Origin of the sequence: Streptomyces sp. NPDC102467 (assembly GCF_044765445.1) — a bacterium.
In the GTDB taxonomy this organism is placed as follows: domain Bacteria; phylum Actinomycetota; class Actinomycetes; order Streptomycetales; family Streptomycetaceae; genus Streptomyces.
This window is the reverse complement of the sequence record NZ_JBIWKA010000015.1, coordinates 224827-282497: the sequence shown is the minus strand read 5'-3', so window position 1 is coordinate 282497 and position 57671 is coordinate 224827. Positions and strand designations below refer to the sequence as shown.

38 protein-coding genes (2 of these 38 only partly in view) are annotated in these 57671 nt (G+C 69.3%); 19 read left to right on the top strand and 19 right to left on the bottom strand.

All coding sequences use genetic code 11. The annotated features are described in order from the left end of the window. The 3 genes from ACIREE_RS30375 to ACIREE_RS30365 all read left to right on the top strand — a co-directional run. Nucleotides 1–2959, top strand: partial view of a trypsin-like peptidase domain-containing protein gene (locus tag ACIREE_RS30375; protein ID WP_404159070.1) — the 3' portion only. 1058 nt of this gene lie to the left of the window's left edge; only the last 2959 of its 4017 coding nucleotides appear in the window; its start codon lies beyond the left edge, outside the window; the stop codon is at nt 2957–2959. Nucleotides 2960–3227: 268 nt separating this feature from the next. Beyond that, nucleotides 3228–5681: a Z1 domain-containing protein gene (locus tag ACIREE_RS30370; RefSeq protein ID WP_404159067.1), complete on the top strand. Its 2454-nt coding sequence runs from the start codon at nt 3228–3230 to the stop codon at nt 5679–5681. A 499-nt stretch (nt 5682–6180) separates the two neighbouring features. Then, a protein-coding gene (locus ACIREE_RS30365; protein WP_404159102.1) for an IS5 family transposase occupies nt 6181–6980 on the top strand; the annotation gives its coding sequence in 2 pieces (ribosomal slippage) (nt 6181–6529 and nt 6529–6980; 801 coding nt in all). Between the two features lie 9 nt (nt 6981–6989). Here ACIREE_RS30365 and ACIREE_RS30360 read toward each other — a convergent pair. Further along, a complete protein-coding gene (locus ACIREE_RS30360; RefSeq protein WP_404159064.1) occupies nt 6990–7907 on the bottom strand; it encodes a transporter in 918 nt (305 codons plus the stop codon). A gap of 803 nt (nt 7908–8710) precedes the next feature. On the opposite strand from ACIREE_RS30360, the gene ACIREE_RS30355 reads away from it, so the two are divergent. The 3 genes from ACIREE_RS30355 to ACIREE_RS30345 all read left to right on the top strand — a co-directional run bounded on the left by ACIREE_RS30355 (nt 8711) and on the right by ACIREE_RS30345 (nt 12321). Then, on the top strand, nt 8711–9253 hold the full coding sequence (locus tag ACIREE_RS30355; RefSeq protein ID WP_404159061.1) for a hypothetical protein: 543 nt from the start codon (nt 8711–8713) through the stop codon (nt 9251–9253). Between the two features lie 328 nt (nt 9254–9581). Beyond that, nucleotides 9582–11549, top strand: a complete 1968-nt coding sequence (locus tag ACIREE_RS30350; RefSeq protein ID WP_404159058.1) for a hypothetical protein — start codon at nt 9582–9584, stop codon at nt 11547–11549. Further along, nucleotides 11533–12321 (top strand): hypothetical protein, encoded by a 789-nt coding sequence (locus tag ACIREE_RS30345; RefSeq protein ID WP_404159055.1) that lies wholly within the window; start codon nt 11533–11535, stop codon nt 12319–12321. Before ACIREE_RS30350 ends, ACIREE_RS30345 begins: the two co-directional genes overlap by 17 nt. 721 nt (nt 12322–13042) lie before the next feature. On the opposite strand, the gene ACIREE_RS30340 is transcribed toward ACIREE_RS30345, so the two are convergent. Then, the gene (locus tag ACIREE_RS30340) at nt 13043–14008 is read right to left on the bottom strand and encodes a pirin family protein (protein ID WP_404159052.1); all 966 of its coding nucleotides are present in this window, start codon (nt 14006–14008) and stop codon (nt 13043–13045) included. A 176-nt stretch (nt 14009–14184) separates the two neighbouring features. Between ACIREE_RS30340 and ACIREE_RS30335 the strand changes: the two genes are divergently transcribed. From ACIREE_RS30335 to ACIREE_RS30320, 4 genes are all read left to right on the top strand, one after another. Beyond that, nucleotides 14185–14880 (top strand): ABC transporter permease, encoded by a 696-nt coding sequence (locus tag ACIREE_RS30335; protein WP_404159049.1) that lies wholly within the window; start codon nt 14185–14187, stop codon nt 14878–14880. Continuing rightward, the gene (locus ACIREE_RS30330) at nt 14877–15551 is read left to right on the top strand and encodes an ABC transporter permease (protein ID WP_404159046.1); all 675 of its coding nucleotides are present in this window, start codon (nt 14877–14879) and stop codon (nt 15549–15551) included. Before ACIREE_RS30335 ends, ACIREE_RS30330 begins: the two co-directional genes overlap by 4 nt. Further along, nucleotides 15548–16498: an ABC transporter substrate-binding protein gene (locus tag ACIREE_RS30325; RefSeq protein WP_404159043.1), complete on the top strand. Its 951-nt coding sequence runs from the start codon at nt 15548–15550 to the stop codon at nt 16496–16498. Before ACIREE_RS30330 ends, ACIREE_RS30325 begins: the two co-directional genes overlap by 4 nt. A gap of 84 nt (nt 16499–16582) precedes the next feature. Then, the gene (locus ACIREE_RS30320) at nt 16583–17740 is read left to right on the top strand and encodes an NAD(P)/FAD-dependent oxidoreductase (protein WP_404159040.1); all 1158 of its coding nucleotides are present in this window, start codon (nt 16583–16585) and stop codon (nt 17738–17740) included. Nucleotides 17741–17768: 28 nt separating this feature from the next. On the opposite strand, the gene ACIREE_RS30315 is transcribed toward ACIREE_RS30320, so the two are convergent. From ACIREE_RS30315 to rhaI, 7 genes are all read right to left on the bottom strand, one after another. Beyond that, the gene (locus ACIREE_RS30315; protein ID WP_404159037.1) at nt 17769–18932 is read right to left on the bottom strand and encodes an ABC transporter ATP-binding protein; all 1164 of its coding nucleotides are present in this window, start codon (nt 18930–18932) and stop codon (nt 17769–17771) included. A 23-nt stretch (nt 18933–18955) separates the two neighbouring features. Beyond that, entirely contained in the window at nt 18956–19603 is a 648-nt protein-coding gene (locus ACIREE_RS30310) for a lactate utilization protein C (protein WP_404159034.1), read from the bottom strand. After that, the gene (locus ACIREE_RS30305) at nt 19600–21087 is read right to left on the bottom strand and encodes a LutB/LldF family L-lactate oxidation iron-sulfur protein (protein WP_404159031.1); all 1488 of its coding nucleotides are present in this window, start codon (nt 21085–21087) and stop codon (nt 19600–19602) included. The genes ACIREE_RS30310 and ACIREE_RS30305 overlap by 4 nt, the downstream gene beginning before the upstream one ends. Next, on the bottom strand, nt 21084–21857 hold the full coding sequence (locus ACIREE_RS30300) for a (Fe-S)-binding protein (protein ID WP_404159028.1): 774 nt from the start codon (nt 21855–21857) through the stop codon (nt 21084–21086). Before ACIREE_RS30300 ends, ACIREE_RS30305 begins: the two co-directional genes overlap by 4 nt. A 73-nt stretch (nt 21858–21930) precedes the next feature. Further along, nucleotides 21931–23376, bottom strand: coding sequence for a rhamnulokinase family protein (locus tag ACIREE_RS30295; RefSeq protein WP_404159025.1), 1446 nt, complete (start codon nt 23374–23376; stop codon nt 21931–21933). Nucleotides 23377–23548: 172 nt separating this feature from the next. After that, complete coding sequence (locus tag ACIREE_RS30290) at nt 23549–25594, bottom strand: bifunctional aldolase/short-chain dehydrogenase (RefSeq protein WP_404159022.1); 2046 nt, start codon at nt 25592–25594, stop codon at nt 23549–23551. A gap of 88 nt (nt 25595–25682) precedes the next feature. Further along, nucleotides 25683–26849: an L-rhamnose isomerase gene (gene rhaI, locus ACIREE_RS30285; RefSeq protein ID WP_404159019.1), complete on the bottom strand. Its 1167-nt coding sequence runs from the start codon at nt 26847–26849 to the stop codon at nt 25683–25685. Between the two features lie 375 nt (nt 26850–27224). On the opposite strand from rhaI, the gene ACIREE_RS30280 reads away from it, so the two are divergent. The 6 genes from ACIREE_RS30280 to ACIREE_RS30255 all read left to right on the top strand — a co-directional run bounded on the left by ACIREE_RS30280 (nt 27225) and on the right by ACIREE_RS30255 (nt 33430). Beyond that, nucleotides 27225–28736, top strand: coding sequence for a sugar ABC transporter ATP-binding protein (locus ACIREE_RS30280; protein WP_404159016.1), 1512 nt, complete (start codon nt 27225–27227; stop codon nt 28734–28736). A 103-nt stretch (nt 28737–28839) separates the two neighbouring features. Continuing rightward, entirely contained in the window at nt 28840–29895 is a 1056-nt protein-coding gene (locus tag ACIREE_RS30275; protein ID WP_404159013.1) for an ABC transporter permease, read from the top strand. Continuing rightward, nucleotides 29888–30907, top strand: coding sequence for an ABC transporter permease (locus ACIREE_RS30270; protein WP_404159010.1), 1020 nt, complete (start codon nt 29888–29890; stop codon nt 30905–30907). Before ACIREE_RS30275 ends, ACIREE_RS30270 begins: the two co-directional genes overlap by 8 nt. 50 nt (nt 30908–30957) lie before the next feature. Next, nucleotides 30958–32061, top strand: a complete 1104-nt coding sequence (gene rhaS / locus ACIREE_RS30265) for a rhamnose ABC transporter substrate-binding protein (protein ID WP_404159007.1) — start codon at nt 30958–30960, stop codon at nt 32059–32061. Nucleotides 32062–32082: 21 nt separating this feature from the next. Next, nucleotides 32083–32403 carry an L-rhamnose mutarotase gene (locus ACIREE_RS30260; RefSeq protein ID WP_404159004.1) on the top strand — a complete coding sequence of 107 codons (321 nt, stop codon included), beginning with the start codon at nt 32083–32085 and terminating at the stop codon, nt 32401–32403. Next, a complete protein-coding gene (locus ACIREE_RS30255; protein WP_404159001.1) occupies nt 32396–33430 on the top strand; it encodes a LacI family DNA-binding transcriptional regulator in 1035 nt (344 codons plus the stop codon). The genes ACIREE_RS30260 and ACIREE_RS30255 overlap by 8 nt, the downstream gene beginning before the upstream one ends. Nucleotides 33431–33449: 19 nt before the next feature. Here the strand turns inward: ACIREE_RS30255 and ACIREE_RS30250 are convergent, their stop codons facing one another. The 10 genes from ACIREE_RS30250 to ACIREE_RS30205 all read right to left on the bottom strand — a co-directional run bounded on the left by ACIREE_RS30250 (nt 33450) and on the right by ACIREE_RS30205 (nt 49159). Next, nucleotides 33450–34829, bottom strand: coding sequence for a phosphomannomutase/phosphoglucomutase (locus ACIREE_RS30250; protein ID WP_404158999.1), 1380 nt, complete (start codon nt 34827–34829; stop codon nt 33450–33452). Further along, nucleotides 34819–36411, bottom strand: coding sequence for a glycoside hydrolase family 13 protein (locus tag ACIREE_RS30245; RefSeq protein ID WP_404158997.1), 1593 nt, complete (start codon nt 36409–36411; stop codon nt 34819–34821). Before ACIREE_RS30245 ends, ACIREE_RS30250 begins: the two co-directional genes overlap by 11 nt. Continuing rightward, nucleotides 36408–37625, bottom strand: coding sequence for a Gfo/Idh/MocA family protein (locus ACIREE_RS30240; protein WP_404158994.1), 1218 nt, complete (start codon nt 37623–37625; stop codon nt 36408–36410). Before ACIREE_RS30240 ends, ACIREE_RS30245 begins: the two co-directional genes overlap by 4 nt. Next, nucleotides 37622–38710 (bottom strand): glycosidase, encoded by a 1089-nt coding sequence (locus tag ACIREE_RS30235; RefSeq protein ID WP_404158992.1) that lies wholly within the window; start codon nt 38708–38710, stop codon nt 37622–37624. Before ACIREE_RS30235 ends, ACIREE_RS30240 begins: the two co-directional genes overlap by 4 nt. Before the next feature lie 8 nt (nt 38711–38718). Continuing rightward, nucleotides 38719–39552: a carbohydrate ABC transporter permease gene (locus ACIREE_RS30230; RefSeq protein WP_404158990.1), complete on the bottom strand. Its 834-nt coding sequence runs from the start codon at nt 39550–39552 to the stop codon at nt 38719–38721. Nucleotide 39553: 1 nt separating this feature from the next. After that, entirely contained in the window at nt 39554–40456 is a 903-nt protein-coding gene (locus ACIREE_RS30225) for a carbohydrate ABC transporter permease (RefSeq protein WP_404158988.1), read from the bottom strand. Further along, nucleotides 40453–41745, bottom strand: coding sequence for an extracellular solute-binding protein (locus ACIREE_RS30220; protein WP_404158985.1), 1293 nt, complete (start codon nt 41743–41745; stop codon nt 40453–40455). Before ACIREE_RS30220 ends, ACIREE_RS30225 begins: the two co-directional genes overlap by 4 nt. An 89-nt stretch (nt 41746–41834) precedes the next feature. Beyond that, nucleotides 41835–42854, bottom strand: coding sequence for a LacI family DNA-binding transcriptional regulator (locus ACIREE_RS30215; protein ID WP_404158982.1), 1020 nt, complete (start codon nt 42852–42854; stop codon nt 41835–41837). Nucleotides 42855–43063: 209 nt separating this feature from the next. Continuing rightward, nucleotides 43064–46159, bottom strand: coding sequence for a family 78 glycoside hydrolase catalytic domain (locus tag ACIREE_RS30210; RefSeq protein WP_404158979.1), 3096 nt, complete (start codon nt 46157–46159; stop codon nt 43064–43066). Nucleotides 46160–46162: 3 nt separating this feature from the next. Continuing rightward, nucleotides 46163–49159, bottom strand: a complete 2997-nt coding sequence (locus ACIREE_RS30205) for a glycosyl hydrolase (RefSeq protein ID WP_404158976.1) — start codon at nt 49157–49159, stop codon at nt 46163–46165. A gap of 265 nt (nt 49160–49424) precedes the next feature. Between ACIREE_RS30205 and ACIREE_RS30200 the strand changes: the two genes are divergently transcribed. The 3 genes in view from ACIREE_RS30200 to ACIREE_RS30190 are tightly spaced (at most 45 nt apart) and all read left to right on the top strand, a layout consistent with a single transcriptional unit that may run on beyond the window. Further along, a complete protein-coding gene (locus tag ACIREE_RS30200; protein ID WP_404158973.1) occupies nt 49425–52013 on the top strand; it encodes a beta-L-arabinofuranosidase domain-containing protein in 2589 nt (862 codons plus the stop codon). Between the two features lie 33 nt (nt 52014–52046). Beyond that, the gene (locus tag ACIREE_RS30195; protein ID WP_404158970.1) at nt 52047–55412 is read left to right on the top strand and encodes a glycosylhydrolase-like jelly roll fold domain-containing protein; all 3366 of its coding nucleotides are present in this window, start codon (nt 52047–52049) and stop codon (nt 55410–55412) included. Nucleotides 55413–55457: 45 nt separating this feature from the next. Then, a protein-coding gene (locus ACIREE_RS30190; protein WP_404158967.1) for a family 78 glycoside hydrolase catalytic domain crosses the window boundary here: on the top strand, nt 55458–57671 show its 5' portion. It continues 975 nt past the right edge of the window; the window shows 2214 of its 3189 coding nt (coding positions 1–2214); it begins with the start codon at nt 55458–55460; its stop codon lies off the right edge, out of view.

The following is a 57671-nucleotide window of genomic DNA, read 5'->3' as shown; positions in this document are numbered from 1 at the left end:
GGGCATCTTCTGTGTGGTGATCGATGCGTTGGATGAGGCAAGTACGCCTGAGGATGCCCGCCAGATTCTGCAGACTGCCGTGGCACTCACCGAAACGTGCGCCGATTTGGATGTGCGTGTGGTGGTCGGAAGCCGCCGCGTTGATGATGCCGGCGACCTGCTGACGTCCTACGCACGATCACTGCATGTTGTTGATCTCGATGAGCCGGAGTTTTTCGCGCGGGAAGATCTCGTCTCATACGCTCTGGCCACCCTGCAGATGGTCGGCGACGAAAGAGTCGGCAACCCGTACAACGACACCGCCACTGCGATGAAGGTTTCTGAGCGTATCGCCGACATGGCGCAAGGAAACTTCCTCATCGCAGGTCTGGTCGCTCGCTCGCACGGTATGCACGATCAGCAGGCCGTCTCAGTTGCGCGTTTGCAGTACACCGTGACGGTAGAGACGGCCCTGCGGGAGTACCTTACTCGTCTGCCGGACATGGGCGAGGCCAGCGCGGAAGCTCTCTTGACGGCTCTCGCCTACGCGGAGTCCCCGGGCCTGCCTGCTGGATTGTGGCGTGTGGTAGTCCATGCGCTGACCGACGTGTGGGTAGATGAGCAGGACCTCAGAACTTTCGCACGCTCAGCAGCGGCTAACTTCCTCGTCGAATCAAGCGAAGCCGTCACAAGCACGGGAGGCTTCCGCCTCTTCCACCAAGCCCTCAATGAGGCCCTCCTGCGGCATCGGGCAAGATCAACAGCCTCAAAGGATGACGAGCGGTCCATCGCTCGAGCACTGATCCGCGGCGTCAACGCGCGATGGGCGACCGCGCCGAGCTATGTGCTGCGATCTCTGCCAGGGCATGCGGTGCGAGGAGGAATCATCGACGAGCTCCTCGCCGACGACAGCTACCCACTCCATGCTGACCTGCGTCGCCTTGTGCCCGCAGCCAAAGCAGCTTCGAGACCGGCAGGACGCACGCGTGCACGCCTTCTGCGCAAGACACCTCAGGCCCTCGAAGCAGTAGCGAACGAACGCATCGCCCTCTTCACGGTGACCGAGGCAAGAGAACAACTGGGTTTCTCCTACCGAGACCAAGCCAGCGACGCCATCACTCCCTACCACGCCCAATGGGCCGTGGGCGCACCCCATGCGGAAGACATTGTGCTGGAGGGGCACACCGGATGGATTAACGCCCTGTGCTCTGTCCCCTTGGGTGATCGGATGCTGCTGGCCAGCGCCAGCAATGACCACACCATCAGGTTGTGGGATCCCGACACGGGGGAGGCGCTGCGGGTTTTGGCCGGACACACAGGTCCGGTTCGCACGATCACGGCGGTGAGTAACAACGGGCGCACACTGCTCGCCAGCGGCGGCAGTGATCACACAGTGCAAATCTGGGACCCCGCAACAGGGCATCACATTCGCACCATTGACGCTCACACCGCTTCCGTGAACGACCTTTGCGCGATTGACCTGGGCGATCGGATGCTGCTGGCCAGCGCCAGCAACGACCACACGATCAAGCTCTGGGACCCTGAGACCGCAGACATGCTCCACCAGCTACCCGGCGACATCGGTCCCGTCCGCACGCTCACATCGCTTTGCCACAACAACGAGATACTCCTCGTTAGCGCAGGCGACGACTGCCAGGTGCGATTTTGGGACCCTGCCGCAGGCCGGCACCTCCGCGCCTTTCCCAGCAACACCTCCTGGATCACCGACCTTAGCCCTGTGCAGTACGGCGACCAGACCCTGCTTGCACTCGCCAGCAACGACAAGGCCATCCAGCTCTGGGACCCGGCAACGGGACACACAGTCGACACCATCACCCATCACGCAGACTGGGTGCGAGCCCTGGCCACCATCCCCACGCCCGCACGCACCCTCGTCGCCAGCGGCGGCCACGACAACGCCGTCCGGCTCTGGAACAGCCACAACGGCGAATTGCTCCACGCCTTCGAAGGCCACACCGACTGGGTGACCAGCGTGTGCCCGCTCCAGGGGCAAGATCACGTTTTCGTGGCCAGCGCCGGCAACGACAACGCCATCCGACTCTGGGACGCCCAAGCCACACCACCCCTCAAAACCACCGACGAGGGCGGCGGCGTCACAGCAGTCTGCGCGATCCCATGCACAACCAAGCCCCTCCTGGCCTCCGCCGAGAGCAATGACTGCATCTACGTGCGCAACGCCACCACAGGAGAAGTAGTCAGAACACTGCAGGGTCACGACGACTGGGTTCGATCCATGTGCCCTCTGCCCATCAACGGGCAGACCGCTCTTGCCGCCGGCGGCGACAACCACCGCATCTTTATCTGGGATCCTGCAACGGGCGCACTCCTTCGAACGCTAAACGGACACGAGGACGCGGTCAGCGCCCTACGCCCGGTAGCGGTAGGCGGAAGCACCCTGCTGGTCAGCGCCAGCAGCGACCGCACCGTCCGCCTGTGGGACCCAGCCCGTCACGAACGTTGCATCGGCCAAGCAATCTGGGACCACGCCATCTTGGCCATGGAGACCATCGTCATCGACACACAAGAAATCGTGGCAACAGGGCACGAAGACGGCAGCATCAGCCTCTGGGATCCCCACAAGCAGCGCCGCGTACGCGAATGGGACGCGCACAACGACGGGGTCACGGCGTTGGCAACCGTGACCATAGGCGAAGACACACTCCTTGCTAGCGCAGGTGAGGACCGCTTCCTGCACCTTTGGAACCCCAACAACGGGCAACCCGTGCACCGATTTGACGGCCATACAGACAAGATCACCACCCTGACGCCCGTCACCATCGAAGAACGCGCTCACTTGGTGTCGACCAGCGACGATCGAACCGTACGTGTCTGGGACCTGAAGAATCGACGCGCCACCACGACCGTGGCCGTGCACTCCCCAGCCTGGGCCAGCGCCGACTGCGATGATTCACTGGTGGTGGGCCTAAGCGACGGCATCTTGAGCCTGCACCTCTGGTAGCCCCCTATGACACGACGACGCACACAGCAGGCACACTCCACGACCATGCGCCGCCCCCGAAAACCCGCACTGCGCCTGAGATACAGCAGCGGACCACACGAAGCGAACAAACTCTGGATGCTCACGAGCTGTGCCCTCACGCGAGTTCCAGGGGAGTTCAAGAGCCAGTTCGCGACCAACCCTGCTCACTGACGGGCACCCGAACCACCACACCGTGCAGGGCCGACTCGCATGGCATTGAGATGCACCGTGGACAGAGGCGAGACGCATGACGCACCGTGAAGAATCCCTGTACACCACATTCAAGACCATTCTCGAGCTTTCCCAACCCGCCCTACGGCTAGAGCAGTTCGGACTCGAACCAGATCAAATTTCCGAGCTCCAGGAACGCCACAACCAGCTCAACCTACTGCGCAGTCCTGAGATAAGTCTGGGACCCATCGCCACGTGGTACACCGGCCCTCGTGCCAGGGACATCTTCTGGCCCGCACTCACTGAGCAACTCGCGTCCGATACCTACAACGCGCGCTCTCTGACGTCACTTGACGACACGTCCACGCGTGTCGTCGCGCACCTGCATCACCCACAGGAACCCACTTTTGCCACCCGAGGTCTGGTATTGACCCACCCACAGGCGGGAAATACCACCAATATCGCGGCCGTGATCGCAAAAGCGGCTGACCGTGGGTATCGGATGTTCATCGTCTTGACCGGTCTACACAACGCCATGCGCACCCAGTTGCAGGAGCGACTCGACCAGCTTCTGGTCGCGCCACACCGTTCCCGCTGGCAACAACTGACCACTCTAGAGAAGGACTTCCAGCCAACGCCTGTCACTCCAGGAATTTTTCGCGATGGCAGCAGTGCGTGTGGGCTGGCTGTCATCAAGAAGAACAGCAGGGTACTCCAAAAAGTTGACAACTGGCTGGCACATTTTTCTGATCTGCTCCACGAATGCCCCACCCTTGTCATTGACACGGAGTTCAACCTGCCCTCGGTGGCGTCGAATAGCATCACACCCCGCGTCCAATCGTTCCTGCATAAAATGCCCCGCGCCGGCTATCTCGGATACACCACAACGGCCCTTAACGGCCTGCTCATAGAGCCGGGAACCGAAGAGCTCTTCCCCAAAGACTTCATTATCTCTCTGCCCCCACCCGAGAGCTACGCCGGACCCGAGGTCCTCTTCGGCCGCGAGCCTCGAGACGGCGACCTTGAGCAGACCGATGACGGACACGACATGATCCGTCTCATCCCAGATGAAGACGCCCAGCGCCTCCGCCCCCAATCACGGGCCGCAGCGGAGACTTTCCGCCTTGAAGTTCCCCCCACGCTTCGAGACGCCCTGGAATACTTCTGGCTAGTTGCAGCAGCCCGCACTGTCCGCGGCAGCGGAACACCACACAATACGATGCTCATCCACGCGGGCCCCTACTCCGCCGTCCAGGCAGAGTTCCTGACCCGACTAACTGATATGTGCGCAGAAAGCCTTAAACAACTTTCGTCGACGTCCTACGTCACCCACCTGCGCCAGGTGTGGGAACACGAAATGAAGCGTGTCTCGGCGAGAGAATTCGGGCTTAGGGAAGTCAGCTTCGATGATCTCCTTCCTCACCTACACAGCATTGTGCATAAGTGCGGCATTACCGGGGACAGGCATAACGATGACGACGCGCTTCATCCCATCCCCGAAACCACCGTCGTGGTCGGCGGCGGGACACCATTGGGGCGAGGCCGAGAGTTGGACGGCGTGTCCGTGGCATATTTCGGCAGCACTACATCATCCGCCTATGAAACCCTTCGACAAGCGGAACGCTGGTTCGGGCTGCGCGCAGGTTATGCAGACCTTCCCCGAGTCTGGATCACAGAAGAGCTGTCGATATGGTGGCGCGAGTTGGCCCGAGCTGACAACGAAATGCGATTCCTGGCTGACCGGGCCTTTGAAGAGCTAACGACTCCAATGGACCTCGCCGTGCGCGTGCGACGTCATCCTCAGGCACAGGTCGTAAGAGCGGCCAAAGGCGGATCCTATTTGCCGTCAATCTCCTACGGCGGTCGCCGCGTCCAGACCCACCGCTTCCGCACCAATGCTGAGTGGCTACGTATCAACATGGAAGCAGCCCGGACTCTCGTAGCCACATCTGCAACATTCGCGACCCGCATACAAGAAGAAGCAGCCTTGGGGCGCTACATTTTCCACGACGTGCCAAGTGGTGCTGTGATCGACTTTCTTGGCGCCTATCAATTTCACGAAGAAACCTCGGGTGATATGCCAAGGTTGCTGATTGATTATATTCGCAAACGTATGCGCGTTGCTGACTCGCTCAGTCGATGGAACATTGCCATTCTCGGCAAACCAGCCGAGAATGACGAGGCCAACTTCACCTTCTTCGAAGGCGTCACCGTGGGTCGCGTCATCCGGTCCAGGCTCCGCATGCCATCAGGTGCGCCTCAAGACTTTGCCGACATCAAAACGCTGATGAGCCGACTAGACGCGGCAGTGGACTTGAACATAGATACAGCTAAACTGTACGAAAATGAAATCCGTCGAGCTCGACAAGAGCAGCTGCCGCACACCGGGCTGCTCGCCCTCTACCCTATCGACAAAACGTCGAGTTCTCCCCTAGATCGTAAATCGCGGGCGCCTCTCAATGCTGAAGAACACGTCATCGGTGTGGGGATTGTATTTCCCGAGCCGCAAGGTATGGACTCGATGGTTTAATTGATGTGCGCGGTCCCGCGTGCCGGATGAAAAAGAATCATCTAGCTACCTGGTGCTCTGGGATCATTTTGTGACTGATTCCTCGAGGTCGCCGGAGAGCGACTCACTCACAAGTTCACACCGCCGATCACAGCTCAGGTTACCGAAGGAATGCGCGCAGCGATCTCGCGTGTGAGCCAGGACGCCACCTCCGACAACTCCGCTGAGTCCGCGCGTGCGCACTACGACCCGCCCCCTCACCGGCGGACGGTCTTGGCCCGATATCCGCGAATCTGTCGTACTCGCTGATGCCCTAAGGAGCCCAAGGCGCGTACCGCACCTGCTGGGCACTCGGAAGACGGCGGCTGTCGAAACCTTGGTCAGGGGCCCGTACCGGATGCGAACAACCGCTCAACGACGGGACGTTGACCAGCAGGGGTGTCAGGTTGGAAAAGTTCATTATGTTGGCTGTTCTTAGAGATCATCTCATTTGGCTGGCTAGACTTGTCGGGTGTCGAAAATCGTTGAACGGCTGGTGCCGGACGAGTTGTGGGAGCTGTTCCAGCGGGTGGTTCCGGAGGCGCCGTCGCGGCCTCAGGGCGGCGGCCGGCGTCGGCACGGCGACCGCGAAGTGCTGGCCGCGATCGTCTTCGTGGCGACCTCGGGCTGCACGTGGCAGCAGGTGCCGGCCGCGTCGTTCGGGCCGTCCGGCGCGACGGCCCACCGGCGGTTCACCGAGTGGACCAAGGCCCGGGTGTGGGCCAAACTCCACCGCCTGGTGCTCGACGAACTCGGATCCCGCGGCGGGCTGGATTGGTCGCGGTGCGCGATCGACTCGATCAACATGCGGGCCCTGAAAAGGGGGAACTGACAGGTCCGAATCCTGTGGACCGGGGCAAGTACGGGTCAAAGATCCACTTAATCACGGAGCGGACCGGACTGCCCCTGTCCATCGGCATCTCGAGCGCCAACACGCACGACAGCCAGGCACTGATCCCCCTCGTGAAGGGCATCCCGCCGATCCGCTCACGCCGCGGCCCCCGGCGGCGCAGACCCCACAAACTCCACGCGGACAAGGGGTACGACTACAACCACCTGCGACGATGGCTGTCCAGCCGGGGCATCCGTCATCGCATTGCCCGCAGGGGTATCGAGTCCTCGACCCATCTGGGCCGGCACCGCTGGACCGTAGAACGCACGATGTCCTGGCTCGCCGGATGCCGCCGACTACACCGCCGCTACGAACGCAAAGCCGACCACTTCCTGGCCTTTGCCAGCATCGCCTGCACCCTCATCTGCTACCGCAGACTAGCCAAATGAGATGGTCTCTTACCCGGTCTCGACGCTGCGCTGTATCAGACCGGCGGCGCGGTCGAGGTCTTCGCGGGAGGCGATGCGCACCTCGACGACGTCGCCCTGCAGACCGAGGCTGCCGAGCCCGCGCAGATCGCGGGTGAAGCCGTCGCACAGGTCCACTGCGTCAGGATTGAGCCGCAAATTCACCACGAGCACCTTGTTGCGAGGCTGGATGCGCACCGTGGCCACGTTCTTGATACGGCGGTAGGAGAAGTAGTGCAGCTGCGGTTCCCGCCGCACGTCCCGGTGCGACAGCAGCATCTCGTCGAGATCTGCGTACAGCTCGCGCAGCTCCTTGGGTGACGCGTCGAGATACTGCTGGACCGACTTCGGTGCCGAGGCGCCCGTGCGAGCCGATGACGAGGTCTTGCCGCGTGCCGGGGCGCGGGTACCTCCGTTCGCGCTGACAAGCTGCAGTGCGACGGCATCGCCGAAGACCCGGTAGGTCACGAGATCGATCCGGTGCGGGATCATCTCCACGGCCACCGTCTCGTGGTACGTAAAGGCGCCGGCGACGCACACGATCCGCGGGGCACTCCAGTCGACGTCTCCGGCGACCTCCTCGCCTAGCTTGTCGCGGACCAGGTTCTCGAACTCGTGGTGATGGTCCTGCAGCCAGCACAGATACGAGAGAGCCTGGACGATGACCGCCTCGTTCTTGGTCCGCTTGTACTCCACGATGACGGGAGTGCCGTTCTCGTCGAGGCCAAGCGAGTCGATCCGACCGCCGTGGCGCCCAGTGCGGTACTCGGTTGCCAGGAACCGGATGCCCAGCATCCTCTCCATGTTGGCCTCGATCAGGTGTTGCAACTCAGCCTCCACACTGACGGCCTCCCCGGGTACCTCTGTGACGTCCCGCCCTCTGACCTTGAAGACCTTCAAGTTGCTCATGTGCCTCTCCACCCCGCACGACCACTGAGAACGAGTAATCGTCAACGACATCGATCTATTCCGCAGGCCAGGCCAACTCGCCGAGCGCATGGGTGGATGGAGTCCAGGCGTGTTGGAGGAGTAGAGGTGGGTGGGCAGTTGGCTGAGTCGGGCTGGATTGCCCTCTTGTGCGCGGCAAGACATTCAGCCGGCGTGACCAATAACGCCTGTGAGCCCGAGTATCTTCGCTAACTCCAGGCCCAAGTGTCATGGGCCAGAAAGGTAGGTAAAGAGCGATGCGAGCCAGAGATTGAATGTCCTGTTCGCGACCGTACTTCGTGCATCTGTCGCCGAGTACGTCAAAAGGTGGTCCGGCTCGTCGTCGAGTAATGACTCTGAACCTTATGAGCCCTACCTTTCTGCGCGCGCTGCTGTCCCCAATCACGAGCTGCAACGCGGTTTGGACGGTCTATCGCAGCAAGCGCACCCTCTCCTTCGATGTAGCCTGGCGGCAGGCGCGCCTGGCCAGACACCCTGATGAGCTGGTGTATCGCCAGTGGGGGCACGGAGCACCTGATGCCCCCGTACAGCGAACGAACGTAAGAAGGGAGAAGTCGGGACAGGACAGCGAACCGCGTCCGCCCGAAGGAAACTGATACTCGCTAGAACACCTCGTCGCTGAGGCCAAAGAGACACAATGAAACGGTTGGGACTGGTGGTGCGAATCAGCTTTCGGCCATCTTCGTCAACGCGTGATCGGTGTGGCAGTGAACAGGTGAGAATTTCAATCATTGGTGCAACACGTGGTTAACCAGGGGGAGTGCATGGCTGATCTCAGTGCTTTATCCGCCGTCCTCGGTGCGGGTCTGCCAGCGACCTTCACTTTTCTCTACCAGCGCTTGGACAACTTGCTCAGGCGCGGTGGCGCACCCGAGACCGAGTTGGACGGCCAAACCCTCAGCGGTGAACTGAGCCTGCCGTTGACGGCGAACGAGGGAGAGCTCACCAGCCGACACGGTGACCTAGAACGGCTGCGCGACATGCTGCACGTCTATCGGCAGAACTCGACGCTGGTGAGCACCGGCGACGCCGGCCTCCTGCGCCTGCTGGGTGAGCTGCGCGGCACCCTCGAAGGCATCTACGGGCAGCGCCTGACGTTCGTGGGCGAGCAAGGGCGGGCACCTTCGGGGGCCCAGTCATGGCAGAAGAGTGAGACCGTCCGCGGCCGCATGACGGGGATCGACACCGAGGCAGACGACGGCAACATGCGGTCCGTCCAGGACATCACCACGGTCGAGGAGAGCGGAGAGGTCACAGGCATCCGGATCAGGGACAGGAGGAACCCGCCGCCCGACTCCTTTCGCTGATCTGGCGCACCTGTCTTCCGGCCGGCCTAGAGAATGGTTCGTCGAGATGTCCGAGCTCACGTCTGACCAGCACCAGCCACCTAGAGTCGAAAGCGGTGAACCGCCCGCCATCGACAGCGGGCTGTCACCTCTGTCCGAGAACGCAGGCGTGAACCCTGCCAAGCCGGACGGGCCCGCGGGGACGCCGGGCGCAGATGGCTCGCCTGCGCTCGCTGGGGCGCAGACTCCTCCGGAATCTGCTGCTATGCGGGCTGAAGAACGTAGTCAACCTGCCGAGTCTTACGAGGCTTGGCGCACACTTCAGCGCATCGGTACCAATCACGGGCTCGTGATCGGCACTCTCATCCAGCAGAATATCCGACGACTGCGCGGGACCACACTGACAGAAATCGAAATCGAAGACTGCCTACGCGCATACGTCGCCAACTCCGATGATGAGACAGCGATCGCGAAGATTCTTGGCCAACGACGGATCGTCGTCCTGACTGGCGCCGACGGCAGCGGTCGCTTCACCACCGCGCTCCGTATGCTGCGTCAGCGGGTGGGCAACGCCATCCGCCAGGTGCGCCGCGAACCTGGGACCCCATTTGACGCCGCCGGGCTGACCGAAGAAGGCACGGGCTGGATCCTGGACCTCCGGGCTGAAGCCCCACATGCCGGCTTCGGTCGGGAACTAGCCGATGACTGCGACGAGGTACCCGATGGATCCTTCCTCGTCGTGCTGATGAGTACTGCTGCCTGGACCCAATGCGGCCGAGGAGCAGTGGACTTGTCCCACGAGATCGTTGGACCGTCCCCAATCGCGGTCTTGGAAAAGCTCCTTGAGTCTGCGCCGCTGGCCATCGGGCACAGAACATGGACCGGCGATACAGTGATCGCGAAGGGCGTCAAAGGTCTGGTACCGGGCCAGATCGCGAACTGGGCCGACGCCATCGTCACTACTGAGGAACTTGAGCGTGACGCGGGGCGGCTCACCCCAACGACCGCTCGCGATCAGCTCTATATCGCCAAACTCATCAGCAGCGTCGTCAAGGTCGCTGAGAACTGGCGCAGCACACTCCTCGACTGGCATCACCGTCATCAGGACAGCGACTACCGCAACTTCCTCTTGGCGGCCGCAGTCCTCGAGGGATCCAGCGCACAGACAATTTATCGAGCCGCTGAAAACCTGGCCCAGAAGTTCGACGAGGAGCCTACCCCACGCCCTGGCCAGAAGGGTCTCGGTGTCATCGCGCTCACCGACGCTGCGGACGCCGACCTTTTGCCGGACGGTAAAATTCGCTTCCGGTACCACCACCAGGCCGAAGCCGTCGTCGACTACTTTCTCGACGATCGCCCACACCTGCTCAAGAGATTTACCACCTGGACCGCCGCTCAAGTCAGCGCCTTGGAGGACAAGGAGGCGGCCGGTTTCCTCGCACAGCGCGTCATCCACTGGACCGTTCGCTACACGGCCCGTCACCGCACTACGCGGTTGTTGAAGGAACTCGCTGACCAGTGGTCTACGAAGCAAGAGCAAGCGGCCTGCGACATGCTCGTCCTGGCAGCCCTCGACAACCATGCCGGAAGCCTTGCCCGCAACGCGTACCGCAGGTGGGCACGAGGCGAAGCAGGCGCCCTTAGCGACACCTTCACCATCGTCCTCATCCGGGCCTGTCGCCGCCTGATCGACGTGCATCCAACCAGCATGCTCGGCCGTCTCGCCGAGCTGGCTACGCTCACGGTGGACGACAGTCGGCAGCGCGGTGATGCCGTGACTGAAGCGATCGGTGAGGCTCTGAACACTCTGTGGGATCAGGACACCCAGCGTCCCGCGATCCGAATGCAACTCAGGCAATGGGCTGCAGACCCGCACAGCCCTCAGGGCACGGCAGCACAGAACACCTTCGCTCACCTGGCTCAACGCCGGAGTACCAGCAGCCCCGCCCTCCTGACCGATACGGACCAAGATCGCGCCTGGCTGACTGGCATGTGGCGCAATGCCCTGCCCACCATAGGTGAGCCACCGCAGAGTGTGGCAACGGCCTTTGGGTACTGGATGCAGACGGCCCTGGAACAGCCCGACCTCAGAGACGACATCGAGCAGATCTTCCGCGAGGCAGTACACGCCGACCCCGACCCGTACTACAGCGGCAGCCGTCATGTCGCGATGCAAAAGCTCTTGTTCAGCTGGGCCCCCACGCCCCCGCCCGCACACCAGGTTGGGGAAGCTGTGCACCTGCGCGACCGCTTCCTCGCAGCCTTGCAGGAGCAAGACCCTGCCACGCCACCCAAGCTCCATGCGCCGCAGAACTGACCCCGCCGGTTGGCCAGACCCGCGCAGCGGCCATCTTGAGGGCACCGGAGGCTCGCTGCCGAGTGATACCCCGGGCTACAGGTTCGACGCAGAAATACTGGGGCGCTGGGAGGAAACACCCAGCGCCCGGCCGCACAATAATCCCGGTGAGGCAGCCCTCCACTACACCCTGGCCACCGCTCACGCGATCACCTGTCGGTACACCCTCAGCGACGTTCATGCGGCGCAGGCTCACCTCAACTCTGTGCTGGGCACCGTTTGCGACCTCAAGGAGCTTCCCGTCCGGGTGCTGTGGGCCAATTTTCGGCTGACCACGACTGGCCAGGACCGCGCCGCGGTTAGCGCGTTGCAACAGCGCCTGCACAACGAAGCCCTGCACGAACAGGTCCAGCGCCAACGACTCCAGGCAGCACGAGACCTCCATGAACAGCTCGTCACCACACCAACTCTGGCCTTGGCCTACTGGCTCTCTCAGCGCCCCGACGCCACCAAGGACACCCTTGAGACCCTCGAAGAACTCACCCGTCAGATCACCGCCCACGCTGCGGGCAACGCATGGGTCCAGGTGGCGCATCTCCTGCAGACCTTCGTGAACGACCTTGCAACGGACCAGCGCGCGAACCTCGTCCGAAGCCTGGCCCAGATTGTTCTGCGCTACGACCAACCTCACCTGGCCGAGCAGCTGCAGAACATTGCCGCCGACCTTCCCTCCGCATGGGGGGCGACAGGACCTGACGATCATCTAGGAAAGTCAGCAGGAGGTCAGCTTTGAGACTGTCGGAGCTGGTCAAACTCTGCGACACCTGAAGTTGGGGCATCACGCGAGAACGTGCTCTGGCCTGGAAGGTTGCTGGCCCAGGGTGTGAGCGTATGCTGCCCGCGTGTCCGTGTAAGAGAACCAGTCGTACCACTCGACGGCGTTGCCGACTGAGGCGGCAAGAGGTTGGCGGACAGGATTGTCGGAGTGGGGGGGGCTCTGTAACCGCCACGTCCCGGCCCAAGGAACGTGGCAGTTCGCCTTCAAGCCGGGGCAACCGACACCAAGGCGTGCGGGTGTAGTCGCCTGACGGGGAGTGACCGCGCGACCTGGCTGCCTCCCCGTGCAATCTGCGCGCTGCGCCTCCGCAGTGATTTGTAGGAACCGTGCAACCGGCTCCTCTAGTCAGCATCGTTCCCTGGAGGAGGCTGCTCCGTGGCGCTTGAGCCGCTGCCCCTTGAGGGGGGCGGTTCGGCTCTGGCCACAGAAGCACGAGCTCAGGAGGCCGGGTCGGGCAAGAGATCGGTCTTCGGCTAGGACCTGACGGGGCGTCACGAAAGTCAGCATTGGGTCAGCATCAGTCCGACTAAAGCTGGCTACAGCTGACGAAACTTGCGACTCGTAGGTGCGGGTCCAGGCGTCGGGAGAAGCGTTTGCGATCGCGTTGGAGGGAAGTCAGGCGAGACGGCTTTGCTGCTCGCTCGACTTCATGTGGAGTGCGCCGAGAACAGTTCGTTCAGCGCACCCGACCTCGGGGTTTAAGAGCCACAGGCGGCAACTCAGGCGCATCCAACCGTCCCCCGTCGTACCCCTTCACATCCCCAAACCTCGACCCACTCATCCAGTCCTCACGCGCCTGAGTGATATCGTCCTGCGACCTGCCGATGAAGTTCCACCACATGACCAGCTCCTCCTCGAACGGCTCCCCGCCCAGCAGCATCAGGCCCGCGTCCGACTCCGCCAGGACCGGGAGTTCGGTGCGGCCGCAGCCGAGGTAGAGCATGGCGCCGGGGAGGACCGGGGCGCCGTCGACGTGGGTGGAGCCGGACAGCGACAGGACCGCGTACTCGAAGTCGGGGTTCAGGGGGACGCGGACGTCGGCGCCGGCGGTCAACGTCAGGTCCGCGCCGACGATCGGGGTGTACGTGGTGCCGGGGGACGTCGCCCCGTCGAGGGTGCCCAGGATCACCGTGGCGGTCAGACCGGGCGCCGTCACCCGGGGCAGTTCGGCGTGGTGCTCGAAGTGCGGGTCCGTGTGGCGGTGAGCGTCCGGGAGGGCCACCCACAGTTGGGCGCCGTGCAGGAGGCGGGCGTGCGGGGCGGGGCTCTCCTCGGAGTGGGAGATCGCGCGGCCCGACGTCATCAGGCCCAGCTCGCGGGGGCGGATCGTCTGCAGGCTGCCGGTCGAGTCGCGGTGCAGGACCTCGCCGTCGTGCAGCCAGCTCACCGTCTGCAGGCCCATGTGCGGGTGCGGCGGCACCTGCATGCCCGGCTCGTCCGCGATGTCGTCGGGACCGTAATGGTCGACGAACGCCCAGGCGCCGACCATCCGCCGCCCCAGGTTCGGCAGCAGTCTGCGCACCTCCGTGGACGCGCCGAGCCGGACGTGGCGCGGGCTGAGGAGTTCACGGACCGGCTCCGCGACGACGAAGCCGCGCCCGCCGCACACGGAGGGAACCGGCTCGCGATCAAGATTGCTCATGCCCGACAACCTAGACCCGCCACCGCTGCCCGTCAGGCCCGTACGAGGAAGTCGTGGCGACCGCGCCCGGAAGTCGCCCCGTCGGACGGCGTGCGCAGCCGCGCGTCCGCCGCCCGTACGGGTCACCCCAGCGCGCCACGCGCCGCCCTTGCCACTGGAATGGACGCGTGCCCCCCGTGACCGCGGTGCCCCACACTCTGCCGCCGGACGACTGCCTCGCCCGCAACGACTGGATCTGCGGCGAGTACCTGAGCACGCGCAGGCACATCCTGCTCGACGCCGTCGCGCAGCATCTGCAGATCACCCTCGTCGCCGTCGCGATCGCCCTCGTCATCGCCGTGCCGCTGGCCGTCGTCGCGCGCCGCTGGGGATGGGCCGCCGGGCCCGTGCTCGCCCTGACCACCGTGCTGTACACGATCCCGTCGCTGGCCATGTTCTCGCTGCTGCTGCCCGCCTACGGACTGTCCGCCACGCTCGTCGTCGCCGGCCTCGTGCTGTACTCGCTGACGCTGCTGGTGCGCAACATCCTCGCCGGGCTGCGCGCCGTGCCCGAAGAGACCCGGCAGGCCGCCCGCGGCATGGGCTACGGGCCGATCCGGCTGCTGCTCACCGTCGAACTGCCCCTCGCCCTGCCCGCCGCCATGGCCGGCCTGCGCATCGCGACCGTGTCCGCCGTGTCCCTGGTGACCGTCGGCGCCATCGTCGGCCACGGAGGCCTGGGGAACCTGATCTACGCCGGCATGAACACGTACTTCAAGGCGCAGGTGCTGGCCGCCTCCGTGCTCTGCGTCGTCATCGCCGTCGCCGCTGATCTGCTGCTCCTGGGCGTGGGCCGGCTCCTCACCCCCTGGACGAGAGCGAGCCGCGCGTGAAGACCCTCACCGACGCCTGGCACTGGCTCGCCGACGCCGCGCACTGGTCCGGCGACGACGGCATCTGGCACCGCCTCACCCAGCACCTCGTGCTCACGATCGTGTGCCTGGTCCTCAGCTGCCTGATCGCCCTGCCCATCGCTCTGGTGCTCGGGCATCTCGGCAAGGGCGGGGCGCTCGCCGTCAACATCTCCAACGTGGGCCGCGCCGTGCCCACCTTCGCCGTTCTCGTGCTCCTGCTCCTCACCCCGCTCGGCCAGTACGGCGAAGGGCCCACCGTCGTCGCCCTCGTCCTGTTCGCCGTGCCGCCGCTGCTCACCAACGCGTACGTGGGGATGCGCGGCGTCGACCGTGAAGTCGTCCGGGCCGCGCGGGGCATGGGCATGACCGGGCGGCAGATGCTGCTGCGGGTGGAGGCGCCGCTCGCCCTGCCGATGATCATGAACGGGGTGCGGATCGCCGCCGTGCAGCTCGTCGCCACCGCCACCATCGCCGCGCTCGCGGGCGGCGGCGGGCTCGGGCGCATCATCACCGCCGGGTTCAACCTCGCCAGTACCCCCCAGGTCGTCGCGGGCGCTGTGCTCGTCGCCGTCTTCGCCCTGGTCGTGGAAGGGCTCTTCGAGATCGTCGAGCGGCTCGCGCCGTCCTGGGCGCGGGGGAGGGCCGGATGAGTGCGCTGAGACATCGGCTCGTGGGGCCGCTCGGCCTCGTGCTGCTTCTCGCCGGGTGTGCGACCGGGCCCTCCCTGGAGAACCAGGGCGAGGTGACCGCGCCGCCCGGCGACAGCAAGCACCTCGTCATCGGGTCCGCCGGGTTCACCGAGAGCGACCTGCTCGCCACCATGTACGAACTGCTGCTGAAGAACGCCGGCTACAAAACCGAGATCCTGTCCGTCGCCAACCGTGAGCTGTACGAACCCGCCATGGAATCCGGACAGATCGACGTCGTCCCGGAGTACGCGGCCACCTTCGCCGACTGGCTCAACGCCAAGACCAACGGCGCCGACGCGAAGCCCGTAGGCTCTCCCGACCTCGACGACACCATGAAATCCCTGCGAGCACTGGCCCGGCCCCGCGGCCTGGACGTGCTCGACCCCGGTAAGGCCGTCGACCAGAACGCCTTCGCCGTCGCCGAGTCCTACGCCGCACAGCACCATCTCAAAACGCTCAGCGATCTCGGCGCGGCCGGACTGGAAGTGCGGCTCGCCGCAGGCGACGAGTGCGTCCAACGCCCTTACTGCGAACCGGGGTTGAAGAAGGTCTACGGGATCGACATCACCGGCGTCGACCCGAAGGGCGTCGGTACCACCCAGTCCAAGAAGGCCGTGCAGAGCGGGCAGGACCAGATGGTGCTCACCACGAGCACCGACGCGACGCTCTCCGACTTCGGGCTCGTGCTGCTCACCGACGACAAGAAACTGCAGAACGCCGACTACATCGTGCCCGTCGTGAACCGCTCGCGGGCGGGCAGCGAGAAGGTCGCGAAAACGCTGGGCGCCCTCAACTCCGTACTCACGACCAAGGATCTGGCCTCCATGAACCAGCAGGTCGACAGTTGGCGCAGGCTCCCCGAGGACGTCGCGCGGAGCTACCTGGAGGACAAAGGGCTACTGAAGTAGGCGCGTACGGGAGGGTGTGCCGGGGCCGGATCGCGGGAACGTGAAACGCCCCGCCCCAGGTGAACCCTCCCGACAGGAACGCCCATGGAATCAGCCGTCGTCATCGGCGCGGGCGTGCTCGGCGCCTGCGTCAGCTATCACCTGGCCCGCGCGGGCGTCCGGGTCGTCGTCGTGGAGGAGGCGCGGCCCGCGGCCGGCACTTCCGGCGCCACGTTCTCCGCGGACGTGACCCACCTGAAGACCCCGTACGCCTACTACCGCCTGAACCGGCAGGGCTCCGATGAGCATCGCGTGCTGTCCGACGCGCTCGGCGGCCCTGCCTGGCGGCATCCCGCGCCCCTCCTGCAGTGGGCCGACGGGGACGCGGCGCAACAGGCGCTGCGCGAGCGGGCCCTGCGTGCCCGGGGCTGGGGGCTCGACTGCCGCCTCGCCCCGCCGTCCGTGCTGCGCGAACTGGCGCCGGCCGTGGACCCCGCCGCCTGCGGCGCGGACGAGGTCGTGGTGTATGGGAGCACGTCCTGGTTCGACGCGCCGCGTTTCGTGCACACCCTGCTCGACGCCGCCGTGCGGCACGGCGCCGAGACGCACTACGGGGTTGCCGTCACCGGCCTGACGCGAGTGGGCGGGCGGATCACCGGGGTGGTCGCGGGCGACCGCTCCTTCAGCGCCGACGCCGTTGTGAACTGCGCGGGGCCCGGGGCCGATCGCGTCGCGGAGTTCGCCGGGGTGCGGCTGCCGATGCGGCGCGTCCCGGGCCTGGTGACCGAGAGCGACGCGCTGCCCGGGGGCCCGCTCACCGCGATCGTCGCCGCCCCCGGCATCGACCTGCGGCCCACGCCCGGCGGTGGCGTGCTGGCCCTGTCCTGGGACGTCGACGCGCGGCTGAACGGCGCCGTCGACGGACTCCCGCAGGAACTGCACCGGCGCGCCGGAGCCGTCCTGCCGGGCCTTGCGCGGGCCCGGATCGAGGACGCCCGGATCGGCGTGCGGCCCGTACCGTCCGACGGGCTGCCGCTGGTGGGCGCGGTGCCCGAGGCGCCAGGCCTGTACCACCTTGTCTCGCACAGCGCGGTCACCCTGGCCCCGGTCCTCGGCCGGCTCGCCGCGCGGGAGATCACCACCGGACGGCCCGCCACGGAACTCGCCGCGTACCGGCCGGACCGGGCCGTCCCCGGCGACGTACACGACGAGAACCTGCGCGCGATGAACCGTCGACGACCGAAGTCTGAAGGTAAACCTTAGGGTGAGAGTCCGCGGGGAGGGGGGCGGCTCAGGCGTCGGCGACCGAGTCGAACTCCACCTCGTCGCGGCCGATTCCCTGCGCGTCCGCGTCGACCGAGCGGCGCAGCGCCTCGTGGAGTTTGGCCGGGGTGAGGACGCCGAGGAAGCGCGAGCCGTCGAGGACCGCCACCCAGCCCGCGTCGTGCTGGAGCATCACGCCGAACGCCTGCTTGAGCGGAGCGCCGACCGGAACCCACGCGTTCATCCGGTGCGCGAGGTCCTGGACCCGCCCGTCGGGTCCCGCCTGCGTGGCCTCGTCGACGCCGACCCAGCCGTGCAGATCGCCGCCCTCGTCCAGGACGACCGCCCAGCGCGCCTGCGCCTCCCGCATCCGGGCCGCGGCCCGCGCGGCGGACTCGTCGAGGCGGGCCACCGCGGGCTGCTCCAGGTCGTGCGGCTCGATCTCGGTGACCGACAGGCGCTTGAGGCCGCGGTCCGCACCGACGAACTCGGCGACGTACGGTGTCGCCGGCGTGCCGAGGACCGCGCCCGGGGTGTCGTACTGCTCGATCCGGCCCTCCCCGTAGACCGCGATCCGGTCGCCGAGCCGCACCGCTTCCTCGATGTCGTGCGTGACCAGCAGGACCGTCTTGCGCACCGCCGCCTGCATACGCAGGAACTCGTCCTGCAACTGCTCGCGCACCACCGGGTCGACGGCGCCGAACGGTTCGTCCATCAGCAGCACCGGCGGGTCCGCGGCCAGCGCGCGGGCCACGCCCACGCGCTGGCGCTGGCCGCCCGAGAGCTGCTCCGGGTAGCGGCTGCCGAACGTCTTGGGGTCCAGGCCCACCAGATCGAGCAGTTCGGCGGCGCGCGCCCGTGCCTGCGCCTTCTTCCAGCCGATCAGCGCGGGGACGGTCGCCGTGTTGTCGAGGACCGTGCGGTGCGGGAAGAGGCCGACCTGCTGGATGACGTAGCCGATGCGGCGGCGCAGCTTCACCGGGTCGAGCGTGGCGATGTCCTCGCCGTCGACGTAGATACGGCCGGACGTCGGCTCGATGAGCCGGTTGACCATCATCATCGTGGTGGTCTTGCCGCAGCCGGACGGGCCGACGAGCGTGACCAGTTCGCCCTCGGCGACCTCGAAGGAGAGGCCGTCGACCGCCGTCGTGCCGTCCGCGTACCGCTTGGTGACCTGATCGAACCGGATCATGGACTTAACGCTAACCGCGGCCGTTACTCCTCGCTCACCAGGATCACCTCAAGAGTGCGCGGGCCGTGCACTCCTTCGACCCGGTCGAGCTCGATGTCGCTGGTCGCGGAGGGGCCCGAGATCCAGGTGAGGGGGCGTGCCGGATCGAGCCGTTCGAGGGCCTGCGGGACGGACGAGACGACCTGGCCGGGGACATGGACGACGCAGATGTGGTGGTCGGGTACGAGGGTGATGCGGCGGCGGCCCTGGTCCGGGCTGCCGTCGAGCACGATCGTGCCCGTCTCGGCGGCCGCCACGGCGCAGCCCGTGACGACGCTGTCGATCCGGTCGAGTTCGGCAGGGGTGTGCGCCGCGTCGTCGGCGACGCGCGCCACCTCGGTCCCGGCCAGCCAGGCGTCGGGCAGGCCCGGCGGGGTCAGCACGGTCCGGGTGCCCCGCTCGCCGAGCAGGCGCGCCACGGTGTCCGGCAGTTCGCCGCTGGTGCAGCGATGCACGAGCGCCCGGTAGTCCGCCAGGTTCTCGGCGAGCAGCTCCACCGTCTCCTGGACGGTCCGCTCGCCGTGTTCACGTGCGTAGCTCCGGTCGATGTCCGTGTCGTACGTCGTCGGGGGCCCGGCCGGGTCACCGAGGGCCCGCCGCACCCGGCCCAGGATCACGTCCCTGCTGCTCACTTGTCGCCGTCCTTTCCGTTCTTGCCACCATTGGTCCGCTGCCACCAGTCGCGGAACGGCTCCGCGGGCACCTTCGGCAGATCCCGGGTCTGCGTCCACGCGCGGCCGGGTCCCGGCACGGTCCGCGGATGGAAGCGGCGGGTGCGCGAGGCCAGGCGCTGGCCGGTGCCGAGCACGCCCGGGTGGGTGAACGCCCAGCGGGCCGCGCGCATCGCGGCCCGTTCCGCCGCGTGCCCCTTCGCCGGTTTCAGGGTCACCTTCGCGCCGTGCCGGGTCGCCTCGCCGCCCTGGACGACCCGCTCGCGCAGGTGCACAAGCACCTCGGGGATGTCGATGGCGACGGGGCACACCTCGTAGCAGGCGCCGCAGAGCGACGAGGCGTACGGGAGCGAGGCGTCGATCTCGCTTGCGGTGCCCCGGAGTTGAGGGCTGAGGATGGCGCCGATCGGGCCGGGATAGACCGAACCGTAGGCGTGGCCGCCGGCCCGCTCGTACACCGGGCAGACGTTCAGGCACGCCGAGCAGCGGATGCAGCGCAGCGCCTGGCGGCCCACCTCGTCGGCGAGGGTGTCGGTGCGGCCGTTGTCGAGCAGGACCAGGTGGAAGTTGCGGGGGCCGTCGGAGTCGGTCGTGCCGGTCCAGGTCGACGTGTACGGGTTCATGCGCTCCGCCGTCGAGGAGCGCGGCAGCGTCTGGAGGAAGACCTCCAGGTCGCGCCAGGTCGGCACGGTCTTCTCGATCCCGACGACCGAGATGAGCGTCTCGGGCAGGGTCAAGCACATCCGGCCGTTGCCCTCGGACTCGACGACGACGAGGGTGCCGGTCTCGGCGACCATGAAGTTGGCGCCGGAGATGCCGACCTTGGCGCGCAGGAACTTCTCGCGCAGGTGCAGCCGGGCGGCTTCCGCCAGTTCGGCAGGGGTGTCGGTCAGTCCCTCCGGGGCCGGACGGCCCCAACTGCCCATCTCCTTCTCGAAGATGGCGCGGATCTCACCGCGGTTGCGGTGGATCGCCGGAACCAGGATGTGCGAGGGGCGGTCCTTGCCGAGCTGCACGATGAGCTCGGCGAGGTCGGTCTCGTACGCGGCGATCCCGGCCTCTTCGAGGGCCTCGTTGAGGCCGATCTCCTGCGTGGCCATCGACTTGACCTTGACGACCTCCGACTCGCCCGTCTCCTTCACGAGCCGGGTCACGATCCGGTTGGCCTCGTCCGCGTCGGCGGCCCAGTGGACGGTGCCGCCCGCGGCGGTCACCGACTCCTCCAACTGGACCAGGTAGTGGTCGAGATGGTGGAGCGTGTGGTCCTTGATCTGCTTGCCCGCCTCGCGCAGCAGCGCCCAGTCGTCGAGCTCGGCGACCGCGCGGGCGCGCTTGTCGCGGATGGTGTGCGTGGCGTGCTTGAGGTTGGCGCGCAGCGTCGTGTTCCGTACGGCGTCGTGCGCGGCCTTCGGGAAGGCGGGCATGCCTACGAACGTGCCGCTCATGACAGGGGCTCCTCTTCGGTGCTCGCCAGGATCTCCGCGATGTGGACGGGCCGCAGCGCCGTGTGCAGGCGGCTCATCGTGCCGCCGATGTGCATCAGGCACGAGTTGTCGGCGGCGCACAGCACGTCCGCGCCCGTCGACTCGGCGTTGCGCACCTTGTCGGCGCCCATCGCTGCCGAGACGTCGGAGTTCTTCACGGCGAACGTGCCGCCGAAGCCGCAGCACTCCGCCGCACCCGGCAGCTCCACCAGTTCAAGTCCCTTGACCGCACGGAGGAGTTGGGTGGGCCGGTCGCCGAGACCGAGGGAGCGCAGGCCGTGGCAGGTCGGGTGGTACGTCACCTTGTGCGGGTAGTACGCGCCGACGTCCGTGACGCCGAGGACGTCCACCAGGAACTCCGTGAGCTCGTACGTCTTCGGGACGACCGGCGCGAGTGTCGTCGCGAGTCCGTCGCCGCGGCCCTCCGCGCGGGCCCGCTCACCCATCCGCGGGTACAGCTCGCGTACCATCGCCGCGCACGAACCGGACGGCGTGATGATCGCGTCGTACGCGCCCGAGCCGATACCCGACCCGAAGACATCGGAGAAGTGGCGGGCGAGAGGTTCGGCCTCGTGCCGGTAACCGGTGTTGTAGTGGGCCTGACCGCAGCAGGTCTGGGCGGCCGGGAAGTCCACTTCCACGCCCAGTCTGGTCAGCAGTTTCACCACGGCACGGCCCGTGTCCGGGTAGAGCGTGTCGTTGACACACGTCAGGAAGAGCGCGACACGCATCGTGGCCCCTTCGGCTCGGTTGATTCGGCTCGGTCATCGGATGGGTGCAGGGTACGTCGTGAGCGGTTCCCGGTCACGAGCCGGCGACACGGGCCTCGGCCGCCGCCCACCCGGAGCGGTCGCCGCGGGGCGTGTAACGCGTCAGCCGCTGGGTGTCGGCGACCAGTCGGCGCATCGCCGCGCGGTCGCCGAGGACGCCGTCGGCGCGCGCCTGGACGAGGACGTTGCCCAGCGCGGCGGCCTCCGCGGGGCCCGCCACCACAGGCAGCCCGCAGGCGTCCGCGGTCAGTTGGCAGAGCAGCGCGTTGCGGGCGCCACCGCCGACGATGTGCACGACGTCGACCGGGCGATCGGCCAGCCGGGCCGCCTCCGTGACGGCCCGGCAGTGTGCGAGAGCGAGCGAGTCGAGGATGCAGCGGGTCGTCTCGGCGCGGGTGCGGGGCTCGGGCTGACCGGTCACGCGGCAGGCCGCGGCGATCCGGTCCGGCATGGAGCCGGGGGCGAGGAACGCGGCGTCGCCCGCGTCGATGACCGAGCGCAGTCCGGTGGCGTGCCCGGCCGCGCCGAGAAGCTCCGACAAGTCCGGCTCGTCCCAGGTTCGTTGGCACTCCTGGAGCAGCCACAGGCCCATGATGTTGCGCAGGTAGCGGACCGTGCCGTCGATGCCGAGTTCGTTCGTGAAGTTCGCGGCGCGGCTCGCCTCGGTCAGGACAGGGGCGTCGAGTTCGAGGCCCGCCAGGGACCAGGTGCCGGTGCAGATGTACGCGAAGTTCTCGCCGCCGGTGGCCGGGACCGCGGCGACGGCCGACGCGGTGTCGTGCGAGGCCACGGTCGTCACCGGGACGGGGCCGGTGAGGCCCGTCTCGTCCAGGATGTGGGGGAGGAGCTCGCCGGCCCGGTCGCCGGGGTGGCGCAGCGGCGGGAACAGAGTCAGGTCGATGCCGGCGCGGGCCGCGATGTCCTGTGCCCAGTCGCGCGTGCGGGGGTCGATGAGCTGGGTGGTGGAGGCGTTGGTCAGCTCGGTGCCCCGCTGTCCCGTGAGCCAGTACGTGAGGAGGTCCGGGATGAGCAAAGCGTGTCGCGCCGCTTGGAGTTGGGCTGTTTCGCGGGCTGCCGTGAGTTGGTACAAGGTGTTGAACGGGGCGTACTGGAGGCCTGTCGTGGCGTACAGCTCGGCCGGGGGCACGCTTGCCCAGATCTTCTCGGCGGTGTGCTCCGTGCGGGTGTCCCGGTAATGGAACGGGTTGCCCAGGAGGGCGCCGTCCGCGTCGAGGAGGCCGTAGTCGACGGCCCAGCTGTCGATGCCGACGGAGCGGACCTGGCCCGCCTTGCGCAGTCCGTCCAGGATGCCCGCGTAGAGGCTGAGGATGTCCCAGTGGAGGGCGGGTCCTGTGCGGACCGGTCTGTTCGGGAAACGGTGCGCTTCGGTGAGGTTCAGGGTGTTCGGGGTGACCTGGGCCGTGATGACTCGGCCGCTCGACGCGCCCAGGTCTATCGCGGCGTAGGGGGTGGTGGTCATCGGGGCTCCGTGCGGTGAGTCGGTCGTGTGCGCGTCGTGGACGGCTGGTCGCGCGGTTCCCCGCGCCCCTGGCGGGGCGCGGCCGGGCGGTGGGTGCGGGGGCGTCGTGGTTGCTCGCTCGATTCCCCGCGCCCCCGGCGGGGCGCCGGTTGCCCGGCGCCCCCTTTTCAGGTCACCGCAGGAACGCCGCCGCGACCCCCGCGTCCACCGGGACGTGCAAGCCCGTCGTGTGCGTCAACTCCCCGCCGGTCAGGGCGAACACCGCGTTGGCCACGTGTTCCGGGAGGACCTCGCGCTTGAGGAGGGTGCGCTGGGCGTAGAACTCGCCCAGCTTCTCCTCCTCGATGCCGTACGTCGCCGCGCGCTGCGCGCCCCAGCCGCCCGCGAAGATGCCGGAGCCGCGCACGACGCCGTCCGGGTTGACGCCGTTGACGCGGATGCCGTCAGCGCCCAACTCGGCTGCGAGGAGCCGTACTTGATGGGCCTGGTCGGCCTTGGTGGCCGAGTAGGCGACGTTGTTGGGCCCGGCGAACACGGCGTTCTTGGACGCGATATAGACGATGTCGCCGCCCATGCCCTGCTGCCGCATGACGCGGGCCGCCTCGCGGGAGACGAGGAAGGAGCCGCGGGCCATGATGGAGTGCTGGAGGTCCCAGTCCCTGGCCGTCGTCTCCAGGAGCGGCTTGGAGATGGAGATGCCGGCGTTGTTGACGACCAGGTCGATCCCGCCGAAGGCGAGGGCCGCCGCGCGGAACGCCTCGGCGATCTGCTCCTCCGACGTGACGTCCACCTCGACCGCCACGGCCTTGTCCGGGCCGCCCAGTTCCGCGGCGACCGCGGCCGCGCCCTCGGCGTTGAGGTCGGCGACGACGACACAGGCGCCCTCGGCGGCGAGCCGGTGCGCGATGGCCTTGCCGATACCGCTGCCCGCGCCTGTCACGAGGGCCACGCGCGTGGCGAGGGCCTTGGGCTTCGGCATCCGCTGGAGTTTGGCCTCTTCGAGGGACCAGTACTCGATACGGAACTTCTCGGACTCCTCGATGGGCGCGTACGTGGAGACCGCCTCGGCGCCCCGCATCACGTTGATCGCGTTCAGGTAGAACTCGCCCGCGACGCGCGCCGTCTGCTTGTCCTTGCCGAAGCTGAACATGCCGACGCCGGGGACGAGCACGATGGCGGGGTCCGCGCCGCGCATCGCGGGCGAGTCGGGCGTGGCATGCCGCGCGTAATAGGCGGCGTACTCCTCGCGGTACTCGGCGTGCAGTTCCCTCAACCGGCCCGTCACGGTGTCGAGTTCGGCCGACGGTGGCAGGTCGAGGACGAGCGGGCGCACCTTGGTGCGCAGGAAGTGGTCGGGGCAGGAGGTGCCGAGCGCGGCGAGGCGCGGGTGCTCGGCGCTCGCCAGGAAGTCGAGGACGGTCTCCGAGTCGTCGAAGTGCCCGACCTGGGGGCGGTCGCCGGAGGCCAACCCGCGGACGAGCGGTGCGAGTTCGGCAGCCCGTGCCCGGCGCTCGGCCGCGCCGAGGGCCGCGTATCCCTCGATGGCCGGACCGAACGGCTCGGGCTTGCCGCGCTCGGCGAGGAACGTCTCCGCGGTGCGGATGATGAACAGCGAGTTCGCCTCGCACTCCTCGGCGGTGTCGCCCCACGCGGTGATGCCGTGCCCGCCGAGCACACAGCCGATGGCCTCGGGGTGCGCGGCCTTGAGCGCGGCGATGTCCAGGCCGAGCTGGAAGCCGGGGCGCCGCCACGGCACCCATGCCACCTTCTCGCCGAAGCATTCGGCGGTCAGCTTCTCGCCGTCGGCCGCACAGGCCAGGGCGATACCGGAGTCCGGGTGCAGGTGGTCGACGTGGGCGGCGTCCACCAGGCCGTGCATGGCGGTGTCGATGGACGGCGCGGCGCCGCCCTTGCCGTGCAGGCAGTAGTCGAACGCGGCGACCATCTCGTCCTCGCGCTCCACCCCCGGGTACACCTCGGTGAGCGCCCGCAGGCGGTCCAGACGCAACGCGGCGAGGCCGGCCGCGGTGAGGGTGCCCAGGTCGCCGCCGGAGCCCTTGACCCACATCAACTCGACGTCCGTGCCGGTCACCGGATCGGTGTCGGTGCCCTTGGCGGAGGTGTTGCCGCCGGCGTAGTTGGTGTTGCGGGGGTCGGAGCCCAGGCGGTTCGAGCGCTCCAAAAGCGCGGCGACTTCGGGAGGGGTGGCGGAGGACATTGCGGGTTCCTTCGATAGGGAGGCGGGAGGGGGCGGGGCCGCGGGTGGGGCGCTCACACCCGCGACGACAAGCGGACGGTGGGCGCGCTCACGCCCCCCAGCCGGCCTGCTCGCCGCCCACCCGCTCGGCCACGATCCGCTCCTGCCACCCACTGGCGTGGTACGCGGCGACGGGGTCGGGGTTCAGGCCCTGCTCCTCGCGCAGTTCGCGCAGCAGCGGGCGTACATCGGTGTTGTAGGCGTCCATCAGAGCGGCGTTGGCCGTGAGGACGTCGCCCTCGCGCTGGGCCGTGGCCAGGGCGTCGCGGTCGACGAGGAGGGCCTTGGCGGTGGCCTCCTGCACGTTCATCACGGAGCGGATGACCGCGGGGATCTTCGCCTCGATGTTGTGGCACTGGTCGAGCATGAACGCCACGTTCGTCTCCGCGTCGAAGCCGCCGTTCTTGGCGACCTCGTGCAGGATGCGGAAGAGCTGGAAGGGGTCGGCGGAGCCCACCATCAGGTCGTCGTCCGCGTAGAAACGGGAGTTGAAGTCGAAGCCGCCGAGCCTCCCCTCGCGCAGCAGCAGCGCGACGATGAACTCGATGTTGGTGCCCGGTGCGTGATGCCCGGTGTCCACCACGACCTGGGCCCGCTCGCCGAGCTTGAGGCACTGCAGGTACGAGGTGCCCCAGTCCGGCACGTCCGTCGTGTAGAAGGCGGGCTCGAAGAGCTTGTACTCGAGGAGCAGCCGCTGGTCGTCGCCGAGCCGCTCGTACACCGCCGCGAGGGATTCGGCGAGGCGGTCCTGGCGGGCCACGATGTCGTCCTGGCCGGGGTAGTTGGTGCCGTCGGCGAGCCACAGCTTCAGGTCCTTGGACCCGGTGGCGTCCATGATGTCGACGCATTCCAGGAGGTGGCCGACGGCCTTGCGGCGCACCTTCGGGTCCGGGTGGCAGACGCTGCCGAGCTTGAAGTCGTCGTCCTGGAAGGTGTTGGAGTTGACGGTGCCGAGCTCGACGCCGCGCTCCTTCGCGTAGGCGGCGAGCGCCGCGTAGTCGTCGACGGTGTCCCACGGGATGTGCAGCGCCACCTTGGGCGCGACACCGGTGAACTCGTGCACCTTCGCCGCGTCGTCGAGCTTCTCCTGGGGCGTGCGGGGCACGCCGGCCTGGGCGAACACCTTGAACCGGGTGCCGGAGTTGCCGTAACCCCAGGACGGCGTCTCGATCCGCTGATCGGCGAGTGCGGCCTTGACGGCAGCGATGTCAGGCATGTCCACCTCTGAGTGCGTGAATCGATTCACTTCGCTGGGGAAGTTAACCCCGGGCGATCCGGCAGTCAAGGGGTCCGGCGGCGCCCGGTGTGCGGCCAAGTGCGTTACGCAATCGTGCTGTTCCGGGATTCCCGGCGGTCTTCCCAGCCTTTTCCTCGCAGTTCACGCGAGTGCGGGGGTGGGTGAAGCGGGCAATTCACCGCAGCCGGGTGGATCGGGTCCACTCCGGCCCCTTGACCTGTCAGGAGCGACGGAGCTAGCTTCCGGGCAACTTCACTGAAACATTTCACCGCCGGTGATCCACCCGGCGCTCTCAGCCACTCCCGTGCGCCCGGCACGGCCAGGCCCACTCATGCACACTCACGGAGACATGCAATGACGCATCCTGAACCGGAGACCACTCCGGTGCTCGCGCTGGAGGGGGTGAGCAAGTCCTTCGGCGCGGTGCGCGCCCTGCGCGGCGTCAGCCTGCGCCTGTACCCCGGAGAGGCGCACGCCCTCGCCGGGGAGAACGGCGCCGGCAAGTCGACCCTGATCAAGGCCCTCGCCGGGGTGCACAGGCCCGACACCGGCACGGTCCTGCTCGACGGCGCCCCGGTGGAGTTCCACGGCCCCGCCGACGCCCGGGACGCCGGCGTCGCCGTCATCTACCAGGAGCCCACGCTCTTCCCCGACCTGTCGATCGCCGAGAACATCTTCATGGGCCGCCAGCCGCGCCGCTCGCTCGGCCGCGTCGACCACCGCGCGGTCAAGGAGGCCACGACGGCGCTGTTCAAGCGGCTCGGTGTCGCGCTCGACCCGGACCAGCCCGCGCGCGGCCTGTCCATCGCCGACCAGCAGCTCGTCGAGATCGCCAAGGCCCTCTCCTTCGACGCCCGCGTCCTGATCATGGACGAGCCGACCGCAGCGCTCACCGGCAGCGAGGTGGCCCGCCTGTTCGGCGTCGTCAGGACGCTGCGCGAGCAGGGCGCCGCCGTGCTGTTCATCTCGCACCGCCTGGAGGAGATCTTCGGCCTGTGCCAGCGCGTCACGACGCTGCGCGACGGCGCATGGGTGGCCAGCGAACCCCTCGACGACCTGACCGAGGACGACCTCGTGCGCCGCATGGTCGGCCGCGACCTCGACGAGCTCTACCCCAAGCAGGACACCGAGATCGGTGAAGTGGCGCTCAGCGTCCGCCGGTTGACCCGCGAGGGCGTCTTCACCGACATCTCCTTCGAGGTGCGGCGCGGCGAGATCGTCGGCCTCGCGGGGCTCGTAGGAGCCGGCCGCAGCGAGGTGGCCCGAGCCGTGTTCGGCGTCGACCGCTTCGACGGCGGCGCCGTCGAGGTGCTCGGCCAGAAGCTCAAGCCCGGCGCCCCGAGCCTCGCGATGCACGCCGGGCTCGCGCTCGTCCCCGAGGACCGCCGCGCCCAGGGCCTGGTGATGGACATGTCCATCGAGCGCAACATCGGCCTGACCGGCTTCGCCGGCACCAGCCGCGCCGGACTGATGAACCGCAAGGCCGAGCGCAGCCGCTCCCTCGACTGGTCCGTCAAGCTCCAGGTGAAGTACGCGCGCCTCGCCGACGTCGTCGGCACCCTGTCCGGCGGCAACCAGCAGAAGGTCGTCCTCGCCAAGTGGCTCGCCACCGGGCCGCAGGTCCTCATCGTCGACGAGCCGACGCGCGGCATCGACGTCGGCACCAAGGCCGAGGTGCACCGGCTGCTGTCCTCGCTCGCCGCCGAGGGCGTCGCCGTCCTGATGATCTCCTCCGATCTGCCGGAGATCCTCGGCATGGCCGACCGGGTGCTCGTCATGCACGAAGGCCGCCTCGCGGCGGAATTGACCCGCGCCGAAGCCACCGAGGAAACCGTCATGGCCGCGGCTACGGGGAGGGCTGCCTGATGTCCGCCTATTCGCCGTTGTTTGTTGCTCGTTCGTGGGCGGGCGCGCGTGCGTCGTGGTTGCTCGCGCCGTTCCCCGCGCCCCTGAGGGAGCTGGACGTAACGTGACCGTGACCGCTCCACCCGTACGGGAAGACACCGTCCCCGAGCCCACCGCCGGGCGCCGCCTCATCGACAAGGTCTTCAAGGCGCGCGAACTGGCCGTCGCCGGTGTGCTCGTCCTGATGCTGCTCGCCACCCAGGTCTCCAACTCCGAGTTCCTGTCCGAGCAGGGCGTCAAGGATCTCCTCCTCAACGCCACCATCCTGGTCCTCGTCGCCACCGGCCAGGCCGTCGTCGTCATCACCCGCAACGTCGATCTGTCCGTCGGCTCCGTGCTCGGCATCTCCGCCTTCGCCGCGGGCGACTACCTCCATGGAGGCGGCAGTTCACTGATCGCCGTGCTCTACGCCGTCGCGATCGGCGCCGTCTTCGGCGTGCTGAACGGGGCGCTCGTCAGCCTCGGCAAGGTCCCCGCCCTCGTCGTCACCCTCGGCACCCTGTACGTGGTGCGTGGCATCGACTCCATCTGGGTCGGCTCGCAGCAGATCGTCGCCGCCGACCTGCCCGACACCTTCGTCGACTTCGGCCACGACGGCCTGTGGATCGTGCCCTACCTCGCGCTCCTCGCCGTCGCCGTCCTGCTCTGCGTCGGCTACTACCTGCGCAGCTACCGCAGCGGCCGCGACATGTACGCGCTCGGCTCCAGCCCCGAGGCCGCCACCCTCGCCGGTGTCCCGGTCCGCAAGCGCATCATGACCGCCTACGTCCTGTGCGGCGCGCTCGCCGGACTCGCCGGGGCCCTCTACCTCGCCCGCTTCGGCAACGTCGACTCCGCCACCGGCAACGGCTACGAACTCACCGTCGTCAGCGCCGTCGTGGTCGGCGGCGTCGCCTTCACCGGAGGCTCGGGCACCGTCTACGGCGCGGCCCTCGGCGCCCTGCTGCTGACCTCCATCAACAGCGTCCTGCCGGCCATCGGCGTCAGCTCCGTCTGGGTCACCGCCATCAACGGCGTCCTGCTGCTGCTCGCCATCGCCGTCGACCGGATCCTGGCCCTGCGGGTCGCCGCAGTGCTGCGCAAGCAGGCCGCACAGATGAGGAGCGCCCGCCATGCCTGACACCCTCAAGGCCGAATCCCTGAAAAACGTCGTGCGCTGGGACACCGCCGTCGGCGCCCTGCTGATCGTGCTGCTGCTCTGCTCGTTCTCGTTCGTCGACAACTTCGGCAACGCGCTCAACATCTCGTTCCTGATCGGCAACACACTGCCGATCGCCCTGATCGCGCTGCCGATGACGATGCTGGTCATCTCCGGCGAGGTGGACCTGTCGGTGGGCTCGACGGCCGGTCTGTCCGGCGCCGTCATGGGCGCGCTGTGGAACAACGGCATGGCGATCGAGACGATCATCCCGCTCTGCCTGCTCCTCGGCGTCGTCTGCGGCCTCGTCAACGGTCTGCTCGTGACCCGCCTCGGCCTGCCCTCGCTCGCCGTCACCATCGGCACCATGGCCGCCTACCGCGGCATCGCCCAGATCGTCCTCGGCTCCGACTCGGTGACCGACTTCCCCACGCAGTACCTGGACTTCGGCGCGGGCCGCTTCGGTGACACGTTCCTGCCGCGTGCGGCGCTGCCGTTCATCGTGCTGCTCGCCATCGCCGTCGTCGTCCTGCACGCCACCCGCGTGGGGCGCTCGCTCTTCGCGATCGGCGCCAGCGAGGAGGCGGCCCGGTTCTCCGGCGTCCGCGTCAAGCGGCTCAAGCTGTCCATGTTCGTGACGACGGGCGTGCTGTCCGCGCTCACCGGGGTGTTCTGGGCGCTGCACTACGCCAGCGCCCGCTACGACAACGCCACCGGGCTCGAACTCTCCGTCATCGCGGCGGTGCTGCTCGGCGGTATCGACTTCGACGGCGGCAAGGGCACCCTCGGCGGCGCCATCGCGGGCGTCTTCCTGCTCGGTTCGCTGCAGAACGTGATGAGCCTGCTGAACGTCTCCGCGCAGTCCCAGATCGTCGTCACCGGCGTCCTCCTGGTGATCTCCGTGCTCGCCCCGCGCGTCGGCCGCCAGGTCGCTCAGTCCAGGGCCCGCCGCAGAACAGCCGCTGCCCCGCCACCGACACCGGCCACCTCGTAACACGCCCGCGCCCTCAGCTCCGTACAGCCCACCACCCGTAAGGAACCGCCATGTCCCGGACCCTTTCCCCTTCTGTGACCGCCAGAACCCGTCGGCTCTCCGCCGCGCTCGCCGTCACCACGGCCCTCGTCCTCGGTGTCACCGCCTGCGGTGGCACCACCAAGGACGACGCCGACAAGGGGGCGGCCAAGTCCAACGCCGCCGGCAAGGCCGACCCGAACGCTGCCACCAAGAAGGGCCTCACGGTCGCCTTCCTGCCCAAGCAGGTCAACAACCCGTACTTCACCACGTCCGACAAGGGCGGCAAGAAGGCGGTCGAGGAGCTCGGCTCGACATACAAGGAGGTCGGTACCAGCAGCGGCACCGACACCTCGGGACAGGTCTCCTACGTCAACACCCTCACCCAGCAGCAGGCCGACGCCATCGCCGTGTCCGCGCAGGACCCGGGCGCCCTGTGCACGGCACTCAAGCAGGCCATGAAGAACGGCGTCAGCGTCGTCACGTACGACTCCGACACCAAGGTCGACTGCCGCAACATCTTCGTCTCGCAGGCCAGCGCCGAGGACCTCGGCCGCACGCAGGTCCAGCAGATGGCCAAACAGATCGGCAACAAGGGCGAGATCGCGATCCTCTCGGCGGCCCAGACGGCCACCAACCAGAACACGTGGATCGACTACATGAAGGACGAGCTGGAGAAGCCCGAGTACAAGGACATCAAGCTCGTCACGACCGCCTACGGTGACGACGACGCCCAGAAGTCGTTCCAGCAGACGCAAGGGCTCCTCCAGGAGCACCCGAAGCTGAAGGGGATCATCTCCCCGACCACCGTCGGCATCAAGGCCGCCGCCCAGTACCTGTCGGGCTCGAAGTACAAGGGCAAGGTCAAGCTGACCGGCCTCGGCACCCCGAACGACATGCGCGCCTACGTCAAGAACGGCACCGTCGACGCGTTCGAGCTGTGGGACCCGGCCAAGCTGGGCGCGCTCGCCGCCCACACCGCCGTCGCCCTGGAGTCCGGCCGGATCACCGGCAAGGAAGGCGAGCAGTACAAGGCCGGTGACCTGGGCGAGTTCACCATCGGCAAGGACGGCGTCGTCTCCCTCGGCAAGCCGACCGTCTTCGACAAGAACAACATCGACCAGTTCAAGTTCTGATCCAGGTTCTGAGGAGTGTCGATGCAGCGCGTCTGTTTTCTGCTCAAGGTCAAGGCCGACCGGATCGACGAGTACCGCGTCCGCCACGAGGACGTGTGGCAGGAGATGCGGGAGGCACTGACCGCCACCGGCTGGCACAACTACTCCCTCTTTCTGAGGGACGACGGGCTCCTCGTCGGCTACCTGGAGACGGAGGACTTCGACAAGGCCCGCGCCGCCATGGACGCCACCGAGGTGAACGCCCGGTGGCAGGCCGAAATGGGCGCGTTCTTCGAGGAGTTGGACGGGCAGGACCCGGACGCCGCGATGCGCCCGCTCACCGAGGTATTCCACCTTGCGTGAGCGTGCGTCGGTCGGCATCAAGGACGTGGCCCACGAAGCGGGAGTCTCCGTGGGCACCGTCTCCAACGTCCTCAACCAGCCCCACCGCGTCTCCGAACCGACCCGGCGCCACGTCCAGCAGGTCATCGCACGGCTCGGCTACGTGCGCAGCGAGTACGCCCGTCAACTGCGGGCCGGGCACAGCCGGATCATGGCGCTGCTCGTCCTGGACATGGGCAACCCGTTCTTCGTGGACGTCGCGCGCGGCGCCGAGCGTGCCGCGCGCGACGCGGGGCTCGGCGTCATGGTGTGCAACAGCGCCCAGAACCCGTCGGAGGAGGCCGAGTACTTGTCGCTCTTCGCCGAACAGCGGGTGCGCGGCGCCCTGATCACCCCGGCCGACCCGAGCGGCGCGACCCTGCGCGACTTCCGCCGCCACGGCATCCCGTACGTGCTCGTGGACCGGGTCGCCGGGGCCAACGAGGACGGCGCGGGGTGTTCGGTCTCCGTCGACGACGTGTCGGGCGGCGCGCTCGCCGTCCGGCACCTCGTCGCCGGGGGCCATCGCTCCCTCGCCTTCGTCAGCGGCCAGGCGCACCTCAAACAGGTGCAGGACCGCAGAGAGGGGGCCCTGAAGGCGCTCGCCGAGGCGGGCCTGCCCGAGGACCTGCTGCGCGAACTGCCCACCGAGCGGCTCGACGTGGCCGCGGGCCGCGACGCGGGCGCCCGCCTCCTCGGCCTGGCGCAGCGCCCCACAGCGGTCTTCTGCGCCAACGACCTGCTCGCCCTGGGCGTTCTGCAGGCCCTGTACGCGGCCGGGGTCAAGGTCCCCGAGGACATCTCCATCGTCGGCTACGACGACATCGAGTTCGCGGCGGCCGCCACGGTCCCGCTCACCTCGGTGCGCCAGCCCGCGCTGACTCTGGGCGCCATCGCGGCGGAGCTGCTGCTGCAGGAGACGGGCGAGCGTGCCGCCGACCACCGGCACCAACATGTCGTGCTGCGACCGGAGTTGGTGGTGCGGGGCTCCAGCAGGGGAATCGGCTGACCTCTGCGCCGCCGTTGTCTCAGCCGCGTACCGTCGTCAGGACCTTGTCCCGCACGGCCCGCATCGTCTCCTCGTCCCGCGCCTCCACGTTGAGCCGCAGCAGCGGCTCCGTGTTGGAGGGGCGGACGTTGAACCACCAGTCGGCCGAGGTGACCGTGAGGCCGTCGAGTTCGTCCAGGGTGATGCCGTCGCGGTCGCCGTACGCGGCCTTGATCGCGGCGAGGCGCCCGGCCTGGTCGGCGACGGTGGAGTTGATCTCGCCGGAGGCGGAGTAGCGCTCGAAGCCGCGGGTCAGCGCGGACAGCGGCGCCTCCTGCGCGCCGAGCGCTGCGAGCACATGCAGAGCCGCCAGCATGCCGGTGTCCGCGTTCCAGAAGTCGCGGAAGTAGTAGTGCGCGGAGTGCTCGCCGCCGAACACGGCGCCGGTGCGGGCCATTTCGGCCTTGATGAAGGAGTGTCCGACCCGCGTACGGACCGGCGTGCCGCCCGCCTCGCGGATCACCTCGGGCACCGTACGCGAGGTGATGAGGTTGTGGATGACGGTGGCGCCCGGGTGCTTGGCGAGTTCGCGTGTGGCGACCAGGGCGGTGATGGCGGACGGGGAGACGGGGTCGCCGTTCTCGTCGACCACGAAGCAGCGGTCCGCGTCACCGTCGAAGGCGAGCCCGAGATCGGCTCCCTCGGCGCGTACTCGCGCTTGCAGGTCCACGAGGTTGGCCGGGTCGAGCGGGTTCGCCTCGTGGTTCGGGAAGGTGCCGTCCAGCTCGAAGTACATCGGTACGAGGTCGAGCGGCAGGCCGTCGAAGACGGTCGGCACGGTGTGCCCGCCCATGCCGTTGCCCGCGTCGACCACGACCTTCAGGGGGCGGATGGCGGTGAGGTCGACGAGGCCGCGCAGGTGCGCCGCGTACTCCTCCAACGTCTCCCGCGCAGTGATGGTTCCCGGCGTCGCGGCCGGCTCGGGGGCGCCCGACTCGCTCCACTCCTCGACGAGTTCACGGATCTCGGCGAGGCCGGTGTCCTGGCCGACCGGCGCCGCGCCCGCCCGGCACATCTTGATGCCGTTGTAGCGCGCAGGGTTGTGCGAGGCGGTGAACATCGCGCCGGGCAGGCCGAGCGCGCCCGAGGCGAAGTAGAGCTGGTCGGTCGAGCAGAGACCGGTCTCGGTGACGTCGGCGCCCTGTGCGGCGGCCCCGCGGGCGAACGCCCGGGCGAGACCGGGGGACGAGGGACGCATGTCATGGCCCGTCACGATCGCGTCGGCCCGCGTGACGCGCACGAACGCGGCCCCGAACAGTTCGGCCGTCGACTCGTCCCACTGGTCGGGAACGACGCCACGCACGTCGTACGCCTTCACGAGCCCGGACAGATCGGTGCGGGAAGTCGGGTCAGAGGTCATCGGCGCGTCCTTCACAAGAGGGGTCGATCAGCCACAGGGCGGTGTCGGGCGGCAGCCGGTCCCCGTCGAGCGGGCCACTCGCCAGCGCCGGGCGGCCCGGCAGCCCGAGCGGTACGGACTCCGCGCCGAGATTGACGACGCAGACCAGCTCGCCGCGCCGGAACGCGAGCACCGGGTCGTCCGGCGCGGAGAGCCAGGCGGGCGGCGCCGTGGGGTCCGGCGCCGGATGCGCGCGGCGCAGGCGCAACGCCTTCCGGTACAGGGCGAGCGTCGACGCCGGGTCCCGCTGCTGCGCGGCGACGGTCAGTGCGGCCCAGCCGTCGGGCTGCGGCAGCCACGTCCCGCCGGGCGCAGCCGTGCTGAACCCGTACGGCGCGTGCTCGCCGGACCAGGGCAGCGGTACCCGGGCGCCGTCGCGGCCGCGCTCGGTGCGGCCCGAGCGTTCCCACAGCGGGTCGAGGATGCGGTCATCGGGAATCTCCGCCTGCGGCAGGCCGAGCTCCTCGCCCTGGTAGAGGTACGCGGATCCGGGCAGCGCCAGCATCAGCAGCGCGGCCGCACGGGCGCGGCGCAGCGAGCCGAGCCGGGTCGCCGGGCGGACCGCGTCATGGCTGGAGAGCAGCCAGGTGACGGCGCTGCCCGGCACGGCGTACGAACCGTCGACGACCGCGCGCAACTCCACCGCGTCCCAAGCTGCCTCCAGAAACGCGAAGTTGAAGGCCTGGTGCATCTCGTCGTGCCTGATGTACCGGCCGAGCCGCGCCGGGTCGAAGACGGCCGACTCGGCGACCATCACCCGGTCCGGCGGCGCCACCGCGCCGGGCGGCGCGGGATGCGTGTCGAGCAGCGCCCGCCACTCGCGGTAGAGCGGGTGCAGCTCCTCCTGGTCGTAGTACGGCATCAGGTGGTTGCGCCACGGGTCGGTGTGCTGTCCGGGGCCCGCGTCCGGCAGCCCCTCCGCCTTGAACAGGGCGTGCGCCACATCGACGCGGAAGCCGTCCACGCCCCGGTCGAGCCAGTGCCGCAGTACGCCGGTGAACGCGTCCCGCACCTTCGGGTTACGCCAGTCGAGGTCCGGCTGTTCGGGGGCATGCAGATGGCAGTACCACTCGCCGTCCGGCACCCGGGTCCAGGCCGGTCCGCCGAACGCCGACTGCCAGTCGTTGGGCGGCAGTTCACCGTCCGCGCCCCGGCCCGGCCGGAACAGGTACATCTGTCGCTCCGCCGAACCGGGGGCCGCCGCGAGCGCGGCCCGGAACCACGGATGCTGGTCGGAGGTGTGGTTCGGCACGAGGTCGGCCAGCAGCTTCAAGCCCAACTCGTGGGCTCGCAGGGTCAGTTCGGTGAAATCCTCAGCGGTGCCGAGATCTCCGGCCACACCTGTGTAGTCGGCGATGTCGTAGCCGCCGTCGGCCAGCGGCGACGGATAGAACGGCGTGATCCACACGGCGTCCGCGCCCAGGTCCTTGATGTGCTCCAGACGCGCGGTCACCCCGGGGAGATCGCCGACCCCGTCGCCGTTCGAGTCCGCGAAGGCGCGCGGGTAGACCTCGTAACAGACCATGTCCCGCCACCAGCTCACGCCGAGACCTCCAGGGAGATGTGGGGCACCGGCTGGGCGACACCTGTGTCGGCGGCGACCGTGGCCGCCTCGGCGACCGCGACGGCGGCGAGCCCGCCGGCGGCGTCCGCCACCGGGGCGGTGCCCTCGCGCACCGCCCGCACCAGATCGGCCATGGCCGCGCGCACGCTCTGCGCGTACACGTACGGCTTGCGGGCCTCGCCGCCCAGGTCGAGGACGGCGCGCACGTGGTGCGGCACCCTGCGTTCCTCGCCGCGTCCGCGGGCCGGCGCGGCGGAACCCGCGTCCCGCTCGACGTGCACGGTGAGGCGCTCCTCACCGTGCGCCCGGAAACCGTCGACGCGCGTCAACTCGTTCAGGGCATGAGGCAGTTGTGCCCAACGGCGGGCCCCGTCGTCGTCCGTCCAGGCCGAGAACTCCGCGTGGACCGGGATCCAGCCGCTGATTCTCGTCTCCGCGAACCCGTGGTCGAGGCGCATGAGTTGACGCTCCGCGCGGTGCGCGTGAGTGAAGGAGTGCAGGTGCGAGGCGAGCACCCCGCCGGGATGGACGACATCCGCGCTCACCATGTCGACCGGGCCGCCGGGGCGGCGCACGGCCGTCGCCCGGACACCGACCGGGTCCGAACCGAGCAGCGCCCGCGCGGCGTCGAAGAAGTGGACGCCGTGCTCGATGAAGATGCCCCCGCTGTGCGCCGGGTCCCAGAACCAGTGGTCGGGGCCCAGATCCTCGTCGGAGGCGTCGTTCTCGAACAGGAAGCGGCGCGCGGGCGCGAGCAGCCCCTGTGCGGTCAGCCGCTCCACGGCCCGCAGCAGCGGGTTGTAGCGCAGCACATGGTCCACGACCAGGACGCGGCCCGAGCGACGCGCCTCGGCGGCGACCGCCGCCGCGTCCCCGGTCGTGGTGGCGAGCGGCTTCTCACAGAAGACGTGGCGCCCCGCACGCAGCGCGGTCAGGGCCATCGCCGCATGGGTGGCGGGCGGCGTGGCGATCAACACGGCTGCCACGTCGTCTCGTTCGAGCAGCTCGTCAAGGGAGGCGAGCGCCGGGACACCGTGCCGCGCGCCGAGCCGGGCCGCCCGGTCGGGCGACGGGTCGGCGACCGCGGCCAGGCGCAGGCCCGGCAGACCGGCCACGGCGTCGAGCACGAACTCCGCGAACCCGCCGCAGCCGACGAGGCCGATGCCGAGCGGTGCGTGGGCGCCGCCGGTCATGCCGTGTGCTCCGTGCGCTCCAGGAGGGCGACGCCGATGTGCGCGTCGGCCATGCCGTAGAAGACGTACAGCTCGCCGTCGATCTTCTCGATCGCGGTCGGGAAGACGACGTTCGGGACGGTGCCCGAGCGCTCCTCCTCGGTCTCCGGCGCCATCAGCGGCTGGTCTGAGCGGGCGATCACCCGTGACGGGTCGGCCGGGTCGAGGATCATCGCGCCCGCCGCGTACGACACCTTCTGGTTCTGCTCCCACGGGTTGTCGATGGTGCCCGAGACGCCGTGGTGGATCAGCAGCCAGCCCTCGGGGACCCGGATCGGGGCAGGGCCGCCGCCGATCTTCAGCTCCTCCCAGGGGAACGCGGAGAGCGCCACGAGCCGGTGATCGCGCGGCCGGGTCAGCGCGCGGATGTCCGCTTCGACCTCGGCGACCGGCACGTACGAGATCCAGATGCCGGGGCGCTCGTCGGTGACACCGGCGGGCAGGTGCACGCCCTCGCCGGGACGGAACCAGCCGAGGTCCCACATCGGGCGGTGCAGCATCGCGTAGGCCATCTCGCCGTCCGGGCCCGGCACGGGCTCGGGGAAGTGGACGACGTCCTTGTTCGGGAAGAGGTTGAGGTCGGTGTCCAGGTCGGCCTGGTACTGGAACTGGATCGGGCCGAGGCGGATCCAGTCGGTCAGGTTCTCGGACACGGCGAGCGCGGGCTTCGGGCCGAGCGGGCCGTAGGCGACGTACGACATCACGTGCGTGCCGAGCGACGGCACCCAGGTGACCCGCGGGTCCTCGACGCCGGCGTTGTTCTTGCCGCGCTCCCAGCCCTCGTCGGGGGAGAGGACGACGCCGCGGCGCTCGACGCCGTTCGGGACGCCCGCCTCGTCGAAGGTGACCTCGGCGAGGCCGACCCGCGAGACGTTGCCCTCCGCGACCAGGCGCGGCAGCAGGTGCAGCGTGCCGTCCGGGGTGCGGCCCGCGGCGGGGTTGAGGACGCCGTCGGCCTCGTTCGCCTCGCCGGCCAGCGGCGACATGACGACGCCCTTGCGGACGAGGCGGTACGGGATTGCGGTGCCTTCGGTGGTGGTGCTCATGGAGAAGTTCAGCCCTTGGTCGCAGAGTCGATGTCGGTCGAGGTGAAGTGGCGCTGGAACAGCAGGAACAGGATCACCGCGGGGACGGCCAGCACGACGGCGCCGGCCAGCAGGGCGCCCGCCGGATTGGCGACCGTGCCCTGGAGGTTGGAGAGGAAGCTGGCGAGGGAGACCGCGAGGGGCTGCATGTCGGCGTTCTTGGTGACGAGGAACGGCCACAGGAACTCGTTCCACGGCCCGATGAAGGTGAGCAGCAGCGCGGTGAGCACCGCGGGCCGGGCCATCGGCAGCGCGATCCGCCACAGGATGCGCAGTTCGCTCGCGCCGTCGATACGGGCCGCCTCGAAGAGGGACACCGGCATCGAGAGGAAGAACTGGCGGAACAGGAACACCGCTGTGGAGTTGATCGCGAACGGCAGGATCATGCCGAGGTAGTTGTCGCCGAGCCCGTAGTCGCGGACGACCAGGACGTACAGCGGCAGCGTGAGGAGTTGGAAGGGGACCATCTGCACCAGCAGCAGCGCGCCGAAGACGGCGCCCTTGCCGCGGAAGCGCAGGACGGCGAGACCGTATCCGGCGAGCACACCGAAGACGAGGGTGCAGACCAGGACGCCGATCGTCATGATCCCCGAGTTGAGGAGCGAACGGCCCAGCGAGATCGCGCCGTTGATGGCGGTGTAGTTGGCGCCGGTCAGGCCGGAGGGGACGGCCGCGGAGAGGTCGCCGGCCGTGGTCCCGCGCAGTGAGCCGACGACCATGTAGTAGAAGGGGAAGAGGAAGGCGAGCGCACCGAGCGAGAGCAGGGTGTACCGCAGGATCTTCCCGCCGAGCGTTCCACGCATGTCAGTTGCCCCTCTCGGAGAGCTTGCGGGCGACGAGCGAGACGACCATGACGAAGGCGATGAGGACCACGCCGAGCGCGGCCGCGAAGTCGGGGTGCCCCTGCTCGATGCCCTTCTGGTACATCAGCAGCACCGGTGAGGTGGAGGCGTGGTCGGGGCCGCCGCCCCCGGTCAGCAGGTAGGGCTCGCTGAACAGGTTGGCGCCGGTGATGATCGCGTAGATCACGACGAGCGTCGTCGCGGGCCGCACGCCGGGCACTGTCACCGAGAAGAACTTCCGGACAGGGCCCGCGCCGTCGACGGAGGCCGCCTCGTACAGCTCGCCCCCGACGTTCTGCAGCGCCGCCAGGTACAGCATCACGAAGAAGCCGAGCTGCTTCCAGGTGACGAACACGGCGATCATCGGCATCGCCAGATGCGAGTTGACCAGCCACGACGGATCGGGCGCGTGCGAGCCGAGCAGTTGGTTGACGAACCCGTCCGAGCCGAACAGGAACTGCCACACGGCGACAAGGGCGACGCTCGCGGTCACGTACGGGAGGTAGAACGCGGCACGGAAGAACGTACGGCCGCGTATTTTCGCGTTCAGCGCGGAGGCCAGCACCAGGGAGACGCCCACCGTGAGCGGCACGTTGATGATCAGGAAGATCGCGATATTGAGGAACGCCTGGCCGACGACGGGGTCCGTGAAGACGTCCCGGTAGTTCGCCAGACCCACCCAGGGCGAGTCGATGTCGGTGCCGGGCGCCGTGAAGTAGAAGCGGTGGAAGGAGATCCACACCGTGTAGACCAGCGGGACGGCGAAGACCACCAGGATGAACAGTACGTACGGCGACACGAACAGCGCGCCGATCCGTGAGCCGGTACGGCCCTTGCGCGGAGCGGGCCGGGTGAGGGAGCTCATGACGGGTCCCCGTATTCGTTGATCAGGCCGGTGATGTCGGACGAGGCGTCCCGCAGCGCCGAGCGGGTCGACTCGCGGCCGAAGACGACCGACTTCGTCCACGCGTCGCGGAAGGTCTGCCAGATGTCGACGGAGCCCGCCACGTTCGGCACCTCCACGACGTGCTCGGCCTGCTCGGCGAAGGCCTTGTACGTCGGCTCCGCCGTGAAGAAGCCGGGATACTTCGACGTCAGGTCGGTGCGCATCGGCATCTGACCGGTGGCGGTGAGGAAGGCGCCGTCCTGCTGCGCGGAGGTCGCGAACTTCAGCAGGTCCCAGGCCGTGCCCCGGTTCTCGCAGGAGCTGAACATGGAGACGGACTTCTCGTCGCTGAACGAGTACTTTCCCGCGCCGCCGTCGGCGGTCGGCACCGGCGCGACACCGATGTCCACGTTGTTCTTGTACGCGGAGACCGCCCACGGCCCGACCGTGGCCATCGCGGCCTTGCCGTCGTTGAGCGAGTCGCCCGGGTAGGCCTCCTGCGGGGCCAGCTTCTCCTTGTACAACGTCCGCCAGAAATCGGTGACGTGACGTCCCGCGGGCGAGTCGAACTGCGGCTTGCCGTTCTCGATGAGCTGCTTGCCGCCGCTCTGCGCGGCGAACGCCGGGTAGAAGTCGTACCAGGGCTGGAAGAAGTCGCTGCTGGGCGACGGCCAGATCGCGGCCTTCGCGGCGCCGCTGTGCACGAGCGTGCGCGACGTCTGGAGGAACTCCTTGTACGTCGCGAGCTTCGGGTGCTCGGGATCGAGACCGGCCTTCTTGAACAGCTTCTTGTTGTAGAGGATCATCACGGGGTTGCTCTTCCAGGGCAGTTGGTAGAACTTTCCGTCGGCCGACTTGTACTGGCCGGTGAGGGAACCGCCGCGCTTCGTGATGTACGCGTCACCGTCGGGGAAGTCGCTCAGGGAGACGAGCCCGTTCTGCTTCTGAAACGTGGGCACCGCCGCCGGTGAGGTGTTGAAGGCCAGACAAGCGCTGGTCCCGGCGATGATCGAGGCGCTGATCGCCTCCTCGGACGTCTTGCCCGCCGGAATCTGCTGCGCGGTGACGTGCTGGCCGGGATGGTGCTTGTTCCATGCCGCCACCATGGCCTTGCCCCACTGCACTTCCTGCGCGTTGTTGGACAGCCAGACGGTGATCGGGCCGCGCGCGTCCGCGGCGGTGGCCGGATCCGGTGCCGACCGGCCACAGGCTGTCGCCGTGCCCGCGAGCGCGAGTACGAGCAGCGCGTACGCCGTTCTCCTCAACATGATGGATCTCCGAACTGTTCACGCGCGGCCTCGTCGCCGTGCGCAATGGCCGGTCGGCGCGAACGCGACCGGAACGTGGTGTCCCCGCGTCAGCGGCGTGGGGCGGGCCCTATCGAGGCGCGGGGCACGAACTCGGCGGGCGCCAGCTCCACGTGCTCCACCACGCCCTCGGCGATGACCGCGTCCAGGGCGCGGGCCGCCGCCTCGCCCCAGCCGCGGGCGTCCGCACGGGCGGAGGCGAGCGGCGGGTAGGTGTAGCGGGTCAGCGGGGTGTCGTCGTAGCCGACGACGGAGAGCTGGTCCGGCACGCGGACGCCCAGTTCCTGGGCGACCGAGAGCCCGGCCATGGCGGCCAGGTCGTTGCCGTAGACGATCGCGGTCGGCGGTTCGGCGAGGGCGAGGAGTTCCCGGGTGGCGCGGGCGCCGCCCTCGGCGCTGAACCCGCCGGGACGTACGGGCCCTTCGGGCAGTCCGAGCGCGGCCAGCGTCTGTTCCCAGGCCAGTCGGCGCCGCCCCGCGTGCCGCAGTTCCCTGGGGCCCTCGACGTGGGCGATCGCGCGATGCCCCAGGTCGGCGAGGCGCCGGACCGCTGCCGCGTAGGCGGGCTCGTCGTCGAGGCTGACCGCCGTCAGACCGTCCCCCCACTCGGGCCGGCCGACCACGACGGCGGGCAGTCCGAGCTCTTGCAGGAGCGCGGGGCGCGGGTCGTCGCTGCGCAGGTCGGTCAGGAGGACGCCGTCCACCTGCCGCTCCGCCGCCATCCGCTCGTACACGCCGCGCTCCCGCTCGGGCGTGGTGACGTGCACCATGAGCCCGTCGCCGCGCTGCCCGATCACGGTTTCGACACCCGCGATGAACGCGGGGAAGAAGAGGTCCGTGCCGATCTGTTCCGGCTCGCGGGCCAGGACGAGCCCGAAGGCCCCGGCCTTGCCCAGCGACAGGGCCCGCGCCGGACGGCTGGGCGTCCAGCCGAGCTCGGCGGCTGCGGCCATGATCCGGGCCTTGGTCTCCTCGGCGACTCCGGGCCGGTTGTTGAGGGCGAACGACACGGTGGCGCGCGAGACGCCGGCACGCTGTGCGACGTCGGCGATGGTGGGCTTGCGTGCCATGGCGGCGGACTCCCTCTCGACGGGCCGCCGGAGCGGCCCGCGTTCAAACCGGTTTGAATCGCTGAACGGGGCCGACTAAACCGGTTTGAACGAGGAGCCGTCAAGGGTTCTTCAGTTGTGATCCGCGTCACCCCCCGGGGTGGGTGAGGGGCATGGGTGAGGGGCCGGACGCGCCCGTCCGGCCCCTCACCCGCGTGCTCGGGTACGCGTCAGCGCACCGTGCTGGTCACCTGGTACCGCCCGGACGGCAGCCGGTACGTGGCCGTGCCGTCCTCGAAGCCGACGAACCGCACCCCGGCCACCGAGGCCAGCGGGGTGCGCCCCTCACGTACGGCGGACGCCGAGACCGCGGGCAGGCTCAGAGTCGCCTCGCTGTTCGCGGGGACGACGGCCTCGTAGGTCAGCGTCCCGTCCTTGGCCAGCGACCACGCGCTCGTGATCTCGCCGTACGGGGACAGGTGACGGCCCGTCACGCGGGTGATGCCGCCCGTCGGGTCCAGATGCGGCTGGAGGCGGAACTTCTGGAAGCCGGGGTGGTCGGGGTCGCGGGCGATGCCCGCCATGTATGCGTACATCCACTCCGCGATCGCGCCGTAGGAGTAGTGGTTGAAGGAGTTCATCTCGACGGGACCGAAACCGTCCTCCTTCGAGTACGAGTTCCAGCGTTCCCACACCGTCGTCGCGCCGTTCTCCACCGAGTACAGCCACGACGGCATGGCGTTCTGGTGGAGCAGCTTGTACGCGAGGTCGGCGCGGCCCTCATCGGTCAGGACGGGCGCGAGGACGTTCACGCCGAGGAAGCCGACCGACAGGGTGTTCTCCGCGTACGCGACGCGCGCGCTGTCGGGGTGGGCCGCCTTGTACGCGGCGTCGTTGCCGATGTTGTGCGCCAACAGGCCCACCAGCGCACGCCGTTGCGCCTGCGTGTCGTAGAAGCCGAGCTTGAGGACCCACAGCAGCGCGGACTGGCTGTTGTCCTCGGGCTCACCGCCCATCTGCGGTTTGCCGCCGAGGCTCGACCGTACGGTGATCTTGTCGCCGTCGGTCTCCACGTACTTGGCCATGAACGCGCGCCGGATGTTGCCGAGGAGATCGTCGTACGCCTTGCCCTCGGCGGTGCGCCCGGTGGCCCGCGCCATCTGCGCCATCAGCCGCACGCTGTAGGCGTAGTAGACGTCGCTCATCAGCTGGGTGCCGGTGTTCTGGAACGCGAGCCAGTCGGCGAAGATCGCGCCCTGCCCCGCGTAGGTGTCCCCGCCCTTCTGCCGGATCCAGTCGATGTAGCGGACCATCGCGTCCCAGCTGCGGTCGACGATGGTGGCGTCGCCGCTCATCTGCCACACCGTCCACGGCACGATCACGCCGCAGTCGGCCCAACCGCTGCACGGCGCCGCCGCGTTGTACCGGTTGCCCGGCGCCACCGCGGTGAACTGGGCGCCGTCCACCCCGTAGATCTTCTGCGACTCGATCAGGATGGACTCGAAGTGGCTGAGGAACGCGACGGCGTCCGTGTTGTAGAGGCCGGTGTTCGAGAAGACCTGGGTGTCGCCGGTCCAGCCGAGGCGCTCGTCGCGCTGCGGGCAGTCGGTCGGCACCCACAGATAGTTGCCGCGCTGGCCCCAACGCACGTTGCTGATGAGCTGGTTGATGGAGTCGTCGTCGGTGCTGACGCTGCCGGTGTCACGGATGGCCGACGTACCGACCTTGCCCGTCAGACCGGAGACGGTGACCTCGGCGCCGGGCGTCGTCACCTCCACCGACACATAGCGGAAGCCGTAGAAGGTGAGCGAGTCCTGGTGCGTCTCGCCGCCCTTCGCGCCCTTGAGGACGTACGTGCTCGTGGCCTTGGCGCTGCGCAGATTCGCGCGGTACACCGAGCCCACCGGGCCGTCCGCCCCCGCACTGTCGTCGTTGAGCATCTCGGCGAACTTGACGACGACTTGGGCGCCCGCCGGGCCGCGCAGGGTGTAGCGGGGGACGCCGACCATGTTCTGGCCGAGGTCGAAGACGGCGGTGTCGCCGGCGCGCAGGGCGACGGGGCCCGGAACGCCGCTCGTCGAGCGGGCCGGGTCGGGCACGACGCGGCCCTTGCCGTTGGCGCTCGACGACGCGCCGGTGACCTCGCTGTAGACCGTGAGGGACTGCGGGCGACGGTCCCACTTCGCCATCAGGCGCGCGCTCTCGCCGGGATACGCGGTGAGCTTCGCGTCGGGGAACTTCGCGGCGTAGCCGACCTGTTCGACCTCCGCCCACCCCTTGGTGTCGAAGCCGTTCGCCGCCCAGCCGTCCAACTCCATGCGGGCGTCGTACGTCTGCCCGTCGTAGATGTCGTCGGCGCGGTAGGGGCCCGTGTCGGTGGCCTTCCAGCCGTCGCCCGGCTTCGTGACGATGCTCTGCGTGGAGCCGTCGGCGTAGCGGAGCAGGAGCTTGGCCTTGAACGCGAGCGGGTTGCCGTCCTTCGAGTAGTAGGCACTGCCCTCCGAGACGCGCGCGTTGTACCAGCCGTTGCCGAGGACCGCGGCGAGCGTCACCGGCCGGCCGGCCGCGACCAGGTCCGAGACGTCGTACGTCAGGTAGTTCACGGTCATGTCGTAGTTCGTCCAGCCCGGCGTGAGCAGCTCGACGGTGCGGCCGCCGTCCTGCGGAACGGTGACGCGCTCACCGTTCACATACGCCTCGTAGACGCCGAGCGCGGTCACGTACAGGCGCGCCTCGCTGATCCTGCCCTTGCGCAGCGGTGTCTCGCAGCGGACCAGAGGCGCGCCCGCCGAGTTCGGGGTCTTGCCCTTCATGCCGATCCACTGCGCGCCGTCCCAGTTGGTGACGCCGTCGGTGCTCAGCAGCCCCGTCTCGAACGACGCGGCGGGCGCGGTGCCGACCGGGCGGTTCTTGGCGTCCCAGACCGACACTGTCCAGAAGTACCGTACGGACGGCTTGAGTTCGGGCCCGTCGTACAGCACGGCGACCGAGTCGGACGACGCCACCCGGCCGCTGTCCCAGACGTCGGGCCGCGACCCGGCGAGCTTCGCGGCCGACGACGCGACCCGGATCCGGAACGCGCCTTGCGCATGCCCGCGCGCCTGCGATCCGAGGCGCCAGCCGAAGCGGGGGCGGGCGGCGTCCGTCCCGAGCGGCTGAGCGAGGTGCTCGACGGTCAATCCGGTGACGGCGCCGCCGTCGCTCACCGGGGCGGGGGGCGCCGCCTGGGCGGGTGCGGTGCTCGCGAACGTGCCGGCGGCGGCCACGACGGGCACAGCGCCCGCGGTCGCGGCGAGCACGGTCCTGCGGCGGATGTCGCTGCTCATCTGTCAGGTTTCCCTTCGACGGTGAAGGTGCGCTGTGAAGGCGCTCTGTGATGGTGGGGGAGCGGTTGACGGTGCTGGGAGGTGCCGCTCCTGCCGTTTGCCGCCGCCGAACACGGCCGGGCGGGCGACGCGGAGCCGGTTCAGCAGGGTCGTCGCCACCTCGATCTCGATCGTGTTGGCGCCAGGCCGCAGGAGGCTGCCGAGGTCGGCGACGCGGGTCAGCTGGTCGACGGGCGGCAGGTCGTGCCCGTTGACGCGCACGGTGAAGGTGTCGAAGACGCCGCCGAGTTCGAGCGACGCGCCGTGCGCCGCCGTCCACTCCCGGCCGAGCCGCACGGTGGCGCGGTAGGTGCCGATGCCGGAGACGTCCTCAAGGCCGGGCAGTCCCGTCCAGGGCGCGAGCGCGTCGAGCGTCAACTCGTGCCGCTCGTGGGCGGTTTCGGTGGCGCTCGCGCCGGGCCGCCAGTCGTCGACGGTCAGCTTCCAGGAGGTGAGGGCGACGGGGGCGGGGACCGCGCCGATCTTCGTCGAGACGGTGCGCCCGGTGTCGAGGGTGGTCGTGTACGTGCCCGCCGCCGACGCCCGGATCTCAAGGCGCCCGCCCTCGCGTACGCGGACGTCGTCGGCCCCCGTCTCGGTGGCGTGCCGCCGGGGAACGTCGCCCGAGGGGCGGGCCAGGACCACCACCGTGACCGCGCCCGGCCGCAGGTCCACGGTCAGGCGGAGCCGGCCGTCGGCGAGGCGCCTGTACAGGGCGAGCGGCGTGAGCGTGCCGGTCCACGGGTCGAGGCGGTAGGGGACGGCGCCCTTCACGTGTGCGGTGAGCGTGACGTCGTGGGTGATGCGGGTGCCGGTCGAGCCCTTCTTGCTGACCGCGTCGTTGGCGAAGAAGTAGTAGTCGGCGTCCGCGTCCGCGCGGTGGGCGTTGAGGAGCATCGACGACTGGGCGTACTCGACGTCGCGCGTGAGGCCGAGCGCGGCGATGGCCTCGGGCACGTCGGGCCGGTCGGCGACCACATGGACCGTCTTCAATGCCTGGAGCCGCACGAGGAGTTGACGCAGCCGATCGTTGTCGCCGGGGCCGGCCAGGCCCGGGACATGGGCGTCCGACCAGTCGCCGATCAGGATGACCGGCAGACCCGCGCGGGCGTACCCCAGCAGCTTCTCGGCGACGTCGAGCTGGAGCGTGTGCTCCCGGTTGATCATGATGTCGCCGTCGACGAGCAGCGCCTTGACCGCGGGCCCGTCCGGTGCGAACCGCCCGCCCCTGACCACTGCCGACGGCAGGTCCAGGAGGCGCGGGCTGAGGAAGGTGTGCGTCCAGCCGACCGGCACGCCGTCGCTGGTGAACCAGGGTGCCCCGAGCCCTGAACCCGCGTAGCCCTTCTGCCGGAGCACTCCGATGTCGACCTTGTTCACACCGGTCTGCAGGACGCTCTGGATCCGGGCCAGGAAGTCCGCGACCTGCGGGGTGTGCCGCCACAGCGGCTGGCGCGGGCCCCATGCCTCGCCGTACCCGGCGGCCCCCTTGTACGGCGAGAACGCGGCGAAGCCCGGCCATGCGGCGCCCGGCGCGTCCGCGTAGGCGAAGCCGTGGAAGACGGCCTGGTTCACCCCGGCCGCGTACTGCGTGACCAGCTTCTTCAGCGTGTCGGACCAGGTCGTGGAGTAGGCGCCGCCCGCGGTGCCGCCCGCCTCGTTCGACACGAGCGGCCTGCCGCCCATGTCCCGGCCGCCCGCCAGGCAGCGGAAATCGTCGAGGTTCTTGAAACCGAGCGACTCGCCCTCGGTGACATCCAGGAGCGCCGACTTGTAGATCGCGTCGGTCTCCAGGCCGTACGGCTGGATGCGCAGCTTCAGGCCCAGCGTGTGCGCCCACTTCTGCAGCGGGCGCAGGTGGTGCTCGACGTACAGCTCGGTGACGACCTCCATCACGTCGCGCCGGATCGCCTTGTCGAGCGACGAGCCGAAGCTGAAGACGTACTTCTCCTTCTTCTCGATGAACGTCGCGAGGTAGGGCAGGAGCGAATAGCCCATGCGCCGCTCGAACTCGGCGGGCAGCGCCGGGGTCCACAGCGTCGCGTCCGTCTCGATCTCGATGGAGTCCTCGAAGAGCGTGCCGCCCGTCGCCTTGAGCAGCCCGCGGATCGAGGGGGTGAGGATGTGCCCTTCCCAGAAGTCGGTGACCGCGCGCGTGCCCGCGTCGCTGAAATGGTCCACGACGTAGGCGAGGGGAGTGGTGTGGTCGCGGCCCTCCGGGCGCTGGCCGGAACCGCGCTCCCAGTACGCCACCAGCAGCCAGGTCGCACCGTCGTCGGGCGGTGTCCAGGCCAGCCGCCCGCCGGTGACCAGGTCGGTGACGTCGGTGACGGTGGCCTGGTCGAGAGGGACGGGCACGGCCGTCGGTGAGCCGCCCGCCGTGACCCGCACCGCCTGTACGAGCAGCAGCCGCTGGTCGGTGACGCCGTCCTCGGGAGCGTTCACGGCGGCCGGAACCGGGCCCTCGTACGCCGTCCCGGGTTCCACGAGGGCGATCCCGTGCGCGAGTTCCTGTGCGGCGCCCTTGCTGTCCGGTGTGATCGACGGGACCGCGGCGGGCCACGCGGGGCCGATCGTCAGGTCCACCACCACGTCGTGCCTCTTCGCCTCGCGCAGCGCCGCTTCTATCGCGGACCGCCAGGCCGTGGTGCCCCAGCCGTAGCGCACGGTGTCCAGCTGCTCGTCCATGCTGTGCGTGACCGCCGCGATCTCCACACCGCCGAAGCCGGCCGCCGCGATCGCCCGGATCTCACGGGCGATCTCGCCGGTGTCGACCAGCGCGTCGGGCCACCACCAGCGGAACTTGGGGCGTACGGCGGGCGCCGGGTCGCGCAGGCCCCCCGCCGGCCTCCCCACCGCGGAACCCTGTGCGAGAGCCGTCGCCGCACCGGGCAACGGCAACGCCGTCGCGGCCCCGGCGAGGGCGCCCATTCTCAGCACGGTCCGACGGCGCAGGCTCATGACTCTCCTCGTCCCTGGTCACAGGGGAGTTGAACGGTTCAAACGATTCAATGTGGGGTGCAGGAACCTACGTGCAGCTGTGACCAGTGGCAAGAGGTGTGCACCAAACGCACCTGTGCAAGCGGATTGACAGGTGATGCGGCCTCGCGCAAAGTTGCCGACGGTGCCGAGCGAAACGATTCAAGTCGCCCTGGCCGACGCCCTCGTGGCGAGCCCCCCCACGCCGCTCTCCCCCTCCCGTACGGACGCGCAAAGGAGCCGCCGCATGCCCGGACCACAGGTGACGAGACGACACTTCGTCGCGGGAACGGGCGCGGTGGCGGGGGCCGCCGCGCTGGGCGTGGGAACAGGTGGGGTGGCGGCAGCCGCCACCCAGGTCTCGGGGGCAGGGGCAGGGGCTCGCGCGCCCCGCGCGCCGCTCGCCGAGTTCCCGCTCTCCGACGTGACGCTCCTCGACAGCCCGTTCCGCGCCAACATGCGGCGTACCTGCGCCTACTTGAAGGCGATCGACCCCGACCGGCTGCTGCACACCTTCCGCGCGAACGCCGGCCTGCCATCGGCCGCCGAGCCCTGCGGCGGCTGGGAGGCCCCCGACGTCCAACTGCGCGGCCACACCACCGGACATCTCCTCTCGGGCCTCGCCTTCGCCCACGCCAACACGGGCGACAAGGAGTACGCCGACAAGGCCCGGTACCTCGTGAACGCGCTCGCCGAGTGCCAACAGGCCGCGCCCGCCGCCGGATTCACCGACGGCTACCTCTCGGCTTTCCCGGAGCAGGTCTTCACGGACCTGGAGGCGGGCGGCAAGCCCTGGGCGCCGTACTACACGATCCACAAGATCATGGCCGGACTCCTCGACCAGTACCGGCTCTCCGGGAACCGGCAGGCCCTCGACGTGGTGACCGCCATGGCCGGCTGGGTCGAGAAGCGGATGGCCCCGCTGGACGACACCCGGGTGCGCAACGTCCTGCGCGTCGAGTGGGGCGGCATGAACGAAGTCCTCGCCGCCCTCCATCTGGCCACCGGTGACGCGACCGCGCTGCGCACCGCGCGCCGCTTCGACCAGGAGGACCTGTTCGCGCCGCTCGCCGCCGGACGCGACGAACTCGACGGACACCACGCCAACACCGAGATCGCCAAGGTCGTGGGCGCGGCCCGGATGTACGACGCGACGGGCGAGGACCGCTACCGCTCGATCGCCGCGCACTTCTGGGACATCGTTGTCCGCGACCACTCGTACGCCATCGGCGGCAACGCCAACCAGGAGTTCTTCGGGCCGCCCGGCGAGATCGTCAGCCGCCTCTCCGAAGAGACCTGCGAGAACTGCAACACGTACAACATGCTCAAGCTGGGCCGCCGTCTCTTCCTGCACGATCCGGCCAACGCCGCGTACATGGACCAGCACGAGTGGGCCCTGTACAACCAGATGCTCGGCGAGCAGGACCCCGACTCCGCGCACGGCTTCGTCACCTACTACACCGGCCTCTGGGCGGGTTCACAGCGGCAGCCCAAGGGCGGGCTCGGCTCCGCGCCCGGCAGTTACAGCGGTGACTACGACAACTTCTCCTGCGACCACGGCACCGGCCTGGAGACGCACACGAAGTTCGCGGACACCATCTATTTCAGGACAGCCGGTGCGGGACGCGCCGAGCTGTACGTGAACCTGTTCATTCCGTCCGAAGTGCACTGGCGTGAAACTGGTGTGACGCTGCGTCAGACAGGCGGTGACCCGGTGACCAGCGGTCCCGTGCGGATCACCGTGACCCGGGGCGCGGCCCGCTTCCGGCTCAAGGTGCGCATCCCCGCCTGGCTGGCCGACGCCGACCGGCCTCTCACCGCCCGGGTGAGCGTCAACGGGCGGGCCGTCGACACGTCCGACGCCGTGCCGGGCTCGTACCTGTCCCTCGACCGGCACTGGAAGACGGGCGACACGGTCGAGCTCACCTTCCCCCGCGCCCTGACTTGGCGGCCCGCCCCCGACAACCCGCACGTCCAGGCCCTCACCTACGGGCCGCTGGTCCTCGCCGGCGCGTACGGCACCGCCGACTCGCCCACCATCCAGGCTCTCGACCGCGCTTCGGTGCGTCAAGTCGGCCGAGGGGGAGCTGAGTTCACGGCATTCGAAGTCGGCGGCGGCGCCGTCTCTCTCCGGCCCTTCCACCAGATCCACCACCAGCACTACAACGTCTACTTCGCGACCGTGCCGCGCCCCGGCCGCCCCCGCGAGACGGCCCGCTACCTTCTCGCCGAAGGATCGGGCAGCGCCGTCGCGGACACCGTCGGCCATCATCCCGGCGGCCGCCTCACCGGCGGCGCCGGCTGGGCCACCGGCCGCGACGGGCACACCGCCGCCGTCACCCTCGACGGGGTCGACGGCCATGTCGCCCTGCCGCCGGGCCTGATCACCGGGCTCACCGAGCTCACCGTCAGCGCGTGGGTCCGCGTCGACACCCAGACGAACTCGGCACGCGTCTTCGACCTCGGCTACCACAAGTCCACCTACCTCTTCCTCGCCGCCCGCACCGGTACCGGGCGCCCCCGCGCCGCGCTGAAGATCGCCGGAATGGAAGGCGAGGACTTCGTCGACGCCGACGCGCCCTTGCCGACCGGGAGTTGGGCCCATGTCGCGCTCACCGTCGGCGGCGGCGGGGGAGTCCTGTACGTCGACGGGGCCGAAGCGGGCCGCAACGACGCCTTCGTCTCCTCGCCGCTGCTGCTCGGCGCGACGACCCGGAACTACCTCGGCCGCTCCCAGAACCCCAGCCACCCGTATCTGCACGGCGCCGTCGCCGGATTCCGCATCCACAACAGGGCGTTGCCCGCCGCCGACGTCGCGGCGCTCGCCCGCGCCTGAGCCACCCCTCTCTTTCTCGCAGAAAGCCTCGCCATGCCCGAACAGCACTCCGCCCTGTCCAGACGCGGCTTCGTCGCCGCCTCCGCGCTCACCGCCGCCGCCCTCACCGGCGGCCTGCCCGGCGTCGCCTTCGCCGACCGCGCCGCCGCCACCTACGACGCGGACGGGTTCGCCGACCCGCGCCGCGACAGCCGGCCCGCCGTGTACTGGTACTGGAACGGGCCCGTCACCCACGAACTCGTCGACACGCAGCTGGCCGAGCTGCGGGCCAAGGGCCTCTACGAGGTCGTCGTCTTCCCCTACGACAACGCGGAGATGCAGCCCGCCTTCTTCACCGAGGGCTGGTTCGACGTGGTCGGGCACGTCCTGGAGACCGCCCGGAAGACCGGCATGAAGGTGTGGCTGTTCAACGACAACCACTTCCCGAGCGGGCGCGCCGGGTACTTCATCACGAACGGCGGCACCGTCGGTTCACGCACCTACAAGCCGCACCCCGAGCTACGGCTCAAGGGGCTGTGGCGGTCGACCGCCGTCGTCCAGGGGCCGCGCACCATCAGCCTCACCGAGACGACGGGAGTCGGGGTCGACGCCGGGCAGCTCGTCGCCGACGCCGCCGTTCTCGCCGGACCGGCCGTGCTGAGCGCGGGCGCCGACTGGGGCGACTGCACCGTCACCGCGAGCGCCAAGCCCGATGTCCTCGCCGCCGGACTGCTGGTGCGCGCCTCGTCCGACGGCCGCGAAGGGCTGCTCGTCGAGTTCGACCAGACCGGCGTCGTCACCCTCTCGCGCGTCGCCGACGGGGACGCGACGCAGCTGGCCCGGTCCACCCGCACCGACGGATTCAACAAGACGAAGTTCCACACCCTCGCCGTCACCGTGAGCGGGGCCACGGTCTCCGTCACCCTCGACGCCAAGGACAAAGGCAGCGTCACCGACACCGCGTCGACCCGCCACAGCGTCGGCGTGCACGCCCGCGACGGGCAGCGCTCCCTGTGGGAGGAGCTGAAGGTGACCGGCACCGACGGCGCCACCCTCTACACGCAGACGTACGACGACTCGTCCGCGGCCGGTGCCTTCGCGACCAGGACCGCGCCGAAGGGCACGCCCGCACCCGCAGCGGCGACCGCCCGCCCGGTCGGCTCGGCCGACGCCGACGACCTCGTGGAGCTGACCGGCCGTATAGGCAAGGGGAGTTGGCAGGTTCCCGAAGGCGAATGGCAGATCGACCTGTTCGGCGGTCTCGACCTCATCGACGACTCGACAGGCTACGCGCGCGGCTACCTCGACCTGCTCGACGACGCACCGGTCGAGCTGTTCCTCGACATCGTGCCCGGCGAGTACCACCGCCGCTTCCACCGCTACTTCGGCACCGTCATCAAGGGCTTCTGGGACGACGAACCCTTCATCGCCTCCGCCCAGCCGCACTCCTTCAAGCGCCGCCCCTGGTCGCCCACGCTCGCCGCCGCCCTCGGCGCCGTCGACGCCGAGCCCGGACGTGCGTACGCGAGCGCCTTCGACGACCTCGGCGAGCGGGGCCGCGTACTGCGCGGACGCTACTGGCAGGCCGTGTCCGACCGGTTCTCGCGGTACTTCGAGAAGCAGTCCGAGTGGTACGCCGAACGCGGCGTGCGCCTCATCACCAACCCGCTCTACGACGAGACGGCCCCCTCCAAGCGGATCGCCTCCACCGGCGACCTCCACAAGATCAACCAGTGGGCGCAGGTGCCGGGCGGCGACTGCATCACCGCCGAGTACGAGCTGAACACCCCGACGACTGACCCGCGCAACCCGGCCTCCGTCGCCCACCAGACCGGCCGGCCGCGCGTCCTCATGGAGATGTTCGGCAACATGGGCTGGCAGATCGCCCCGGACTTCATGCGGGCCCTCGTCGGCGCGTACGCCACCCGCGGCGTCAACCTCGCCGTCCTGCACGCCCTGTGGACCGACGAGACGCACGTCTACTTCGCGCCACCGATCGGCCCACGCAACCCCTGGTGGTGGACGATGTCGCCGATCTCCGCATGGATCGGCCGCGTCATGGAACTGGGCCGCGGCACCTCTGCCGCCCGCACCGCACTGCTCCAACCCCAGCGCGCCGCCGAGCAGTTCACCGGCACCACCCGACAGGGCGAGGTCGACGACGCCTTCGCGGAGGCGGCCTACGCCCTGGAGCGCGCACAGGTCGACTTCGACCTCGTCCACGAGGGCGCGCTCAGCGGGGACAAGGCGCTGCTCGCGCACGCGGAGACCGAGAAGGGGCTGCTGCACGTCGGAAAGGCGGCGTACGAACTCGTCGTCCTGCCCGCAACTCCCGTACTGGACACGGCGACCGCACGAGCCCTGACCGCATTCGTCCGCTCGGGCGGCACCGTCGTCGCGGTCGGCGAGCCGCCCGCGCTCGCGGCCGACGGCGACGAATCGGCGCTCGCCCGGGAGCTGGCCACGCTCTTCCGGAACAAGCGCGCCACCCGCGTCGCCGACCCGGACGCTCTCGCCGCGGTGGTGCGCGAGACCGCCGTACAGGCCGCCGTCCTCGAACCCGCCGCCGACGCCGTCCGCGTCCTGCGCACCACACGCGGCGGCGACACCGCGTTCCTGTTCAACAACGAGAGCGGCACCCGGGTGAACACCACAGCCCTGCTGCCCGCCCGCGGCGAGCCCGAACTGTGGGACCCGGCCACCGGCACGGTCGGGCCCGCACCCGTACGCGGCCTGCCCACCCGGGACGGCGTCAGGCTGCCGCTGGTCCTCGACCCGTACGAGACCCTCGCCGTCGTCGTACGCCACCGGGGCGCGACCGCCCCGCATCTCACGGACACCGGCGGCGTGCAGGTCAGGGCGGTCACCGCCGTGTCGCGCCACAAAAAGGGCCTGCGCGCGACCGTCCTCGCCGAAGCCCCCGGCACCCACCGCCTCACCGGACGCGACGGCGACCGCACCTACACGGGCACGGCGAAGGTCACGGACCCGCTCACGCCGATCCCCGTCGACGGCGACTGGACCCTCACCCTCGCCCAGGACGGCGCCGCACCGGTCACCCGCCCGCTCGGCAGCTGGAGCGACATCGCGCCGCTGTGGTCCGGGAGCGGCACCTACACCAAGGACGTCACCCTGGACGCCGCCGCGCTGCGCGGACGCCGCCTGCTGCTCGACCTCGGTACGGTCCGCGAAGTCGCTCAAGTGACGGTCAACGGTCAGGAGTTCGCTCCCGCGCTCTGGTCCCCGTACGTCGTCGACGTGACGGAAGGACTCAGGCCCGGCGTCAACCGGCTCGCCGTCCGCGTCGCCAACACCCTCTCCAACGAACGCAACAAACCGCTGCCGTCCGGCCTCCTCGGCCCGGTCGTCCTGCACCCCCGCCGACCCCTCACCGTCGACCTCGCGCCGTCCCGCGCCTGAGCGCCTGTCTCTGAACGCCTGTCCTTGAACCCGGAGGCTTCCGCCATGACCCGACGCAGACACTCCCTGCTGCTCGCGACCGCGCTCACCGCCCTCGTCACCGTGGCGCCGTCCGCCACGGCCGCACCCGGCGCGGGCAGCACCGCCACCGCGCTGCGCACCCAGCACCTCGCCACCGCACTCGGCATCGACGACACCACGCCCGAACTGAGCTGGCAGCTGCGCGGCGCCGCCCAGCGCGCCTACCGCGTCCAGGCCGCCACCAGCCGCGCCGCACTCGCCGCGGGCCGCGCCGACCTGTGGGACTCCGGGAAGGTCGACTCGGCCGTTCCGCAGTCCACGTACGCCGGTCGCGACATCGGCTCCCGCACCCGCGTGTACTGGCGCGTACAGCTGTGGTCGCCGGGGGCCGCCCGCGCCGCCGCCTGGAGCGCGCCCGCCGTGTTCGAGACAGGTCTCACCGACGCGCAGGACTGGTCCGCCGACTGGATCACCAACAAGGACTGGGAGTTGAGCAAGCGCACCGTCCAGCCGGTGACCGTCGAACTGCCGCGCACCACCGCACGCTATGTACGGCTCGACGTCACCAAGCTGGGTCTGCCGCTCGCCGACGACTTCCCGGCCCTCGCCCACCGCCTCCAGCTCGCCGAGATCGAGGTGAAGGACTCGGCGGACCCCGACACGGACCTCGCCCGGGGCGCCACCGTCACCGCGTCCGAGACCGACACCGAACGCAAGGTGTGGGAAACGAAGTTGGCCGTCGACGGCATCACCAACAGCGCCTGGAACCAGGCCGCCGGCTACGCGAGCCTGCCCCACGAGAGCGCCGACGCACCCGTCACCGTCACCCTCGACCTGAAGGGGACCACGACCTTCGACCGGGTCGTCCTGTACCCCCGCGCGGACGTCCTCACCGACGACGGCCGCGTCCCCAGCTTCCCCGTCGACTACAGCCTCGCCACCGCGGACGCGGCCGACGGGCCGTACGCCACGGCCGCCCAGGTCACCGGCCAGGAGCCGCCGAAGCCCTATCTTCCCTCCGGACTCCCGCTGTTCGCGAAGGACTTCACCCTCCCCAAGGGCGTCCGCAAGGCCCGCCTCTACCTGGCCGGGCTCGGCGTCTACGACGCGAACGTCAACGGCAGGCCCGTCGGTGACGCCGTCCTCGAACCCGCCAACACCGACTTCGCCGACCGCGTCCAGTACGCAACGTACGACGTGACAGGCCAACTGCGTGGCGGCGCCAACTCGTTGTCCGTCGAGCTCGGCAACGGCATCTCCAACCAGCTCTCCACCGCCGACCGCTACCGCAAGCTCTACGGCAACAAGGCCGACCCCAAGCTGATCGCCCGGCTGGAGATCACCCTCGCCGACGGCACCGTACGGCGCATCGCCTCCGGCACCGACTGGCGCACCGCACTCGGCGCGACCACCTCCTCCAACTGGTACGGAGGCGAGGACTACGACGCCCGCCGCGCCCCCGGCCGCTCCCACGCGACCTGGGGCCGGGCGGCGCGGGTCGACGCCGCCGATCTCCCCGCCGCCCTCAGCGCCCGCGAGACCGAACCCGTCCGCGTCGTCGAGACCCTCAAGAGCACCGAGGTGTCCGGCGCCGCACCCGGCAGCCGCGTCTTCGACCTCGGCCGCAACATCGCGGGCTGGCCGGAACTCACCGTCACCGCGCCCAAGGGCACCACGATCCGCGCCTACCCGGCCGAGGGCCTCAAGGACGGACACGCCAACCAGTCCATCAGCAACGTCGGCGCACCCCTGTGGGACAGCTACACCACGGGCGGCGCGAAGACCGAGACCTGGCACCCCAAGTTCAGTTACCACGGCTTCCGTTACGTCGAACTGCGAGGCCTTCCGGAAGGCGCCACGGTCTCCGTGCGAGGCAAGGTGCTGCGCACCGACAACGCCTCCGCGGGCACCTTCACCAGCTCCAACGACCTGATCGACGGGATCCACTCGATCACCCGCCGCGCCGTCGAGGGCAACATGATGAGCGTCCTCACCGACTGCCCCAGCCGCGAGAAACTCGGCTGGCTCGAACAGGACCAGCTCGTCTTCCCCACCCTCGCCGCCAACTACGACATGCGGTCCTACCTCCGCAAGATCGTCCGCGACATGGCCGACGCGCAGACCACCGACGGGCTCATCCCGTCCACCGTCCCCGACTACGTCGAGCTCGCCGGCACCTACCGCAACGACGCCAACTGGGGCGGCGCGTTCGTCCTCGTGCCCTGGCAGCTCTACACG

Coding starts and splice junctions, on each gene's coding strand:
- ACIREE_RS30370 (WP_404159067.1), top strand. CDS start 3,228: ATGACGCACCGTGAAGAATCCCTGTACACCACATTCAAGACCATTCTC.
- ACIREE_RS30360 (WP_404159064.1), bottom strand. CDS start 7,907: ATGAGCAACTTGAAGGTCTTCAAGGTCAGAGGGCGGGACGTCACAGAG.
- ACIREE_RS30355 (WP_404159061.1), top strand. CDS start 8,711: ATGGCTGATCTCAGTGCTTTATCCGCCGTCCTCGGTGCGGGTCTGCCA.
- ACIREE_RS30345 (WP_404159055.1), top strand. CDS start 11,533: ATGCGCCGCAGAACTGACCCCGCCGGTTGGCCAGACCCGCGCAGCGGC.
- ACIREE_RS30340 (WP_404159052.1), bottom strand. CDS start 14,008: ATGAGCAATCTTGATCGCGAGCCGGTTCCCTCCGTGTGCGGCGGGCGC.
- ACIREE_RS30325 (WP_404159043.1), top strand. CDS start 15,548: ATGAGTGCGCTGAGACATCGGCTCGTGGGGCCGCTCGGCCTCGTGCTG.
- ACIREE_RS30320 (WP_404159040.1), top strand. CDS start 16,583: ATGGAATCAGCCGTCGTCATCGGCGCGGGCGTGCTCGGCGCCTGCGTC.
- ACIREE_RS30315 (WP_404159037.1), bottom strand. CDS start 18,932: ATGATCCGGTTCGATCAGGTCACCAAGCGGTACGCGGACGGCACGACG.
- ACIREE_RS30305 (WP_404159031.1), bottom strand. CDS start 21,087: ATGAGCGGCACGTTCGTAGGCATGCCCGCCTTCCCGAAGGCCGCGCAC.
- ACIREE_RS30300 (WP_404159028.1), bottom strand. CDS start 21,857: ATGCGTGTCGCGCTCTTCCTGACGTGTGTCAACGACACGCTCTACCCG.
- ACIREE_RS30295 (WP_404159025.1), bottom strand. CDS start 23,376: ATGACCACCACCCCCTACGCCGCGATAGACCTGGGCGCGTCGAGCGGC.
- ACIREE_RS30290 (WP_404159022.1), bottom strand. CDS start 25,594: ATGTCCTCCGCCACCCCTCCCGAAGTCGCCGCGCTTTTGGAGCGCTCG.
- rhaI (WP_404159019.1), bottom strand. CDS start 26,849: ATGCCTGACATCGCTGCCGTCAAGGCCGCACTCGCCGATCAGCGGATC.
- ACIREE_RS30280 (WP_404159016.1), top strand. CDS start 27,225: ATGACGCATCCTGAACCGGAGACCACTCCGGTGCTCGCGCTGGAGGGG.
- ACIREE_RS30270 (WP_404159010.1), top strand. CDS start 29,888: ATGCCTGACACCCTCAAGGCCGAATCCCTGAAAAACGTCGTGCGCTGG.
- rhaS (WP_404159007.1), top strand. CDS start 30,958: ATGTCCCGGACCCTTTCCCCTTCTGTGACCGCCAGAACCCGTCGGCTC.
- ACIREE_RS30260 (WP_404159004.1), top strand. CDS start 32,083: ATGCAGCGCGTCTGTTTTCTGCTCAAGGTCAAGGCCGACCGGATCGAC.
- ACIREE_RS30250 (WP_404158999.1), bottom strand. CDS start 34,829: ATGACCTCTGACCCGACTTCCCGCACCGATCTGTCCGGGCTCGTGAAG.
- ACIREE_RS30240 (WP_404158994.1), bottom strand. CDS start 37,625: ATGACCGGCGGCGCCCACGCACCGCTCGGCATCGGCCTCGTCGGCTGC.
- ACIREE_RS30235 (WP_404158992.1), bottom strand. CDS start 38,710: ATGAGCACCACCACCGAAGGCACCGCAATCCCGTACCGCCTCGTCCGC.
- ACIREE_RS30230 (WP_404158990.1), bottom strand. CDS start 39,552: ATGCGTGGAACGCTCGGCGGGAAGATCCTGCGGTACACCCTGCTCTCG.
- ACIREE_RS30225 (WP_404158988.1), bottom strand. CDS start 40,456: ATGAGCTCCCTCACCCGGCCCGCTCCGCGCAAGGGCCGTACCGGCTCA.
- ACIREE_RS30220 (WP_404158985.1), bottom strand. CDS start 41,745: ATGTTGAGGAGAACGGCGTACGCGCTGCTCGTACTCGCGCTCGCGGGC.
- ACIREE_RS30215 (WP_404158982.1), bottom strand. CDS start 42,854: ATGGCACGCAAGCCCACCATCGCCGACGTCGCACAGCGTGCCGGCGTC.
- ACIREE_RS30210 (WP_404158979.1), bottom strand. CDS start 46,159: ATGAGCAGCGACATCCGCCGCAGGACCGTGCTCGCCGCGACCGCGGGC.
- ACIREE_RS30205 (WP_404158976.1), bottom strand. CDS start 49,159: ATGAGCCTGCGCCGTCGGACCGTGCTGAGAATGGGCGCCCTCGCCGGG.
- ACIREE_RS30200 (WP_404158973.1), top strand. CDS start 49,425: ATGCCCGGACCACAGGTGACGAGACGACACTTCGTCGCGGGAACGGGC.
- ACIREE_RS30195 (WP_404158970.1), top strand. CDS start 52,047: ATGCCCGAACAGCACTCCGCCCTGTCCAGACGCGGCTTCGTCGCCGCC.